Origin of the sequence: Porphyromonas canoris (genome assembly GCF_000769115.1) — a bacterium.
Classification (GTDB): Bacteria; Bacteroidota; Bacteroidia; order Bacteroidales; family Porphyromonadaceae; genus Porphyromonas_A; species Porphyromonas_A canoris.
Window position 1 is genome coordinate 1 of the sequence record NZ_JQZV01000003.1, and the last position, 57,671, is coordinate 57,671.

Here is a 57,671-nt window from a genome sequence, read left to right on the forward strand (position 1 = left end):
ACCCGGCAGGTGGCTGTCTTACCGCCATCCACGGATGTAGCAGTAATGGTGGCACTGCCTTCCTTATGCGTGGTTACCTCTCCGTTGCTGTCAACGGAAGCGATGTCCGATGCCGAGCTGCTCCATGTAACCGCCTTGTTCGGAACATCCGCAGGTGAGAACGTTACCTGAATCTTGAACTTCTCCCCTGCAACTACGCTCTTTTCCGTGGGAGATACAGCGATGCCTTCCACCACCTTCACCAGGGTTACTTTCACCTCCTGCCCGTAAGCCGTACCGGCGGAATTGGTTGCGTACGCACGTGCATGGTAGACCTTGCCCGGAGTAAGGTTGCCGATGCTTACCTTGAAGCTGCCGGTCCCGGAGCCTCCGGAGACTTTGTCATTGGAAATAGTGGGAGACGAACTCATGGCATAGCAGACGCCACGATCCGTAACCGCCGCTCCTCCATCTGCAGAGACATTCCCCTCGCACTCGAAACTTGTTGTGGTGATGTTGGAAACAGAGCCGGTTGCTACCGTGGGAGCTTTTGCAGGCTCTTTGGGATCTTTCTTGCATCCCATAACAGACAGGGATACAGCCAGTAATAAAAATAGTACTCTTTTCATAATCATAAATTTTGTTATTTTCTCTTTCAATGATCTGATTGAACAAAACGCATAACAGAGAGAAGACGGCAGACAGTGAGCCGTATTCCAAAGCATGATCGTTCCTTAATACTTACAAAGGTATTATAAAAATATCTCTGTTCAAAATCATATATCGAATACTGAAACAACTTGAGATAAACGCTTATAAAACTTCCTCTGAATAGTTTTGCCGTCTGAAATCATGCCTTGACCGCCACAATTCGTGGCTTGACTGATACAATTCACGCCTTGATCTTCACAACTCAAACCTCAATTCCCAACAATCGCACCTTGCTTCAGACCTCCGAAAGGGTTCAACGAAAGTTCTAAACCTGTTTGTTCTATTTTCTAAGCAGATTCAGGCACAAAAGTCTCCACACAAAAAAGAGCAGAAAGCAATGCTCCTGCATCTGCTTTCTGCTCTTCTATCGTTTCCTCCGGAAGGCTTATCTTCTCCGTCTGCCGTTGCCACTCTTTCCCTCACACCGCCTTGGGGTTACGCTTTACGGACCATGATGCCTCGCGATCCTACTTCAAAATCCCTGTAAGCCTGCGATAGATCGCCATACAGAGAGTGTCTCGTAACTGCCGGAGAAGGATGGGGTTCATTATCGGTAAATATCCCTATCTTTGCAGATGTCTAAAGCCGGGATAAGGCTTTGGGCAAAGAATGAAACACTCATACACAGACGGCTTACAACATAGATGTTAGGAACAAAAAGGCTTTACGTATATACGCTTCAAAAGTTTTTCCCGCTCTTGGCTATGAACTTTCTCATCGCATGGTTCGTAGTGGTGATGCGGGCTCTTTGGAGTATCGTGGAGGATGTTGTGGGCAAGGGAATAGACGGATTCTTGCTCTTTGAGCTGATCTTCTATGCTGCCGTATCGGTGGTTCCGCAAGCACTCTTTCTAGCGGTGCTGCTCGCTTCGCTGATGACCTTCGGCAGTCTGGGCGAGAAACTGGAACTTTTGGCAATAAAGACAGCCGGGATTCCGCTCTATAAGGTAATGCAGCCGGTCTTTGTGGTGGTGGTTCTGCTGGCAATAGGAAGCTATACGTTTCAGAACGACTGGCTGATCAAGAGTCAAGTTAAGTTTTATACCCTTTACTTTTCGGCGAGTAATAAAGCTCCGGAACTGGAGATTCCGGAGGGTTCATTCTATAGTCGCATTCCGCACATGAGCATCTACGTCAAGAAGAAAGATGTCCAGAAAAAGATGCTAAGGGATGTGATCATCTACGATTTTTCGCAAGGACATTCGGATGCACGCATTATTCTGGCGGACTCTGCACGTCTCTTCTCCTATGCGGAGAGCAACAAGCTGGTCATGCGACTTTATAGTGGTGAGTCTTTTGAGAATCTTCGAGGACATGCTTCCGACCCTTATGGAGAGCTTGTTCCGTATCGTCGGGAAATTTTTGAACAGAAAGATCTTGTCTCTGCATACGATGCCTCTTTCAGCCTGATGGATCAAGACGTGATTTCATCCCAGTTTGTCGGAAAGAATATTCAACAGCTCGGACACTATACGGACTCCATGAGGTTTGTGGTGGACTCTCTTCAGGCAGAGGTGGCAACGCTGATGCTCAACAAATCTTACCTCAAGACATTTGCTTCGGAACGCACCGTGCGTACGCCGAGCCGGGTCTTTGAAAATCCGGAAGAGGGGTCGGATATCATCCAAACGGAAGAAGAGTTTCTTGCCGCTTCTTATGCCGAGGGCTTCAACGAGGACAGCATCGCTGCAGGTTCGGATACAGCTACGGATACGGCTGCTTCGCAAATGGAGCAAGGGGTTGTCTATCCCGAAATGCCTGATCTCAGCGGTACGGACCAGCAGAAAAAAGAGGTCTCGAATGCCTCTGAAAATACCTCGGAGATCGTCTTGGCAAATCCCGAAAACAGATATGCCAAACTTTCGGATGAGGAGAAAGAAACGTTCAATGTATATAAGAAATTAGAGAAGGCAGATCTTGAGAAACGTCTTTTCATAATATCTCAAGCTCGTGAGTCGCTCAGCTCGAACAGAGAGTCCATTGCATTCGATCAGACGATAGTGGAGGATCAGAGCCGTGTGTACAGACGAAATCTAATAGAGTGGCATAAGAAACTGACCATACCTATTGCCTGTATCGTCTTCTTCTTTATCGGGGCCCCGCTTGGTGCGATCATTCGTAAGGGCGGACTCGGTACTCCATCCATCATAGCAGTGCTCTTTTTTATCTTTTACTTTATCATGGATTCCATCGGATACAGAATGGGACGTGACGGAAAGTGGATGGTGTGGTTCGGTATTTGGCTTCCGACAATGGTGTTGATACCGATAGGCATTTGGCTGAGCTACATTGCGACCAAAGACTCTTCCAAACTGAATGTGGATGCGTATATACTCTTTGTTAAGAAGCTATTCGGATCGGCTACGGCTCGTAAGGTAGAGTTCAAAGAAGTTACCATGGTCGATGTGGAGAAGAGCAGAGCTATGGCTGAAATAGATGATCTCGATCGCTTGGTAAAGCAAGAGCAGGAAGCTCCGCTTCTTAGCTATCGGGCTCTCTTCTTGGACAAAGATGCGCAGAAGTCCAGACGAAATCTTGTGATGCGTACAGAGCAGCTTGTGGAGTATTTGGCTAATAGCCGGGATCTGCTGTTGGTATCCAAACTGGCAGAAGTACCCTTGCTCTCGACAATAGCGTTCTTGCCTCAGTCAAGGTTTGGATGGCTCAATAAATTATTGATGATACTTCTTCCTTTGGGGCTAATGGTTTTCGGATATTACTATATACGTACTCGACAACTTCGTAAATCGCTCAAGCAGATGCAGGTAACACTGACATCGCTTCGGGAATATGCCGGTAGAGAAGCGTAAAAACGGACATATAACATATTAAACATATAAATAACTCGGAAAGGAAAGCTATGGAATTCCAACTTGCCAGCGTAGAACAGGCTATTGAAGATATAAAACAGGGTAAAATTGTTATCGTTGTGGATGATGAAGACCGCGAAAATGAAGGCGACTTTGTGATAGCGGCAGAGAAGGTTACTCCTGAAATCATCAACTTTATGATGCGATATGGTCGCGGTGTATTGTGTGCTCCAATATCCGAAACCAGGGCTGCGCAACTTCAGCTCCCTATGCAGGTGCAGGATAATACTTCTCTGCACGAAACCCCATTTACTGTGACGGTGGACTTGATAGGTAAGGGGTGTACCACGGGTGTATCCATGTATGATAGAGCAATGACGATACTGGCTCTTGCCGATCCTGCGACTACACCCAATATGCTTGCAAGACCCGGACATATAAGTCCTCTGAGGGCAAAGGAAAAAGGGGTACTTCGTCGTGCCGGACACACAGAGGCTTCGGTAGATCTCTGTAAACTTGCAGGTCTTGAACCAGTGGCGTGTCTTATAGAAGTGATCAATGATGATGGTACTATGGCTCGCTTGCCACAGTTGGTAGAGATCGCCAAGCAGTTTGACCTTAATATCATTACCATCAAAGATCTCATTCAATATCGTCTCCGCTACGACTCGATAGTGGAGAAAGGAGCCTCCGCCCATCTTCCGACGCTGTATGGAGACTTTACAATAGTCCCATTCAAACAGAAATCAAACGGATTGGAGCATATAGCCATCATCAAGGGAGATATTGCAGATGGAGAGCCGGTGCTGGTTCGTGTTCACTCTTCTTGTGCAACAGGGGATATCTTCGGATCTATGCGCTGTGAGTGTGGAGAACAGCTTCACTCCGCATTAAGAAAGATAGAAGAAGAAGGACGAGGTGTGGTAATCTACTTGAATCAGGAAGGACGTGGAATAGGTCTGATGGCTAAGATAGAAGCCTATAAATTGCAAGAAGAGGGCTTGGATACAGTAGATGCAAATTTACATCTGGGCTTCAATGCCGATGAGAGAGACTATGGAGTGGGAGCAAGTATGCTACATCTGTTGGGTGTACAGAAGATGAGACTCATGTCCAACAATCCTGTAAAGCGCATCGGACTTGAAGCCTACGGGCTCGAAGTAGTAGAGAATGTGCCCATAGAGGTAACACCCAACAAGTACAACTATCAGTATATGATCACAAAGAAAGAGCGTATGGGACATAACCTTTGCAAATTGTAAAGAGGGCAAAAGCCATTTGGACTTTCTTTCTGTAAATTCTTTGGTAACTTTGTACTTGGAAACGGATATAAATATACCTCACAACACCAGTAAAGATATGAGAACAACAGCTGCAAGACTTGAACAAAAGCAACCGATGGATTTCGGTACCAATGTATGGTATGGAGCCACGTTGGATAAGCTTAAAAGCCATCTGATAGAACAGATAGATATAATATCTTCTTATCCGGAAAGGGATGCCAAGTCGCTTCGTCGTCTGTTGGCTCGTCGCTATGAACTCAAGGATGGAAATCTGATCATTACGGCAGGAACTTTCACTGCTGTCAATGTGATAGCTCGCATATTCGATCGAAAGAAATCTCTTTTTGTTACGCCTTGCGGAGGCAAACTTATAGAGGGATGTGAGGCAAGTAATCACGAGATAGTTCTTTCCGGAGATGTCAATAGTCTGTCCGAGTTGGACTTTACGGGAATAGACCTCTGCTGGATGGCAAACCCGAATACGGTTTCCGGCAAACAGTACAGGAGAAAAGATATTTTGGATATGGTGGATAGCCACCCCAATGTAACTTTTATCTTTAATATTACCTATGGAAATTACGTCTTGGACGATCCATTAAAGCCATCGGATATGGGCAAGAGGAGCAATATGATCATGTTCTCTTCTGTATCCAAAAGTTACAATCTACCCGGACTTCGCTTAGCTTATATTGTTGCTCCGGAAGGCATTGGAAAGGTGTTGCAGAAGCAAGTGGCTTCTTATAGTATAAGCACTATTGCACAAGAGGCAGGGAAGTATATTTTTGTGCATCCGGCTCAGTTTGTCATTCCTTTAAGAAAGTGGCTGCGCAGTGCGGAAGAGTTTCGCTCTACTCTTGCAACAATACCGGAGATAGAGGTTTTACCATCAAATACTCCTTACTTCTTGATCAAGCTGAATGTCGGAGACGGAAGAGAACTGGCACGTTTCCTTGCAGAGCATCGCAATATCAATATTCGGACAACGGATGATGTTTGTGGCTTGAGCAATCAGTTTATAGGGGTAAGTACACGCTCCTCTGAAGAAAATAGCCTGCTTGTAGCAGCGATTAATGAATGGATAGCGAGCAAAGTGAAGTAACATAAAAGTAGCTCTTTATTCCCTATCTTGCTTATATGCAAAGTTCTTAGTATCTTTGCACACCAAAGTAGAGCTTGCTCTCCTTTCCATTAAATCAAGTTTGGATACAATAATAAAATAATAGCTATATACACAAATCATGATTGTAGTACAATTGAAAGAGGGCGAGAACATAGAAAAAGCCCTAAAGAAGTTCAAGAGAAAATTTGAACGTACTGGTGCCGTTCGCGAGCTTAGAGCACGTCAGGCTTTTACTAAACCTTCTGTAACTAAGAGAAAACAGATGGAAAAGGCCAGATATGTTCAGAAGCTTAGAAGCGTAGAAGAGTAAGAGAGGCTCTCTTCTTCGTGCGTTTTGCAGTACGAGTATGGGCAATCTTCGGATCCTACTACGTCAGATCAGCTTATAGTATATATTTTTAGAGCAATCCCAAAAGCTACTTTACAACGTGAATTTTTCCGTTGTAAAGTAGCTTTTTCGTATCTTAGAGGTTACAAAAACTTAAGTTATGAATCAGAAACAAATTACTATACCATACCATCTGCGTTCTAATGACAAGTTGTCGGATACAGAGCAGACTCTTGTGGCTAAAGCACGAGAGGCTGCGGAAAAAGCCTATGCCCCTTACTCCGGATTTCATGTCGGGGCTGCCGTTCTTCTTTCCAATGGGGAGATTGTTTCTGGATCCAATCAGGAGAATGCGGCTTATCCATCCGGGATATGTGCCGAGCGGACAACTCTCTTCTATGCAAATGCACAATATCCGGATGCTTCCGTAGAGGCCTTGGCTATCATAGCCATTCACGGTGGAGAGGTAGTACCATCCATATCTCCATGTGGAGCATGCAGGCAGGTCATGGTAGAGGTATCTTATCGCTACAATAAATCGTACAAGGTTATTCTTGCAGGAAAAGATAAAAGTGTTGTCTTGGAAGATAACAGAATGCTTCTCCCTTTTACGTTCTCCGGAGACGACCTTAAATAGTATCTGATATGATTATCAATAATACTTTATTGGTATCTTTGTTCGGTTAAAAAAGTCGTGTGTAGATAAAATTTCTTTCCGGAGTAGAAAAAGTATTTATGGAATCTATCAAACAGATATATAAGATAGGCAATGGCCCATCTTCAAGTCATACCATGGGACCTAAAAGGGCCGCAGAGATCTTCATACAGGATCTGCCTGATACAGTGGCATCTTTCCGTACAACGTTGTATGGAAGTCTTGCTGCCACGGGTGTTGGTCACATGACAGATGTTGCGGTTCTCGATGTACTGCGTCCTATAGCTCCTACGATCATTGTATGGGAACCTAAGACAGAGTTGGACTTCCATCCCAATGGGATTCGGTTTGAAGCTTTTGATGCAGAAAACATCCTTATCAAGGAGTGGTTGGTTTTTAGTGTAGGCGGTGGTTCTCTTGCCAATGAAGAGTTTGACGAACGGACATCCCAGGAAGTTTATCCGCACAATACTATTACGGAGATTATGGACTATTGTAAGGCCAACAGCCTTCATTATTGGGAGTATGTGGAGAAGTACGAAGGTCCTGAGATCTGGGAGCATTTGGACGAAGTGTGGAAGGTAATGAAGGAGGCAGTGGAAAGAGGGCTTGATGAAGTGGGTATTCTTCCCGGCGGATTGAATCTGCGTCGAAAAGCAGGGGATTATATGATTCGAGCCAAAGGATATGGCAGTAATGTGCAGAGTAGAGGATTGGTTTACTCTTATGCCCTTGCTGTTTCGGAAGAGAATGCAGCGGGAGGCCGTATAGTTACAGCCCCTACTTGTGGTTCTTGTGGTGTATTGCCGGCAGTGCTTTATCACCTATCTACTTCTCGTTCTTTCACTCCAAAGCGTATTCATAGAGCATTGGCTACTGCAGGGTTATTTGGTAACGTTGCACGTACAAATGCTTCTATCTCCGGAGCAGAGGTCGGATGTCAGGGAGAGGTCGGGGTTGCTTGCAGTATGGCGGCGGCAGCAGCGAATCAGCTTTTTGGAGGAACACTCAAACAGATAGAGTATGCCGCAGAGATGGGACTCGAACACCATCTGGGGTTGACATGTGATCCCGTTTGCGGACTTGTACAGATACCTTGTATTGAACGTAATGCCTTTGCAGCTGCTCGTGCTTTGGATGCTAATACTTATGCCAACTTTTCCGATGGTACTCACCGGGTTTCTTTTGATCAGGTCGTCTCCGTCATGAAGCAGACAGGTAAAGATCTTCCCAGTATTTATCGTGAAACATCCGAAGGAGGACTTGCACTTCATGAGCAGAGCATACAAAGTATCACTTGTTAGAACCTTTCTATTTTTAACTAATAATACATTATGAGCTTAGAACTACAGGATATCCGTCGAGACTTTAAGGCCGGAAGTCTTGATAGAAAGGATATGCCGAAAGATCCGCTTGTAAAAGTGGATGAGTGGATAAAGGAGGCCGTTGAAAAGCAAGCAATAGAACCTACGGCAGTAATCGTAACGACGGCAACTCCGGATGGTCATCCTTCTTCTCGGACAGTACTTTTGAAAGAAATCTTGAATGGGAAGTTTATTTTTTACACCAATTACGAGAGCCGAAAAGGGGAGCAAATAGCTGCAAATCCCTATGTGTCGCTTACATTTTTATGGCATCAGTTCGAACGTCAGATACACATAGAGGGCGTCTGCACCAAGGTTCCTTCGGAAGTTTCGGATGCTTACTTCCGTACTCGTCCATATAAGAGCAGAGTCGGAGCTCGTATCTCTCCTCAGAGCAGACCTATACCATCTCGTACATTTATCATGACGGAGTTTATGAAAGAGTCTCTCAAATATACCGGACGAGAAGTTCCGAGACCGGACTCATGGGGAGGCTACCAAGTTATTCCGCATAGGATAGAGTTTTGGCAAGGGCGTGAGAGTCGTCTGCATGATCGTTTTCTTTACGTACAAGATGAAAGAGGAGAGTGGACATTGGAGCGTATAGCCCCTTAATAGGATAGCGATCGGAGTATTTATATTTTGTCTATTAGGGCTACGATATAGAGTGAAAGCTACACAACAGATGTGTGGCTTTCATTTTTTTTTGTGCTCTGCCATAACTGCTTGTTTGGTATGGCAGAGGTTCTTTTGTAGGGCTGATATATTATTAGTACTTTAGCGGAGGAATAAAAAAGAGGTTTTGTTTCATTTCTTTACGAGATCTCTATTTTATGGCTCCTTTTAATTGAGGATTTAAGAATAAGTATAAATAAGCAACAGACATTCTACATGAAAAAAACATTCTTTATGGCATGCCTCTGTGCTGCTATCGGATTCGGGAGCGGATCCGCAACAGCAGCTACTCCCGGTGCTTCTACGGAGAAGAAAGCAATGACTCCGGAAGTTTTACTTTCACTTACTCGTATTTCGGCACCTACACTCTCTCCCAATGGTCAGATGTATCTTTATAGCCGATCCATGCCCAATATCAAGGACAATAAGATTCTTTCCGAAGTGGTATTGGCGCGTCTTGATGGCAAAGGTGCTCCGGAGGTAATTTTAGGTACGGACAAGAAAGCTTCTCAGGCTACATTCTTATCGGATACGGAGATTGCTTATGTTGCAAAAGCGGGAGACTTCTCTCAGATATGGCTTTATAATACAGTAAGTAAGACATCTGTACAGCTCTCAAGTTTCGATTTTGATGTTACCGGATTCCTCTTTTCTCCAAACCGTGAAAAGGTTGTGGTGGTAAGAGATGTGGAGTTGCCCAATATCGCAACGGATAGAAACAAAGACCTTGACAAGATTTCCGGAAAGATCTACACCGATCTTATGTATAAGCATTGGGACGAGTGGAAGGTCTCCATACCGAAACCATTCGTTGCGAAGGCAGAAACCGGCTCCAATAAGATCGCCGGCGATCTCCTGCCTGTACTTAGAGCGGATGAGTGGTTCGAGGCTCCTACCAAACCTCATGCCGGAATCGAGCAGTTCGCTTGGTCTAATGAAGGCAAATACTTGGCTTACTCTTGCCGCAAGAAAGTCGGATTGGAGTATGCTGTAAGCACAAATACAGACATCTATCTTTTCGATACAGAGACAGCCACTACGGTAAATCTTTCGGAAGGAATGATGGGCTACGATACCAATCCTATGTTTTCTCCGGATGGTCAGTCCATTGCTTGGGTCAGTATGGAGCGCGATGGTTATGAGGCGGATATTAAGCGTCTGTTTGTGATGGATTTTAAGACACAGATGAAGAAGCACCATGCTCCCTACTTTGAACACCATGTAGATCAGTTCGTTTGGCTACCCGATGGAAAGAAGATTCGCTTTGTCGCTACCATAGAAGCTCTTACCAATATCTACGAGATAGATCTTGCCACAGACAAGATAGAGGCCATAACCGAAGGCGTACACGATGTAACGGCATTCTCAGGCAATGGTCGTACCTTCGTTACCGGTATTCAGTCTTTCACTCACCCTACGGATCTCTTCCGCGTGGAGCTTCCTGCAAAGAAAACCAAGAAGAATAGAGGATTGGGCAAGCTCACAAAGCTCACCACAGAAAATGATGCCGTGCTTGCCGGTATAGAGATGGCTCAAGTGGAGAAAGTATGGATAGACACTACGGATGGTAAGAAGATGCTCACATGGTTCGTGAAGCCTCCGTTCTTCGATCCTAATAAGAAGTATCCTGCTATTCTTTACTGTCAGGGAGGTCCTCAGAGTACGGTGAGCCAGTTCTGGAGTTATCGTTGGAACCTCAATACATTCTCTTCTTTCGGATATGTCATTGTGGCACCGAACCGCAGAGGCTTACCATCTTTTGGCAAGGAGTGGCTCGAACAGATCAGCGGAGATTATGGTGGTCAGAACATGAAAGACTACCTTGCTGCCATTGACCATGCCGCCACCCTTCCTTATATAGATAAAGATCGTTTGGGATGTACGGGCGCAAGTTACGGCGGATTCTCCACTTATTGGCTTGCCGGACATCACAACAAACGCTTCAAAGCGTTCTTCGCGCATGCCGGTATCTTCAATCTTGAGGCGCAGTATCTCGAAACGGAAGAGAAGTTCTTTGCCAACTGGGATATGGGCGGTCCATACTGGGATAAGAGCAATGCCACCGCGCAGAAAACATTTGCCACCTCTCCTCACCGCTTTGTGGGCGAGTGGGACACTCCCATCTTCATCTGTCACGGGGAGTACGACTTCCGCATCCTTGCCTCCCAGGGCATGCAGGCTTTCGATGCCGCACGCATGAGAGGAATACCAACCGAGATGTTGTTGTATCCGGACGAAACACACTGGATATTGAAGCCTCAAAACGGAATGTTGTTCTACAGAAGCTTCCGGTCTTGGTTCGACAGATGGCTTAAGAAGTAATCTCATTGCGGATGAAAATAGAAAACATTGTCCTTGATCTCGGTGGCGTCCTGCTCCATCTTGATATTGAGGAGAGCATAAAAAGATTTCAAGAGATTGGCGTGTATGATGCACGCCAATTTCTTAACCCCTACAAGCAGAGCGGACTTTTCCTCGACCTTGAACGAGGGACGCTCTCCGCCTACGAGTTTGTCCGGGCGCTCTCGCAGAGATACGGACGCAGCTACACCTATAACGATATAGAGCACTGCCTGCTCGGCTTTGTCCGCGAAGCGCAAGCCTATAAGTTTGAGTTTATAGAGCAGCATCTTCTGCCTCACTACAACCTTTATCTCCTCAGCAATAATAATCCTTTCATCTACAATTGGTGTAATAGCAACTCCTTCCTGCCCGACAGAAGGAAGCTCGAAGGATTTTTCCACAAGACCTTTTGCTCCTATCACATGAATCTGTGCAAGCCGGAAGCCGAAATCTTTCAGGCAGCCATAGATATTTCCGGAATGGATCCGGAGAAAACCCTCTTTGTGGACGACGGAGAGGCAAACGTGGAGATGGGGAAAAAGTTTGGCTTCCGAACGATCATGCCCCACAACGGAGCCGACTGGCGAAACGAACTCTTATCCATACTTCACCGGCAATGACCGCATATAAGACCATCCTTCAACGCTCCCAAAGCGCCCTGACCGAGAAGCGAAGCAAATTCATCTCCTTCGCCATCCCCGTAGCCTCTCCGGAAGAAGCACTGGAGGAGGTAGCAAAGTTGCGAAAAGAGTATTTCGATGCTCGCCATGTCTGCTGGGCTTATGTCGTGGGGACGCGAACGCGACAAGAGAGAGCCAACGACGACGGAGAACCATCCTCCACAGCCGGAAAGCCCATCTTGGGACAGATACACTCCGCCGAACTGACCAATATCCTCGTTGCCGTTGTTCGCTACTTCGGGGGGATAAAGCTGGGGACGGGCGGACTCATCGTGGCCTACAAAGAAGCAGCCGCTCTGGCGATAGCGGCATCCGAAATCATCACCATAGACCTCGCCAGACGCTACAAAGTCTCTTTCGGATTCGATGACATCAACACCATCATGCGTGTGGCGAAGACCTATTCTGCCGAGACGGCAGATACCGAAAGCTCTCTCTCCGGATACCAATGGACTTTCTCCGTGAAAGAGGAGCTTGCCGGTTCTTTTTTTGATGAAATCTCATCACTCTACTTTGCCGGAATAGAAGAGTTGCAAGAAGAATAATCCCCCTATCCCGTCATCGCACACTCTCGTCCGCACGCCAATTTATTTCCGTCCGCACACCAATAAATTTTTGCATATACGAAAATAAATTTCTGCATATGCAAAAATATTTTTCTGCATATACGAAAAAATATTTCTGTCCGCATGAAAATTTTTTTCCATGCCCATGAAAAATTTTTTCTTGGCCACGGAAATTTATTTTCTTACTAATCCAAAGTTTTTTTCTGTAGACTATAAGTGAGTTTTGTCTGTCGTCAAAAAATAAGAAGCCGTAAAGATAGATTTACGGCTTCTTCTGCTTGTCTATCCGTAGCGATGCGGATAGTCTGTATTCCAGATAATGGAAGTTAGTTCAGTTTCGTACTGCCATCGGCTTGGTAGACATATTTGAAGCTGATGTATCCCGGTCTGCCTTCTGCATTGGAGTAGCTGACGAACTTTACTTTGGCATACTTGCCGTCCGCCGTGCGGATGATGAAGATGTTTTCGTTGGGTGTATAAGTGGGAGGAGGTCCTTGGAACCTGATTGCCTCACCGAGTCGGATGTCTACTCTTGGTTGGAGCTGGATCTTGGAGATGCCGCTCAGCACAACGTTTGCCGTGGTTTGGTGTTCGATCACTTTACCATTGTAGCCGAGAGCAACGTAGTCTTCGTCTATGCCGTATCCTGTGATCGGTGCTTCTTTGACATCGGCAAGATTCTGCTTGTCTGTCTTGAGTGCGCCACCTTTCCCTTCGCCGGACTTACCGCTGTTCGTACGGAAGAAGAAGGAGTTGAACGCTATATCCCAGTCTGAACGCTCTTGATAGTTGGACTCTGTAACGCCTCCCACTTCTTTGCCCGTAGCAAAAGAGAAGTAGATCCATTCTCCTTGAAACTCGGTAGGTTTGCTCTGTGTGTACTCTTTTGCAGAAGCATCGGGAGATGGAGCTTCTCCGGGCTTTTTTCCGCACGATGTCAGTGATAGCGCTGCCAGTATGACAAGCGAGATAAAGATTGTTCTGTTCATAAGTGATAAGTATATAAGTTGTGTTTGAAGTAAAACGGGGGCAGACTATATCTTGAGATGCAGAGATACAAAAGCGTTTCGCCCGATCCCCGTGTATGAATTGAAGCTGACGATACCTGCGTGGTAGTCGAATATGTTGTCCACTCCGAGCGTTATCTGACCTACTTTGTCGTGGCGATAGGAGAGGGAAACGTGCCAGAGGGAGTACGCCGGAATGATTGTCGTGTAGTATTCCGTTGTCGTGGTACCGTTTTGTTCGAGATCTTCTTGGACGTCAAACTCCTTTTTGCCGATATACGAACCGGAAAGGTTGATGTTGATGCCGCTCTTTTCCCATGAGCGATCGTACTCGGCACGAAGCGTTCCGGACAGAGTGCTTTGTGTGTTGAGCTGGAGACTTTTGTTCTTTGTGGGGTGGAGGTAGCTGGCAGAAGCGTGGAGATGAAGCCCGTTCACAAACGGATTGAATCGTATCTGTGCCTGCAGTCCGGCAAGGAGAGAAGACTCGATGTTGTTGTAATGAAGTTCTTTTTGATTGTTCCGCCAAATGCCCTCGATCTTGTTGGAGAAGCTGTTGTAGTAGCCGGAGATCAGCGCATAGAAGCGTCCGGAGACATACTCGGAAGAGAGAGAGAAGTAGTGGTTGCGCTCCGGTCGAAGTGCGGAGTTGCCATAGATCATGAACATACCGAGATGATCCCAGTTCATGTGCAGCTCTTTGATACTCGGCGATCGGTATCCTGCGCCGTAATTGAAGCGGAGCGTTACCGGCATCAGCTTATATATGGCTGCCGCTTTGGGTGCAAGATTGAAGCCGTAAGCGTTGTGATAATCTCCTCTCAGCCCGGCTATAATGCCAAAGCGGGGAGTGATCTGCCAGTCCTCTTGAACGTAAAGAGATGCGCTGTGCTGGCTTCGGGCGGAGTAGCCAACATTGGTAAACTTATCCGTGTAAAGCATCTCGTCGAAGTATTCTGCGCCAAGGCTCAGCTCGTGATGCTCTCCGATCTTCCGGACGTACGAGAGGCGCGGCTGCACCAAACGGTGTTTGTAGATGAGGTCTTTGCGTCCTTTTATCAGTTCGAACTTCTTGTACTTGTTGTACTGATCACCCGAAAGCGTGAGCTTGAGCATTCCCTTATTATCAAATGTATATGTTCCGGAGATGCTTCCGGCGATATCCGTGTTGTATTCGTAAAGGTTGTCCGGATTGAGATCATACTTGCTCATCTCGTACAGAGTGCCCGTAGCGGAGAGGGAGAGCCTTTTGTTCGGAGTGAATGTCAACACTTCACGTACGCTGTTGGTACGGAAGCCTGAGACATTGGTCGGGGAAGTGCTTACCGGCAGCGTGATGGTAAGATCCTGTTTCTTGAAATGTTTTTTGAGCCCTTCGCTGTCATAGAGAGCGTAAGCGTCCGCACTCCGATGCGTCAGTGTGGTCTGTGTACTCCACTTGCTATGGCGGTAGGATGCGGTCAACGAGCCGTTCAGGTTGGGTGCATCGGCATTTCGTTTGAAGAGAGCGTATTTATCGCCTGCTTCTATCGAGGGATAGTTCGTCTGATAAGCCGGGCTCCACTTCGTGTCCAGTGAGAGTCGAAAACGATCTTTGGGCTTTTTCGTGATGATATTGATGACGCCTCCCATTGCCTGCGTACCATAGATGGCAGACCCGGCACCTTGGACAATCTCTATCCTTTCTATATTGTTCAGATTGATCCGCTGGTAGTCTATATTATTGCCACTCTCTCCTGCCATACGCTCTCCATCTATAAGGAAAAGGATGTGTTTGCCACTAAGCCCTTGCATATTGATGCTTGTTCCGAAACCGACCTCATTGAACGTAAGCCCCGGTACCTCTTGCGACAGAAGAGATTTAATGTCCGTAAGTCCTCTGGACTCTATCTGTTTGGCGGTGATCACCTGCGTCATCACAGAGGAGTTAGATATCTTTTTCGGAGTACGGGTTGCCGTTACCACTACTTCCTCGATCTCCCGGTAGTCATCGGCGTTGCGCTTCTTCCCTTGCTGTGCAAAGGAGGCAGAGTATATGAATATACCCAAGAGGGTAAAGATGATGCGAGTCATTGCTTTATACAGAACAGAGCATAGAATATTCTACTTCTGAATTTTTGTGCAAAACTATACATACCTTTCTTTCTACACAATAGCTATAAATCGGTATTTTGTTCCTCTCTTTTTGTCTGTGCATTAAGGGTAAAATCGGAGCCGTTATATTGCAGAAAGTTTCTTAAATTTGCGAGAGCAAAAACCCAAAGAATTAGATATGAATAAGAAAACAATTTTGGTAACCGGCGGTACCGGTTATATCGGTTCTCATACCACCGTGGAGCTTCAAGCAGCCGGATATGATGTCATTATCGTGGATAACCTTTCCAATTCCAATAAAGAAGTGATAGACGGGATAGAGTCCATATCGGGTGTGCGTCCGTTGTTTTATGAGTTGGACTGCAACGATAAAGAGGGGCTAAGCCGCATCTTCTCTTCTCATCCGGGTATAGAGGGTATTATTCATTTCGCTGCAAGCAAGGCGGTAGGGGAGTCTGTGCAGAAACCACTGCTCTATTACCGTAACAATATAGTAACACTACTGAACCTGCTGGAGCTGATGTCCGAGCATTATGTCAAGGGTATCGTCTTCTCCTCATCCTGCACCGTTTACGGGCAGCCGGATATACTTCCCGTCACGGAAGCGGCTCCCACAAAACCTGCACTCTCTCCGTATGGCAACACGAAGCAGATCAACGAAGAGATCATACGCGACACCATCTACTCCGGTGCGCCTTACAAAGCTATTCTGCTGCGCTACTTCAACCCGATAGGCGCGCATCCCTCTGCCAAGATAGGCGAGCTTCCCATCGGCGTACCCCAAAATCTTGTCCCTTACATCACGCAAACCGCAGCCGGCATCCGTGCCGAACTGAGTGTCTTCGGGGATGATTACGACACACCGGACGGCTCTTGCATCAGAGACTATATCAATGTGGTAGACCTTGCCAAAGCGCACGTCATCGCCATGGATCGTATGCTCAAGAGCGATAAAGGCGAACAGATGGAGGTCTTTAACATCGGAACGGGACGAGGCGTCAGCGTTCTGGAGCTGGTGCATACCTTTCAAGAAGCTACCGGCGTGGCTCTTCCGTACAAGATTGTAGGACGAAGAGAGGGAGACATAGAAAAGGTCTGGGCAGATCCCAAACATGCCAACGAAGTGTTGGGATGGCGGGCAGAAAAAGAGTTGGCTGAGACTCTTCTGAGCGCTTGGGACTGGCAGAAAAAACTGTCTCAAAAGTAAACCTGTCCGTTTGCCCGGCTTTCTTTCCGCTCTCTATCCGCTACAAAATTAAGATGGTAGTATCAGGGTATTCAACTTTATTTTGTACTTTTGTGGGCGGAATGAATTATTCTCTAATTTTTTGAGCATAAACTTAAAAGTCACATTTAGATTACGAGACTAAAAATGAAGGATCAGAAACAACACTCTTCGTTAGGAGAGACTACAGCGGAAGCTATAACCCGTTCGGAGAAATTTTTAGACGAAAACAAGAAAGCTATTGTCTTTGTCATCATAGCAGCAGTAGCTTTGGTGGGTCTCATTTTGGGATACAAGTATCTGTACAAACAACCCCATGAGAAGAATGCAGAAAAGAGCATCTTCGTTGCGGAAAACTATTTCGCCAAAGACTCTTTCCAGCTTGCTCTCAACGGTAACGGTGCAGACATCATGGGTTTCTTGGACGTAATCAAAAAGTATGACGATACACCTACAGGCAATGTGGCTCATGCTTATGCAGGTATCTGCTACTACAAGCTCGGAGACTATGCAAAGGCTGAAGAGCATTTGAAGAAGTTCGACTCTTCGGATACCATGGTCGCACCTGCTTTGATCGGTCTTATCGGAGACTGCTATGTAGAGCAAGACAAGTATCAGGAAGCCATCGGCTACTTTGAAAAAGCAGCAAAGAGTGCCGATAACGAGCTGATCTCTCCGATATATTTGAAGAAAGCGGCAACCGTTTACAAGCATCTTGGTCAGAATGACAAGGCTTTGGAATGCTACAAAACCATCAAGGAAAAGTACTACGCTTCTCAAGATGCTCAAGATATAGACAAGTACATAGAGCAGCTATCGTTCTAAACATCCGTTTAGACCCGAAGAATAAGAGAGGGTGCGTCTTTCATCAAGGCGCATCCTCTTTCTTTTTCAGGTGTCTGTCCGGATGTCTTCTCCCGAAAGATTTTTTTCTCCGAAGCTGTTCAGAACATTCTCCAAACCTTGAAAGAGGTTGCTCTAAACGGTATAAAAGGTCAAAACTGAGCCTTGTTTTCCCTGATTCACGGCTCGATTTGCAAAACTCATGACCTGCTTTGCAGAACTCACGGCTTGCTCCGCAAAAACTCACGGCTTGCTTTGCGACAGTCAAAGTTTGCTTCAAAGAATATAACAGGTTCATTCTTTTATTTATACACTAAAAGAAGTATCTTTGCACAATATTTAGATCAAAAAATAGATTCAATAGGAACTTATGTCTCAAATAACGATAACTTTCCCCGATGGCTCTCAGAGAGAGTTCGAGTCCGGTATCACTCCTCTTCAAATAGCGGAGTCTATCAGCTCCAGATTGGCCGGAGATGTCCTTTCGGCGTCTATAAATGGTAAAAATTCCGACCTTGCCACGCCCATTACGGAGGATGCTTCCATCATTCTTCACAAGTGGGACGACAAAGAAGGCAAGCATGCGTTTTGGCACACCAGTGCTCACCTCATGGCGGAAGCATTGCAAGAGCTTTATCCAGGAGTGAAGTTCGGTATCGGTCCGGCTATCGAGAACGGTTTCTATTACGATGTGGATCTTGGCGACAGAGTGATAAAAGACTCCGATCTGGCTGCAATAGAGAACAAGATGAAAGAGTTGGCATCTCAAGGATGCCCGCTGCAAAGACGTGCCATAAGCAAGTCGGACGCTTTGGAGTACTGGAACCAAAAAGGAGACGAATATAAGATAGAGCTTATAACAGACCTTGAAGACGGTACCATCACAACATATACACAGGGAGGATTTACCGATCTCTGTCGCGGTCCTCACCTGAGAGACACATCGCCCATAAAGGCTATAAAGCTGCTCTCCATTGCGGGTGCATACTGGCGTGGAGACGAAAAGCGCAAGCAGCTCACACGTATATATGGTATCACTTTCCCTAAGAAGAAGATGCTCGATGAGTATCTCGTTCTTCTGGAAGAAGCCAAAAAGAGAGACCACAGGCGCATCGGTAAAGAGTTGGAGCTCTTTGCTTTCTCACAAAATGTGGGCGCAGGGCTTCCCTTGTGGCTGCCGAGAGGTACACAGCTTCGCCTTTCGCTCGAAGACTTCTTGAAGAAGATCCAAAAGCGTTATGGTTATGATCAGGTGATGACTCCGCATATCGGTAACAAGGCTCTATACGTTACTTCCGGACACTATGAGAAGTACAAGGAAGATGCTTTCCGCCCTATTCTTACACCTCAAGAGGGAGAAGAGTTCATGCTTAAGCCGATGAACTGCCCTCACCACTGCGAGATGTACAAGGTGAAGCCTCGTTCGTATAGAGATCTTCCGGTGCGTCTGGCAGAGTTCGGTACGGTTTATCGTTATGAACAGAGCGGAGAGCTTCACGGTCTTACCCGTGTAAGAGGGTTTACCCAAGATGATGCGCACATCTTCTGCCGTCCCGATCAGCTGAAAGAAGAGTTCTTGAAGGTTGTGGATATCATCTTCATCATCTTCAAAGCTCTCAACTTTGAAAACTTTGAAGCGCAAATATCGCTCAGAAGCAAAGAGGACAGAAGTAAATATATCGGAAGCGAGGAAAACTGGGAAAAAGCAGAAACAGCGATCATAGAAGCTTGTCAGGAGAAAGGTTTGAGTGCCGTAATAGAATATGGAGAAGCGGCATTCTATGGACCTAAGCTTGACTTCATGGTGAAGGATGCCCTTGGTCGCCGTTGGCAGCTCGGTACCATTCAGGTGGATTATAACCTCCCGGAACGCTTCGACCTCGAATATACCGGAGAGGATAACAAGAAACACCGCCCTGTGATGATTCACAGAGCACCATTCGGATCTATGGAGCGTTTTGTGGCAGTGCTTATCGAACACACTGCCGGAAAGTTCCCTCTATGGCTTACACCGGATCAGGTGGTTATCCTGCCTATCAGCGAAAAGTATAACGACTATGCTTATAATGTTTCTCGCTACTTTGCTTCTCAAGATATTCGCTCTTCGGTGGATGACAGAAATGAGAAAATCGGCAAAAAGATCCGGGATAACGAGCTTAAACGCATCCCTTACCTGCTTATCGTAGGAGAAAAAGAGATGGAAACCAACACGGTATCTGTAAGAAAGCAAGGTGAAGGTGATAAAGGTTCGGAAGAATTTACTACCTTTGCGAAGAATTTGAACGAAGAGGTTGAGTCTATGCTTAATGCATGGCAGGCTTAATCCCTATTTTGATTATACATATACATTATAACATACACACCCATATTCACCGGCAACAGAAAAAAGTACTGAATGGCGATAAACAACAAGAAAGACGATAAGGATCAGCATAGATTAAATGAGAAGATCCGTGTAAAAGAGGTTCGTCTCGTAGGAGATAATGTAGAGCAAGGTATCTATCCTACTCAGAAAGCTCTTGCAATGGCAGAGGAACAGGGCTTGGATCTCGTGGAGATTTCTCCTAATGGTGAGCCTCCGGTGTGTAGAATAATGGATTACCAGAAGTTTCTTTATCAGCAAAGAAAGAAACTGAAGGAGCAGAAAGCAAAATCTGTAAAGGTCGTGGTGAAGGAGATTCGCTTCGGACCTCAGACAGACGAGCATGATTATAACTTCAAGCTCAAGCATGCGATAGGATTCCTCGAAGATGGTGCAAAGGTTAAGGCTTACGTCTTTTTCCGTGGACGATCCATCCTTTTCCAGGATCAGGGAGAGATGCTTCTGCTTAAGTTTGCAAACGACTTGGAGGAATACGCTAAAGTAGACCAGCTACCCAAGTTGGAAGGTAAGAGAATGATCATGATGTTCTCTCCTAAGAAGACTAAAAAGTAAAGCAGCTGCAAAGCTCTTGACTCGATAATTCATATATTTTAAGTGTTGATTGCGCTTATGGCTGCGCAACAACATTATGTTTAACAAACAATACAAACGTACGAAAATGCCTAAATTGAAGACTAACTCCGGTGCGAAGAAAAGGTTTACCCTTACCGGAACAGGTAAAATCAAGCGCAAACACGCTTTTAAGAGTCATATCCTGACTAAGAAGACAACTAAGCAAAAACGTCATCTTACCGCTACCGGTCTTGTTCATAAAGTGGACGAAGCCAGTGTGAAGAGAATGCTTAACCTCAGATAACAGAGGCTCCTGAAAGTAGTATTTGTACAGATTTTTTTAACAGAGCACTTAGCCCCGCAAAGGAGTAAGAGATTCCATAATCCGCTAAGTCTCACAAAACAATTTTAAACTATGGCTAGATCAGTCAATCATGTTGCTTCAAGAGCGAAGAGAAAAAGAATTTTGAAGCTCACTCGTGGCTATTACGGAGCCCGTAAGAATGTTTGGACCGTTGCTAAGAACACTTGGGAAAAGGGTCTTACATACGCTTACAGAGACCGTAAGAACAAAAAACGTAACTTCCGTGCTCTTTGGATCCAACGTATCAATGCAGCTGTTCGTCAAGAAGGTATGAGCTACTCTAAGTTTATGGGTGCTCTTCATGCAAACGGTATAGAAATCAACCGTAAGGTTCTTGCAGATCTTGCAATGAATCATCCGGAAGCATTCAAGGCTATCGTAGATAAGGTGAAGTAAGAAACACTTTCATCTACCAAAATACTCAAGGACTCCTGCCTCTTTTAGAGGTGGGAGTCTTTTTTTTAGTCATATTTGGCACGTTATCTGCTATGCTATCCAAGAGGTGTCATAGATGTCTGTCATACATTCTGCCAGAGTTAAGCTCTTGTCAGTGTACTCTGCCAGCTTTAATCTGTTGGCACACCGTTTGAATTTTATTGTGTGGAATGCTCGAAAGAGAGCTTTCCGAAATGAACGAACAAACTAAAAACAATTATATATAATGGGAAAAATAATCGGAATTGACTTAGGTACTACCAACAGCTGCGTATCTGTAATGGAAGGTAACGAGCCGGTAGTAATTGCAAATAGCGAAGGTAAAAGAACAACACCTTCAGTAGTGGCATTCGTGGAAAACGGAGAACGTAAGGTGGGAGATCCTGCTAAGCGTCAAGCTATCACGAATCCTCAAAATACCATATTCTCTATTAAGAGACTTATGGGAGAGACATTCGGACACATGGCAAACGAAGCAAGCAAGCTTCCTTATAAGGTTGTTAAGGGAGATAACGACTCTTGCCGCGTAGATATTAACGGTCGTCTTTACTCTCCTCAAGAGATTTCTGCGATGATTCTTCAGAAGATGAAGAAGACGGCGGAAGATTATCTTGGAGAAGAGGTAACATCTGCGGTGGTAACTGTTCCGGCATACTTCTCGGATGCTCAACGTCAAGCAACAAAAGAAGCAGGCGAGATTGCAGGTCTTAAAGTAGAGCGTATCGTGAACGAACCTACTGCCGCAGCTCTTGCTTATGGCTTGGATAAGAGTACAACAGATAAGAAGATCGCTGTATTCGACCTTGGTGGTGGTACATTCGATATCTCTATCCTCGAATTGGGCGATGGCGTCTTTGAAGTACTCTCCACAAATGGAGATACACACTTGGGTGGTGATGACTTCGACCACGTTATCATCGAGTGGCTTGTGGATGAGTTCCGCAAAGATGAAGGATTGACACTCAGCGAAGATCCTATGGCGCTCCAACGTCTAAAGGAAGCAGCAGAAAAGGCAAAGATAGAGCTATCTTCTTCTGCATCTACAGAGATCAACCTTCCATACATCATGCCCGTAAACGGTATCCCCAAACACTTGGTGCGTACATTGACCAGAGCAAAGTTTGAACAGCTGGCAGACAAGTACATCCAAGCCTGTGTGGCTCCTTGTCAGAAAGCATTGTCCGATGCAGGACTCAAGGCTTCGGACATCGACGAAGTAATCTTGGTGGGAGGTTCCACCCGTGTACCGGCTATTCAGGAGATTGTACAAAAGATCTTCGGCAAAGCTCCATCCAAGGGCGTAAATCCGGACGAAGTGGTGGCTCTCGGTGCTGCGATACAAGGTGGAGTACTCAGCGGAGATGTGAAAGATGTGCTTCTATTGGACGTTACACCTCTATCTCTCGGTATCGAAACACTTGGCGGAGTGATGACAAAGCTTATAGATGCCAACACCACTATCCCTGCAAAGAAGAGCCAAGTATTCTCTACTGCTGCGGACAATCAGCCGTCCGTAGACATCCACGTGCTTCAAGGCGAGCGTTCTATGGCGAGAGACAATAAAACACTCGGTCGTTTCTCTCTCGATGGTATTCCTCCTGCACCACGTGGTGTGCCTCAAATCGAAGTAACATTCGACATCGACGCCAATGGTATCGTGAACGTAAGTGCAAAAGATAAGGCTACCGGCAAAGAGCAAGCTATCCGCATCGAAGCATCTACCGGTCTTTCGGAAGAAGAGATCCAACGCATGAAGGACGAAGCTGCGGCAAATGCAGAAGCAGACCAAAAAGAGCGTGAGCGCATAGACAAGCTGAACCAAGCAGACAGCATGATCTTCCAAATAGAGAAGAGCCTCAAGGATCTTGGCGATAAGCTTCCTGCCGACAAGAAGAGCGAAATAGAGACAGCTCTTGCCGACCTTAAGGAGAAGCACAAAGCTCAAGACATTGCCGGACTTGATGCTGCAATGGATAAGCTCAACGCTATCTTCCAAGAAGCAAGCCAACAGATGTATGCTCAGCAAGGTGCACAAGCCGGAGGTCCTCAACCTAATCCTAACGCTTCATCTGCTAATGCCGGTGGTGGTGATGCAAATCAGGAAGGAGATGTTACGGATGCGGATTTTGAAGAAGTGAAATAATTACGCTCACAAACGAGCATCAAATAAACAGTAAATAGCAGTAAGATAATAACTTACTGCTATTTTTATTTTCTAGAGTTTCTCGTATTTCTTCGTTTTCTATCGATTTTAGTCGTATATTTGTACCATATTTGTGCCGCGACTTATTAGTGTATAAAGTGCGACTTAAATAAAAATATAAATTGATTATCAGATAGATAAGAAAAGCGTATGCCAGCTGCAAAATTTCAGATTGAGCGAAAGTGCGAATTGTGTGGGAAGACCTTTCTAGCCAAGACAATCACATCAAGGTATTGTTCTATACAATGCTCAAGGTCTGCGTATTCACAAAAGAAGCGAGAGGAAAAGTTAGAAGAGCTACGGAGAGAGAAGGCTGCAAAGGTTCCCAAGGATCAACCTTACCTCTCTATCCCTGATGCTATTGCTTTATATGACGTTTGCAGAGATACACTATATCGACTCGTCAGAAGTAAGGCTCTCCGAAGTTATAACTTGGGAAAAAGGATGACTCGTATCTGTAAAGAAGATTTAGAACGCAACTTTAATCTGAGGCCTATTGATGAGCAAAAGGCGAGAAGAAGAAATGAGGCTAAGCTTTACAACCTTGAACCCGAGTATTGTTACACAATTGGTGAAATAACAGCCAAGTTTGGTGTCACGGAAGGGACGGTATATAAGCATATCAGAAAGTTTTCCATCCCCATAAGGCAGATTGGCAATTATGTCTATGCCCCAAAGTCAGAGATAGACCAACTCTACAAATAACCTTAGATACACATGAGAAAAGAATTACACAACACGAAAGTAACTGTGAGACTTCGCAAGAGTGCATATAGAAATGAGTGGTATCTCTACATTGAGAGTTATCCAGTCTATACTGCGGGCAAATCCGAACCACAACGTGTCCGTGAGTATCTCAACCGCATAGTAACTACGGTAGTCTGGGATAAAACTCGGACTGCACGCACAACATCTTCGAGCAAATCGTACAAACCCAAGCGAGATTTGAATGGAGTGATACAGTGCAAAAGTGAGGTCGATCAAGAAGCTTGTATCTATGCCGATGAGGTGCGAAAGCTCCGTCAAAGAGAATACGATAATGCCGATTTGTACAGTGATACAGATACGGCACAGGCGGAGCAAAAGGAACGTTTGCAACAAAACTTCATTGGCTATTTTCGAGAGGCGATGTACAAGCGACACAAAAATAGCTCCACTTCTATTCTTGTCAATTGGAAGAGAGCTCTGGATTTTCTTAAAATGTATGCTGGGGACAATTTGCCGTTTTTCAAAATCGACAATGCTTTTGCAGAGGAATACAAACGATTCCTTTTAACAGCACCTCGTGGAGGAAATAAATGTGGTACTATTTCTCACAATACGGCATCCACTTATTTTTCTATTTTCAAGGCAGCTCTCAAACAGGCATTTATAGATGGTTATCTGACCGTTGATATATCCGCCAAAATAAAAGGTATTCAGGAACAGGAGTCTCGCCGTGAATACCTTACCGTAGAGGAGTTAAATACGCTTGCTTCAACTCCTTGTGATCGTGAGGTGATGAAACGGGCAGCTCTTTTCTCTGCTCTGACAGGATTACGCCACTGTGATATTCAGAAACTAAAGTGGAAAGAGATCAACATGGATGGAGAACAGCCGAGGTTACATTTCACTCAAAAGAAAACCAAGGGGGTGGAGTATATGCCTATTTCGGAACAAGCCTTACAACTATGTGGAGAACCAAGATTGCCAGAACAACTGGTTTTTGAAGACTTACCTAATCCGTCATGGATTTCTAAACCTCTAAAGCGTTGGATAGAGGCTGCAGGCATCAAAAAGTCCATAAGCTTTCATTGCTTCCGCCACTCCTACGCGACTCTACAACTTGCCAGCGGTACAGACATTTATACCGTAAGCAAGATGCTGGGACACACGAATGTGAAGACAACGCAAATCTATGCAAAGGTGGTCGATGAAAAGAAAAACAAGGCGGCTCAAGCCATAAAATTGGATACGATAGAGACAAAGAGTCAGGAATAACCTCACAAAAATGAATAAAGATGCAGTCTAAGTACTTTGAATATATAATTGTTTATTTATCCGTCTTGCTGGCGTGTGCCTTAATTGGTATAATTGTGAGATTTGTTTTTGTCTCGGCTGGAGTTGACGAATTTACTGCAACCGTAATTTTCTGGATTGTTACAGGTGTAGGTATCATTCTCTATTCAGCCCTGATGCTTCTGATTGACGGCTTGCTCACCGCTATTGTGAAGAAGTTTTTCCCTCGCAAGTATTCTCCATCATCACTTCGAAAAAAGAGAGAAGTTGAGCAGAATTGGGACAAAAAGAGTATAGAGACTGAATTTATTCAGGAGATACGAGTTAGCCAACAGCGTAAACAAAGCGATAAATCAAAAGAGAAGTTGGAGATAGCCATCTCCTATACACAGCATGAATTTGCCCCTTATGTCTCTGATGACGATTTGATACAACTTTGTCAACACATTACAGCTTATTCAGAAGGAAATGTCTTACAAAACCCTCAACCCGTCAGGGTCACAAAACTTACTTCTTTAGACCTGTATCATTTCGGCTGGAATATTTGGAAGCATTTCAGTATCGGCAAACAAGACGAGGTTGCTCTTTTCCTCAAACTTGTTTTTGCCGAAGCACTAAGAGACGTTGAACCAGAGACCATCAAAAGCCACCTCAAAGACGATGAACAAAAAGGGCTAATCAAGATTCAGAAGTGTCTTACGCTTCTTTGAATAAATGAGGAGAACGATAATAAAAACTTCCAAATAGCAGATTCTTTCTGCATTATTCTAAATGCATATCCGTTCTAGATTTTATCTCTTCAGCGATGTCTGATCTATTAGTTTTGATCCACCTATCAAATGCGACTTGAATAAATGGAGCTACCCGATACTGCGACTCTTCGTCGGGCTCCAATCCTAAATCCAGACTATCTGTATAGTCAGATGCCATCATATAGTGGTTGTTAAAATAGAAAAGATAGGCAAAGTGTTGAACAAAAACTGCTGTTAAATCATTCAAGAAAATATCTAATGCTTTAACACGATGGGGTAGATATAACTTTTTGTCATTCAGAAGAATATTGTTGTAGTAATTGTAATGAGTATGATCATTACAGCGTTCCCTAATTTCTTTGTAAAATCTGTCTTTTGAGAGCAATTCCGTTATGGGCTTTAGCTTGTCTGAGTTTTTGATATATTGAGACATTATTCGAAAGGAGGGCAATTTCTCTGTGCCTTTTCTCCAATTATCAATACGTTCAACAATGAAGTTGTTGATGCTAAAATGATCCCTTAAATAAACATTTGTGTAAACATTAATTATGGTTGCATCATAGTATTTCCTGAGCAAAGAGTATCCATCATTAATACTCCCATTGGCCAACACCATCTTTATAGAGTCAAGAGTGCTACCTATTGAGCTAAATACGTAAGTATCCAGATTCAGAAAAGCTCTAGTTCCCTGACTCACAAACATCATTATACTATAGGATAAAGATCGATAAAACTCCGAAAAATCAGAGAGTTCTTCAAAAACTTTATGATTCTTATACTCAATCTCAAGTTGATCAAATTCGTTCATATAAACTCCGTTTATTTGCTACTTATTATTTTCTGAATAGGGTTTACATCTCAACAGACTTCAACCTTTTCATCCCTCAATTGTAATTATAAACAAAATTACAATATCTATGATACAAACTTTGGGTTGGAAAAAACTTTTATAACTTCTCTTTGTCTTAGTAAATAGGAAAACGCACGAATCATAGTGTTTTTGTAGTGTTTTCTCCGTGTTTTGAATCACAGGGAAAACACTTTATTCATTTGTGCCATGTTAAACTCAAAATAGTATAAACATGGACAACAACGAAATTTCTTTTGAGAATCTACCTAAGGCGGTAGCTCACTTAGTGAACGAAGTAGCTGAGATCAAAGCCTTGGTCGAGAAAGGGCAAGATGCGGTTATTTCTCCAAAACGTATTCCTATCGGGATAAATGAGGCGTGTAAAATCATCGGGAAGGCCAAGCCTACAATTTATACGCTTGTGCGTAAGCGTTTGCTTCCTTGCTACAAGAACGGAAAGCAACTCTACTTCTTCGAGGACGAGTTGCTCGAATGGATAGCTAATGGTCGTAGAAAAACTGTGCGAGAACTTGCCGAAGACTCAAAGCTCTTTATCTCTGAAAAGAAGGCCAAGCTCTCTCATTTCTAATATCTATTCAACGATGAAAGAAGAAATGGATGAACGACCAGAAGGGAAGCAATCCAAGAATGAACGGATAGAGTCCTTTCTAAGGGAGCACTATGACTTTCGATTCAACACCGTAAAAAGTCGCACGGAGTTTCGATACTCGAATAAAGAAGCACTTTTCTACCCGCTCGGTAAATTCGATATCAACTCCATGCGACGGCTATTGGATTCTTCACAAGGTATCAGTACTTCGGCAGAGAATATACGAGCGATATTGGAAAGTGATTTCTGTCCGCGTATCAATCCTGTACAGGAGTATTTCCAAAAACTATCGAAGTGGAACGAGGGAGAGGATTCGGAGATTATTCACTTGGCTTCGTGCGTAACGGTTCGGAATCCTGAGAAGTGGCAAACCTACTTGACCAAATGGCTTATTGCAGTGGTGGCGAATGCGATGGATGATTTATTCTGTCGCAATCACACCTGTCTGGTTTTGACTGGAGAGCAGGGTAAGTTTAAGACCACTTTCTTAGACTTGCTTTGTCCCGTGGAGCTAAAAGCATATTTGTTTACGGGTACTATTGACCCTCAAAACAAGGATACGCAGACCCTTATAGCCGAATACCTGTTTATCAATATCGACGACCAACTCAAAGCCCTCAACAAAAGAGACGAAAATGAGTTGAAGAATCTCATAACAACTCCACGGGTTAAGTATCGCAGACCATACGATACGTACATCGAAGAGTATCCTCACTTAGCCAGTTTTATGGCTTCGGTAAATGGTAATGACTTCCTTACGGATCCGACGGGTAGTCGTCGGTTTCTTCCTTTTGAAGTAGAAGCTATTGACATAGAAGCTGCTAAACAGGTCAATATCAATAAGGTTTATTCGGAGGCTTGGTGGTATTGGGAAAGTGGATATCGGTACTGGTTTGATGATGCTGAGATTGCAGAGTTGCACCGAGAGAGCGAAGGCTTTCATGTGCAGACAGTCGAATACGAAATGTTGCTCAAAGGCTTTGAGAAACCAAGTCCTACGGAAGAATCTTATATGACTACTTCGGAAGTCCTGAATTATTTGCGTGGATACACTACGCTGAACCTCTCTGAAAAACGAATGGGAGAAGCTCTGCGCAAAGCAGGATTTGAACGAAAGTCTCGACGGATAGGAGGTAACCCTATGTATGTTTATCATATCAGGAAAGTCTTCCCGAATCCGTTCGTGAGTTCCTTTTGACCTATTGATAAATTACAGTTACTACTTACTACAAGAGATACTAATCCAGTGAAAGAAAAAAGATTGAGCGTGTAGTATGGTTTTATAATCTGTCTTACAACAGAGTTACTACTCGCACCGATGATACTACTACAAGAAAACAGGTTACGACTCTTTTTCTTTTCACTGTGAAAGAGTTATCCATCCATATTCATGTAGTAAGGAAAATCTCCAAAACTTAGAAAAACATGATGAATATTGAACATATAAAATCCTTATCTCTGAAGGATTATTTGGCTAATAAAGGCCATTACCCAGTGAAGGAGTATACGACTTATGGAATGTATAGAAGTCCTTTTCGGGAAGAGAGTAGCCCCAGTTTCAAGGTCGATTACAGAGCAAGTCTCTGGTATGACTTTGGAAGCGGTGAAGGTGGCAGCATAATTGATTTGGTAATGAAACTACATGGCTGCACACTGTCTCAAGCAATTGGACTTTTAGAAGACCGTGTAGAGATTAGCCCTCTTATGCAGAATGACTTTGACCGACAGGCTGAGAGTGGCGAAGAGATGAAAATAATCGAAGCCGCCTCTTTGCATCATCCTAATTTGCTGAGATATCTACAAGACCGTAAGATTGATTGTTCTGTGGCGAAACGATACTGTCGTGAGATTCACTATCAAGTAAAAGGGCGTACTTATTACGCTATCGGAATGCCTAACGACTTGGGAGGTTATGCCATTCGTAATCTCTATTTCAAAGGCTGTTTACCTCCTTCCAGTATCTCCTCCTTTGATCGAAATACGGATACTATCAATCTCTTTGAAGGATTTATAGATTACTTGAGTTTTTGTACCCTTTATCCTGACAGAAATACTGAATCTGCGATTGTACTGAACTCTGTAAACAATCTCCAAAAGGCTCATTCCTTACTCTCGAAATATGCCATTGTTAACGCTTATCTCGATAACGATGCAGCAGGAAAGAAAACGCTTGAAGTGCTTTGGAGAATGAATCTTCGCGTTAATGATTGCTCCATCCTTTATGAGGGACATAAGGACTTGAATGATTTTCTCTGTCGAAAAAATCAAGAACTCATTTCTCCTCCGAGAATGAAAAGTCGGGGACTCAAACGATGAATGGGTATGGAGTCAAGCCCTTTGCTTATTAGAGGAGCAAGTTTGTGTTTTGGTCAGACCAAAACCTTGCTCTTCGAGGATTGACTCATCCCGTTGGTCTATTCATAAATCAAAAAACAAATGCAGTAATGAAGACAATAGAAAATCGTAATACGAACGATCGCCCACCCAAACGACCGGTAGAAAAGAAGAAATATAAGGTTACACTGAAAATGGCAACCGAGGAGTTCTACTCTCTGAAAGCTAAAGCACGTCTTGCTGGGATTACCCGAAGTGAATACATCCGTCGTTGTATCGCTGCGAGTATCGTCAGGCAGAGGCTGTCTCCCGAATTGATGAATCACCTTCGTCAGCTAAGTGGAATGGCCAATAATGTCAATCAGATTGCCCACAAAGCCAATGCTATGGGATACGCACGAGTCTATCAAGACAACCTTGTGATGACTGAGAGATTGGACAATATCATAAAACGAATCGAAGATGATTGCTAAGATTGTTCAGGGGAGAGGATTTCGAGGGGTGATAAACTATGTTTTGGAGAAAGAGCGTGCTCAGCTCTTGCAGGCGGAAGGCATTCGTCTGAAAGATAGAGAAGCTATAATCCGAAGCTTTATTACTCAAAGTAAACTTAATCCCAAGATTACGAAACCTGTAGCCCACATCTCTTTGGATTTTTCAGCCCAAGATAAGGCGCATTTAACGGATGCTTTTATGGTCAAGGTGGCACAGGAATATTTACAGAAAATGGGCTACTCCAACACGCAGTATCTTATTGCTCGTCATCACGATACAGACCATCCACACATACACATGGTAATCAATCGTATTGATAACGATGGTCGAAGAATTTCAGATCAAAATGAAAAACTACGTAGCACAAAGGTCTGCATGGAACTGACTAAGAAATACGGATTATATATTGCTTCTGGAAAAGAGAATGTCAAGCGTGAACGGCTGAAAGGGAACGACAAAACCAAATATGAGATTTACGATGCTCTCAAAAAAGCTATTCCTCAAAGTTTGACGTGGGGACAGTTGCAAGCAACCCTAAAGCAATCAGGTATAGGCTTGGAATTCAAGATAAATGGCAATACGTATAAGATTCAGGGCATCATTTTTGAGAAAGATGGTAATCGGATTTCAGGCTCCCATGTAGATAGAGAATGTAGCTTCTCAAAGATTGACAGGCAGATTAAAGATAATGCCTATCAAGCACTGCAAGTGGCAGAAAAACAAGAGTTCAAAACATCAGAAACTGGAGGTGTGATGGATGCTCTTGATTCTCTTATTGGGCAACTCAGCATTTTCTCACTTTTTGATAGCCCTCATTATGATGCGACACTTGCCGAATACATTCAGGCTCTGAAAGCCCGAAAGTTGGCGGCTAAAAGCAAAATCAGAATACGCAGAGTACTGCACTAATGTTTAATCACAAAAGAAAAAGTATATGTACACAGATAGAATAGATACTTCGGCCGTATATGGTCTGTTTGAGGAATTGAAGCAAAGTCTTACGGAAATGGCTTCCTCCTTAAAGGGAAGATCTGAACAACAAACGATCGACTTGAGTAAAATCGAAGAGCTTCTCGGGAAGATGAATACACTTTCAAAGCAAGAGGTGTTTTCTCCCGAACAAATCAGTGTCTTGGAAGAAATACTTACCAAGAGCGTAGTGGCAGGAATGGAAATCGTCTTTGAGAAGTTGGAGGGATGGGATTCAGAGAAAAAAGAGACTCTACAAGCCATTGAGGCGAAAATTGATGAGATGGGCAAAGAGAGTCGCACTGTCATCCGCAAAGAACATGTTTTTAGTCTTGACTTTAAGAACAGTAAAACGGTTATCACTCTTTGCTGTATGGGACTTGTTCTTTTGTTTTCTCTGGTTGGAAACTTCTGGCAAATGCGACAAAACGGTAAACTATCGGATAATGATTTGAAGTATCGCTACATCAAAATGTATGGAGAAGCCAATCAGGAAAAACTAATGGATTTGGAAACGGTTTTTACTTATCAGAGAGACGAAGAGCAGATTGCTCTCATCCGAGAACAAGTGGAAACTTACGAACGATTGGTCAAAGAACAGGCAGAAAAGACAGAGCGAGCCCGCCTGAACACATCCCAAGCAAATGAACTTCAGAAGCAGGCAGAGTTCATAAAACAACGGAAATAAATGCTTCTCTTCTACACCCATTAAAAGATTTAAGGGAATGAGAAAATAAATCCTCATTCCCTTTTTCTATGCTATTTCATTTCATATCTTTGCACTATCAAAAGAACATTGAACGCGATGGATAAACCCATGAATCGAATCAAAGAAGTGCTTGAGGAAAAAGGAATTAAGCAAACATGGCTTGCCGAAAAACTTGGCAAGAGCTTCAGCATTGTCAATGCCTATGTCTGCAACCGACGACAAGAAAATTTCAAAAATTATTTTATCGATTCTAGTTACTGACAAATCATAAACTATAGATATAAATAGTTTTAGTATAGATTGATGAATTAATTCTTTATTCGTTCTTTGATTGATTTATTGAATCTGTGATGAGAGTAGAGGTGAGTAAACAGAGGTAGCTTATCTAGAGATGTTTTTATATCCCGACAAGACATTTAGGGTACTATTCGCTTAAAATATAGTTTCAAAAAGACAGAATTTGTTTCGATGAAAAATTCAAGAAAATACATATCTATTCAACGGATAAGAATCAGACAAGATAAATTAGAGCGTTTGAGAAGAAAATCTGTTAAAAAGAAACGACAAAGAAATATTGATAGCAATGGTAGGAAAAAGGATAAAGAATGGGAAATTAACGAAAGACATTCTTTGTATGGGCATGCTAAGCGAATAGCTGTTTCTGCAAGACAGAATCTTAGTTTGCTCAAGGACTCAGAAAATGTATTGGATTTTATGAGAAAAATTGAAAACGCAACAGCTAAAAATCAAAAAGTAATTCTTACTCTTGACCTCAGGCAAGTTACAAGTATTGATATTGGGGCTATTAGTGTTTTGTTATCTAAAATAAATAAACTAACTCAGAGGAATATACAAGCTATTTGCAAGTTGCCACAAGACGGTAATTGTAAGAAAATGTTTTTTGAGTCAGGTTTTTCTGATCATATGAGAGATTTGCAAGGAGGGAGAATACTCTACAATAAAAAAAATAAAAACTTAATGGTAAACCGAGGTTTTGATAAAACGAGCAATCGAGAAATCGGGTTGGCCATTAAAGATTCTGTTAAGTATTTAACAGGGGTTGAAGATACCTTTAGACCATTATATAGTATAGCTCAAGAAATGTGTGCCAATTCAGTGGAACATGCCAATCGGTACAATAAGAATTGGCTATTTTCCGTTTGGTACAAGGATGAAGATAATGTTTGCTTCACGATGACTGATATTGGTGAGGGCATTTTGGGAACATTAAAAAGAAAATTTTCTCAAAAAATCAAAGAGCAGCTTTTGATTGATAATAAAGAAATTTTAAAACGAGCATTTGAGAAAAAGTATACTTCTGTGACCAAGGATGTTAACAGAAATAAGGGGTTGCCGAAAATAAAGAATATTTCGGATGCGAACTACATTAACAACCTGATTGTTATAACAAACAACGTGTTGATGGATTTCTCTGATAGCACAAATTCAAAAGTCTTAAACCGAAAGTTCAATGGAACTTTCTATTATTGGGAGCTAAATAAAACATGTATAGAAATATGGAAGAACAGAAAATTTGCATAGCCCTAGCTGATTATTCAAAGAGTCCAGGGCCAAGATATTGTTATCAGGGAGATGATTCTGGTGAAGATTTTTACCACAAGATTCTGAATAAAAAATTCAAAGAGGCCTTTGATAAGAAGCTAGAACTCGAAGTGAATTTAGATGGTCCTGATGGATATGCCTCATCATTTCTTGACGAAGCATTTGGTAATCTTATTTTTGATTTTGGACAGAAGAATGTGCAGAGTCACGTAAAAATCATTTCGAATGAGGAGCCTGAATGGATTGAGATGATTGAGAAAGAAACTTTTCCAGAATGGGAGAAACGGCGTAAAGGTAATCAATCTCCTAAAAAAACTGTTGAGCACGAAGAATGGTGGCGTTTTAACTTTGCAAATAATTCAACAGAGAGACAAAAATGGATAGGCAAGAGCTGATGTTATGCGGGTTGCAAATCTCTGATTGGATTGGGGTCGTAGAAATCATTGTAAGTTCCGCGATTGGCATTTGGGTTGCTATTACCGTACAAAATAATCTCACAAAAAGCAGGTATTTAAAAGAATACTTTATCAATGAGGTAAAAGACATTAGAGATTTATATAAATCATTTATAAACCGACTTTATAAGAGTGAGATTTCGGCTATAGATATTAAAGATTGGTTTAAAGTTATGTCTGAGAGGACTCAAAATTTAGATAAGTTCCTTTATGAAGAGTATTGTAAGTTTGATAGTTTTTTGATAGTTTCTAAACATGCAGAAATTCAGCGCAAAATCACCTCAATGGACGAATTTAACGAGAATTATAAAGAGCCTACAATATCATTTGCAAATTCCTCTAAGAACGAAATTCTTAAACTTCATTCTGAATTAAGTTGTGTTTTGACTCAAAGGATTATTGACATAAACTCAGCGAAAAAGCGAAAGAGAAAGAAAAAAAAGCATATAAGCGGATCGAAAATCTGCAATGTATTTACTATCCATATTATCAATTTGCATAAAGGGATCTGAATTATCGTCCTTTGTAACCACCCAAATGTAAGGGTAAAAACAATATTACATGGACAAAAAGAATGACAAAAGTTATAAAATTAGATAATTAATATGATTGTCTCTAAAGACCTTCTGCAAATGCTTTCAGACACTGAGAGCTACAATATCGAGAGGACAGAGTCGACTGGCAATATGGATAAGTTTTGTCAGGCGATATGTGCTTTCTCAAATGATATTTCGGGTAGTGGCAGGAATGGCTATCTCATTATTGGAGCAAAGGACAATGGAGAGTTGTCAGGTTTGCAGGTTGATGATAAGCTCTTATTGCAGATTGCCAATATTCGGACAGATGGCAACATTCTCCCTCAGCCCACCATGACAGTAGAGAAGTTCCATTTTGATGAAGGGGATGTATTGGTGGCAGAAGTCCAGCCCTCAGAATTTCCGCCTGTACGTTATCGTGGTCGTGTTTGGGTACGTGTCGGTCCTCGGAAGAGCACTGCAACAGAGGCAGAAGAAAAGATACTCACCGAAAGGCGACTCTCCAACGTTCATACTTTTGATGCTATGCCTTGTTTGGGAACGAGCATTGACGACTTAGATGTATCTCTCATTCGTAAGGAGTTTTTGCCCAAGGCTGTGGCAGAGGATGTTCTCGGTGAAGACAAACGAGATATCACGGATCAACTTGCCTCTCTTGGCTTATATGATTTGCGCTATAACTGTCCGACTAATGGGGCTATTGTCCTATTTGGAAAGAATCCTGAGCGACACGTACATGGGGCGTATATTCAATATGTTCGCTTCAAGGGTAAGGATCGTGCGGGCGATATTCTCAACGAGCATAAGTTTAGCGGTAATCTTTGCAAGGTATTGCTTAAGATTGATGCTTTTGTCGAGACAAGTATCTCTCAAAAGCGTCCTATTCCCGTGAGTGTACTTCGGGAAGAAACAGTTTCTAAGTACCCATACTGGGCTACTCGAGAGTTGTTGATGAATGCCATTATGCACAGAGATTACGAGGGTAACGCTCCTATTCAGTTTTATGAGTACGACGACCGCATCGAGATTCAAAACCCTGGAGGGTTGTACGGCAAGGTCTGTCCTGATAATTTCCCAAATGTTAGCGATTATCGGAATCCCTTTATTGCCGAAGCAATGAAAGTCTTGGGCTATGTAAACCGATTCAGCCGTGGAGTCTATCGAGTTCAGAAGGAATTGGAAGAAAACGGTAACGGGCAAGCCTCTTTTGATTTTTCATTGATTACAGCTTTTCGAGTAGTTGAGAACGTTTCTCAAAAGTATTTTGAAGAGGGCTTTGGAGGAGAAACTACCCAAGAAAAGCCCAAGAAAGGCCCAAGAAAAGCCCAAGAAACATCCAAGAAACATCCAAGAAACATCCAAGAAGAACTATTAGGCATAATCCAAGAAAATCCAGAGATTACACGGAGAGAAATGGAAATGATACTCGGATGTTCAACGGGTAAAATAAAGTATTACATTGAGAAAATGACCAAGCAAGGTGTCATCAAGCACGAAGGCTCTACAAAGGCTGGAAAGTGGATAATAATCAAATAAAACGTGTACATAATATTGAGCAGTCTTTTGTTGCTTGTATTGGTTGTCGTGCTCATAGGAGCAGTCCTTCCGAGAATCAGAACAGCTACAAAATGGTGTTTTATATACCTTTGTTGTGGTTAAACACTTATCATAGGTTTAAACATATATACTATAGCAAATGTCAAATAATGCAGTTTTTCGAAGAATGTTCCCTCATGAGTATTGCATGTTGGAGGACTTTTTGTATGAAGCCATTTTCATACCTGAGGGAGTAGAGCCTCCTCCGTATGACATTATTTATCTACCAGAGCTATATATGTACATTGAAGACTTTGGGAGTAAAGCTTCAGATCTAGCAGTAGTAGCAGAAGTGGATGGAATCATAATCGGAGCAGCATGGGCACGTATCATGATGGACTATGGACATATTGATGATCAAACGCCCTCTCTTTCCATCTCACTACATCCAAACTTTAGAGGACAAGGCATCGGTACAAAACTTTGGAAGACATTACTTGATCATCTCTTTCTGGCTGGTTATCACCAATGTTCTCTATCTGTACAAAAAACAAATTTTGCTACTAAACTGTATGTACGCAGTGGATTTTATGTCGTCAAAGAGAATCAAGACGACTATGTAATGGTAAAGAAGCTCAGAGAGTAGATAAATCAGAAACACTACTACATTGTCTACAATATAACCATAACCGATTGTTTGTAATCGATTTCAGAAATCATATTTGTACCATGTGATTGCAATCTGCTGTAAATCAGTATAGATTTGTTTTGAAGAAGTCAAATAAGCATTACATTCTAACATAAGTAGAAAAATCGCAGCAAGTGTTTAGCTTGCTGCGATTTTTCTTTCTACCCATCCTTTATGCCTAACCAGAGGAGGATATAATATTTTTATCGTTTAGTCGGTTATGCTTTTATAGTTCTGATAAGGCTATATCATTGACGAGAACCCAAAGAAAGGAAAGAGGCGAGAATAGAATAGGTGATGAAGATAAAATCTCTGATTTTTATCTTGCTTTTTTCTATCTAACACATTATTCCATTTCATATCTTTGTGTTAGTGCATTATCCTACATTAGTGATAGGCGAGAGATGATATGACAAGATGATAATAAAGTGAAATCTTGATTTAGTAAGAATATGGAATTACAAACAGAACATTTAATTTTAAGGCCATGGCAAGAGAGCGATGCCGAAGATCTTTACAAGTATGCGCAAAACCCTAATGTTGGTCCAATAGCTGGTTGGCCCCCACATACGAGCATAGAGAATAGTCGTGAGATTATTAAGAGCGTTCTTTTGACTCCTGAAACTTATGCTGTTGTATTGAAAGCGACAGGAGAAGCAGTCGGTAGCGTTGGGTTAATGACGGCAAGAAGTGAAATTCACTCTGCAAAAATGGCAGATACCGAGTGCGAAATAGGCTTCTGGCTTGGAGAGCCATTTTGGGGACAGGGTTTGATACCCGAAGCTATAAATGAGTTACTTCGATATGCTTTTGATGACTTAAAGCAGACTGCCGTTTGGTGCGGTTATTTTGACGGAAATGAAAAATCAAGGCGTGTACAAGAGAAATGTGGATTTACTTACAGCCACACAGAGCACGACAAAGCAGTTCCATTATTGAATGAATTTCGCACAGAACATTTCACGAAACTCACATTAGACAATTGGAGAAAAACCAGAAACAGATAAATATGTTCGGTGATGCTTTTGTGGACTTAAACCTGTTTATGACAGTATTATATCGAGAAGAATTCAGGATAGGGTTAAGTGTTAACTTTTAATTTTCAACCAAAATCGATATGAAAAATAACATAACCATAGCTATAGCTACGATCTTTCAAAACGGAGGGGATGCAACAAGAGCCCTTGAGATAGCGAAGATTATAGATGAATATAAACCAGAGAATTGTAATCTCAGGATTGTATTCCTCACAAGAGGAAGCCTATACGAAGATAAAGTTATTGAAGCAGGATTTGAGCTCTATCGGGCTACTCCTCGATTGGAAGGTATTCGCTATCAAGATGATTTCGAAACTAAATTCGGAGAGCTGATCGGAAACGAATCATTAGCTTATGATATATTGCAGGGGGAGATTAAAGCATATAAAGAAATCAACCCCGATTTACTCATTTATGGATTTTGGCCGATAGGGAGCATCGCAAAGCGTTTGGCTATTCCAAGCGTAAAAAGCATTGCTTTCCTGCCACTGCCGTTAACGGAAACTTTTCTAAATGAGAGCCTCACCTTTCCTGATGAATTATTCTTTTCTCGATTACCAGCTAAGTTTCAGAAGTGGATAATGAGCTGTATTCCCCATTCATTAAAAAAGAGGAATCCGGCATTAAAGCATTCCTTAATCAGAAAGGCTGCTGAAAAATCCGGATGGGATGGATCTCCTTTAATCAACATATTTGAGATGCTTAAGTCTGATCTTTTATTGGTCAATGATTTGGCAGTCTTTTACCATACAGAGCAATACGACAGTACGGTAATCTTTACAGGACCGGTGTATGCTCAGGAAAAGCAAGAAGAAATAAAAGACAAAGAAATTCTCAAAATTCTTGATGATACAAATACACGCAAAAAGTTCTTTTGCACTCTTGGAACATCAGGAAGCAAGGAGGAGTTATTAGAAATAGTAAAGATGTTCAACTCTCCTTGTGGCATGAAGTGTGGTGGTATTATTCTTTCTCCTCCTTCTGTTTGTCCATTGGAAGAGTCTCAACGACTGCTTAACAATAAAAATGTTTATGTAACCGATAAATTTGTTCCGGCAAAAGCTATTAGTAAAAGAGTTGATTTAGTAATATGCCATGGAGGACAAGGAACGCTGCAAACAGCAATAACGAGTGCAATTCCTTTGATAGGAGTCGCTACGCAACCTGAACAGAAAATCAATTTGGAGCATTTAGAGGCGTTTGGTTCTGCTATTCGGATACCTATGAGAAAGTGGAACTGCAAAACTCTTGAGAAAAAAATTCAAGAGGTTTTGGAGCATTACCCCGAATATAAACAAAGTGCAGAAATGCTGTGCAGACAATACAATGAAACCAATGCAAAAAAAATCATTGGAGAATCAATTTGGGAATCAATAGAAGTTGTCAGAAAGTAATACCCAAACAACCGGTAATAATATTCTGATTGTTTATAATTGATTTCAGTAGTCATATTTACTCCATGCTATTGCAATCTGTTGTAAATCAGAATGTTTTTTTTGTTTTTACTTCAAGGAGGAATTATTAAATAAGTAGTATTCCTACTCGTTGCTACTAATCTCAGTAGCCAATTATCGGAAGTTATACGAATCCGATAATTGGCTGTTTTTATTTCTATATTTGATTCCCTATAATTTTAAGATAAATGAATAGTCGGATTGTAGCTGTTTAGAAAATCATTTGAACGTGTTAGAAAGATAGGTGAAAGGTGTTTAGAAATATGAAGTGAGTCTTGGTTGCTGAAAATCAAAGTTTGGATTCTGGAAATTATGACTTGATTTTTACCAACCGAGCTTTGATTTCTCTTGTTAAACGTATTCACCGAAGGAAGTGAACAGGTTCTTTGGAAATTTGAAATATGGTCAGACTATAAATTCTTTACACTGTTTCAGATGAAGAGAGGGGTGTTTTGTGGATCTGTCAGTGATTATTCTCTTGTGAACAAGAGAGCATGAGAAACGATTTATGTATGACGTTTTTTGCGGAGCCTTATTGATGTGTACTTTGCTTAGCCTTTCCTGCCATGTTGATCTTCGTGGGGTGTCTGCAAAAGGTATCTGTTGAAGGCTTTTCTAATCTTGGCTCCGGTTTTTCGGCTATTATCTGTTCATCTTTCTTCGCACGAAGAGCACATGGCATCTTTGTTCTTGGTGCGAGAGGCATGCTTGATGATCCATGCGCACGCCTTTGTCATGTCCGGGCTTTCCCAGTCGGTAATGATCTGCTCAAACTTTAGAGGATCGGCTTTGTAAAGATCGTTCAGATTGTTGGCAACGCTCTTTTGGATGGTTTTGTCCGGATCGTTTCTCAGGTTAGAGAGAATTTCCCGGTAGAGATCGAAGTGCCGTAGCGCGACATCTGTTTTCTTTGACCATGGGAGGTATATGCGGAGGCATTCGCTTGCCAATCGACGTACTCTTTGATGCTCGTCTTTGCTCCACTCCAACATCAGCCGCATGGTCTTTTCGGGAAATCGAATGAGGATCGGACGCATACAGTATTCGCCTGTGAATCTTTTGGTCAGCTCTTTGCTGAATGCCGTGCTCGGCTCGAAGTGAGTGTCTCCGTATAGCTCTACGAACTTGCCCACGGGCCAAAGCCACCACCCCTCGCTGAACATGCCTAAGCTCCCTTCGACTTCCGGTCCGAGAATCCGGATGAAGATACTTAGTGTCTGTTCGTAGCTCTCAGGCAGGCATGCTTTGAGCGCAGTGGCAATGAGGATTTGTCTGTCGTTGAACTCTAAGAACTCCAGCCGTTGCGATACCAAGTTGATAAACTTGCCGGTATCAAACGGAGGATATACCGATGCTATTTTATGTCCAAGAAAGAGGCAATACTCCTGATTATAATACTCCTTTAGTTTCTTTGCCATGCTGTTGTCTGTTCGTTTATCGGATTTGAGTGGGCTGAGACTTTGGGTGGTGAAGTAATTGATAAGAAGAGGTCCGATTTCGGATGTTGTTGCGGCATGGAAGCTGCAAAAGAGGAATGACGGAAGGAAAGCATGGGAATATTCGAAGAGAGAGCAAGAGCGCAAACGCGTGCCGAGAAAAAGAGAGTAGAATCGGAGCTTGGAGATAACTTGGAGATAAATAGAAGAGCGAAACAGTAATGTTTCGCTCTTGTGTTATGGTAGTATCAGTCCCACTTATTTTTTGTAGAGACGGCATATTTCCCTCCGCCTGTAAAGAATAGAGCAAGAGCCCCGAATAAGAAGAGTCCGGGTAGTTCTGCCCCCCATCCTCCGTACTGATTGAGAGAAAAAACGGGGTGCCCTCCTAACCAGATAATGGCAATACAATTAAATACGAACAGGAGTGCCGCTAAGCGTGTCCTTGCTCCAAGTATCAGCAGAAGAGGTGCCAGAATCTCTCCTATATATACACCATAGGCGATAAATGCAGGTAGGCTTTTTGCTTCAAGCATCCCTTGTACGGGGCCTATGCCTCCTTGTAGTTTGGCGATGCCATGCAACAGCATCATCACCCCGATCGAGAGTCGGAGGATCAAAATGCCTAAATCTTTGTTTCTATCCATAATGATATTGTGTGTTTGATGTTGTCTTATTTTGTGTCTGTTTTCTGTATTGCTCTGATCAGGCAGTCATAGGTACTTCCATAAGAAGTATTTCGGTGCCCGAAGCATCGGACGTCACGGAGAGAGTGTCTATATCCCAAATACCGAGACCGTCTCTTGTTGAGAGCGAGTGGCCCGAAATAGTGGCTTTACCTTTTATGATAAAGGCATAGACGCCGTTGCCTTTGTGCTTTATCTTGTATTCGGATGTTGTGCCGTGGTCAAACTTTCCCATATGGAACCATGCATTTTGGTGTATCCATACCCCTTCATCATTCGGATCGGGGGAGAGGATTTGGTGGAATCGGTTGATCATGCTGTTTACATCCAAGCTTTTTTGATCGTAGCGAGGAGCAACATTTTTTTTGTTTGGGAAGATCCAAATCTGTAAAAATTTGGTCAGACGATCTTTGTTCCTATTATATTCACTGTGCTGAATACCTGTCCCGGCACTCATGACTTGAATATCTCCCTGCTTGATCACAGCAATATTGCCAAGAGTATCTTTGTGTTCAAGATCTCCCTCCAAAGGAATGCTGATAATCTCCATATTGTCGTGCGGATGTTTACCAAAGCCCATTCCTGCTGCAACGGTATCATCATTGATTACTCTAAGTGCACCGAAGTGTATGCGTTCGGGATTGTAGTAGTTGCCAAAGCTAAAAGTGTGATAGGATTCTAACCATCCGAAGTTAGCTTTACCACGTGTTTCTGATTTGTGAATTACAAAATTTTTCATGTTAATTAAATCTTATGTGGATTGTGTATAGCTTTTTATAAATTGGTTATCGACAATCTATCCGTAGAGATGTTCTGAAGAGTGTGAGGATTGTTTTATATCTCTTCTTCTGGGAACAACATACTATGAAGCCATGTAACTTAAGTAATTTCCCAAGTGAAACGAAAGCACTATATGTAAAGTGAGCATTATCTCGCTTTTTACATATAGTGCCATCTGAATCGGGTGATTTTATCTTACCCGAGTGTAGAATTGTAGATAAAACGAATCTTCTATCTTCTGTTTTACTTCACTATAAGTGTCTCTGCAAGAGAGAGTTTTTCTTTTGCACTCACCTCTTCAACCGGCGCTCCGAAAGGCATCTGTGCTGTGAGTACCCATGAAGGGTCTACACCTGCAAGGGTCTTGATTTCATCGTCTATCATACCGATGTAGTGCTGAAGATTTACTCCAAAGCCAAGTACATCCAGACCCATCCATACGGCGTATTGGTGAGAGCCCTGAGTCTGTTGAGCCCAAAGAGGAAAGTTTGCAGCGTATGCGGGGAAAGATGCTTGAAGGCCTTCTGTGACAGAAGGTACATCAAAGAAAAGAATAGTGCCGACACCGCTTGCAAAAGCTTGACGTACTTTAGGTGCTGTATTAGCTTCGTACTTCTCTTGCCCCATAAACCCTATCAATGCCTTTTCTATAAGTTCCCAGTGAGCGGTATGCGCTTCTCCCGTAAGAAGTACCATACGAACAGGTTGAGAGTTGAAAGCTGAAGGTATGTTTTGTAGAACATGACCGAGAAGGTCTTCGACGGCTTCGCGTGGAGCTACCCATTCCGGACGGATAGCATAATGAGAATGGCGATGCGAAAGGGCATCTTTAAGAGTTTCTATTTTTGTAGTCATATATTCAAAAAAACCAACTAAGGTGCTATGTCTTTTTATAAATCAAAAATTTGATTTAGTTTGTCCGCAACAATAACTAAAAACAAAACAGATATTTTGTGTAGAACCTTTGTTGGAATATTTATTGTTATTTAGAAGAACTATTTTATATGTTTTGTAATGGAAATACGGACTTCACGTTGCAAAGATACAAAAAAATAGATTTAATGGCGCAGATATGAACGGATAAATTTATCCTCGTAGGGAGTTGCTTATCCAAATCTTTTTTGTATTTCTTCTGCCGTTATTTTAGAAAAGATTGTATGTCCATCAAAAGTAACTCTGGTTTCTGACAGTTTACGTAGGGAGTAGAGAAGTTTTTGTGCTTCCTGTTTTCGCAGAATAGGTGTAACTCTTTTGTGTAAAGCTTTTACCATCGAAGCAACAATCTGTTCGAGGACAATCTCTTTTGATTTCTTTTCCAAGTGCTTACTTTCATACAGTATCTGGACAAGAAGATCGGGATCTGTCGGCATTCCTTCCGGAATGGCTACCAAGCTGAATGTGTTCCCTCCCATATCGGTAAGGTCGTAGCCTACTTCACTCAATTCATCCATGTATCTGTGTAAAAGATGTGCCTCTTGAGTGTTGAGCGTGAGAAGTTCAGGGAACATCAGCGGTTGAGATACCGGCTTAGAGGCAAGAAGACGTGCCATATATTTGTGGTGCGAAATAGCTCTTGCCGCCTGATGAGCATCTATAATAGAAAGACTATCCTCATCCATAGTGATGATATATCGCTGGCGAAGGATGATGAGAGACTCTCTCTCCGGCTCATCCGACAGGCTTTCTCTCTCTTGGGGAGCAGGGGTCAGGAGCGAGTCTGTATGTGTTGTGTCGTCCGGCTTTAGGGATGAAGAGCGAGACGTGAATACGGAAGCAGCTGTCTCCGGCTCTTGTGATACGGAAGAGGAGAGGGAGGAGGTGCGCCTCTTTACTCTGATGCCGCCGGGGGGTGATGTCGTTATGCCGGAATCTTTTTCAAAGTCTTTGTAGAAGGCTTCCCATTCCACATCCTTTTCCAACTCGAAACCTCCGAAATCTTTATAGTCGTCCGGGTCGAATGAAGGGATATAGTCCGTGTTTTCTCCTCCGATGTTGGGTTCTACCAACTCGTTATCGGAAAGAGATTTATAGTTCGGAATGTCTATCTTGTCTTGAGTGAAGTCTATGGCATGCGCCACTGCTCCTTTCATGAGCGTCTCTCGAAGGACGGTATTGAGTATCTGCCCGATATAGGTTTCGTTCTCGAACTTTATTTCGGTCTTAGTCGGGTGGATATTTACGTCTATTGAGGAGGGATCGACATAGAGGTAGATAAAGTAGTCTGGCATATCTCCCGATGGAATCATTCCCTCATAAGCATTCATGAGCATCCGATGAAAGTAGGAGTGCTTCATGAATCGGTCATTTACAAAGAAGTATTGCTGCGCTCCTCTTTTACGGCATTCGGATGGTGCGCTTGTGAATCCGCAAATGCGGACAAGAGGAGTCTCGGCTTCTATCTTGAGTATTTTGCTCTCCAGTCTGTGCCCGAAGAGGTCGAGGAGACGCTTTTTGAGTTCGCCCGGATGGTAGTCGAAGATAACCTTTTCCTGATGCAAGAGGCGAAATCTGATCTGTGGGCAGACTGCGGCAATACGGTATATTTCGGTCTGTATGCGCCTGAACTCAGTGTCGTTGGTCTTTAGAAACTTGCGGCGAGCCGGTATCTCGTGAAAGATGTTCTTTACCGAGAAGATGGATCCGGGGGGACAAGTGGCTATCTCGTTGGAGATAACCCGACCTCCTTTGAGCTCTATGCGCACACCGGTATCTTCATCGTGTTGGCGGGTGATAAGCTCCACCTCTGCCACGGCTGCTATCGAGGGCAATGCCTCTCCCCGAAAGCCCATAGTACAAAGGCGGAAGAGGTCATCGGCTGTCTTTATCTTGCTGGTGGCGTGTCTCTCGAAAGCCATTCGGGCATCTATGGGAGACATCCCTTTCCCGTTGTCTATAACGCGGAGAAGGGTGCGCCCGGCATCCAAGACTTCTATCTCTATCTCTGTGGCTCCTGCATCTATACTGTTTTCGACCAACTCCTTTATGACAGATGCGGGTCGTTGTATGACCTCTCCCGCAGCTATCTGGTTGGCAATATTATCGGGCAGAAGATTGATGACATTCTTCATACAGCAGATCTATCTGTAATATAGGACGTAAAAGAGCACAGCAAGCACCACAAGAAGAAGAAGCATCCACCAGTTGGACTTTGCACGGCTCTCCTTGCTCTGTCCCTTGTTTTTACTGCGTTGGAGATGCTTGGACTGTTTGGAGATAGAGCCTTCGATGAGATCTTTATAGTCTTCCGCAGAAAGAGAAGCCTCGTCTCCGTTCAGCTCTCTCTGGATGCGTCTTACGCGCTTTTCCAGCTCCTGCTTCCTGACATCTGTATAGATGTAGGAGTATCTGAAGGTCTTCGGCTTTTGAGGATTGAAAAAAGATTTCATGGTTAAGATTCTTCTTCTCTGTTAGTAATATTGAGAGACTCTGTTCCGGAGCTTTCTTCTTTCTTCTCTTTATCTTCTTTCTTGCCTCTGTTTGGGGTTGTCCGGAAAATATCTTTCGGAAAGAGCGGACGTCCGGTAGCAAACCAGAAGAAGTTTGGGAAGTTGTAATTTTTACTTTCTACAAGGAAAATAGGATTGACGATGCCTTTTGTCTTTTCAAGGAAAGAGATAGACTCCAACTCCTCTTTCTGGAACAGCATCAGTATGGATGCGCTCTGAACGCGAACCTGAGAGGAGACAACAGAGTCTCCTTCTACGGTATAGTAGATGGTTTCAGCGTTTCCACTGGTTCGGACAGAGTCCATCTTGTTGTCATTAAAATAGGCAAGGATTTCGTTTCCAACCATTTGGTTATAGAAGAGATCCTCGGTCAGCTCCATGGAGACCAACGCATTGTTCGAGATCTGTGCCTTGTACGGGTTGCCGTCTTTCATGAACAGACGAATGGTGTCTCCCGATATTTGTGAACTGTCGCTCCATATAATGGGCTTGCCCAGAAGGTTCAAAACGGAGTCTTTGGAGCGGTAAAGGAGAGTGTCGGACACGGCTTGAACATCCTTTCGATATATCCGAACATTCTCCAAGCCCTTTACAATGTCTCCGTTGATGGTGTCTCGTATCAGCTGCATCTCCAATGCGTGCGCCCAAAGCGTGTCTTTGGAGGAGAAGTCCATCACGTAAGCGTTGTCTCTTGCCAAGCCTTTGCCTTCCTTCTCGTGGTACTCCGCATATTCTCCATGTAGCGATACGTTTTCGGCTGTATCTTTCAGCTCTACATTCCCGAAGAGCTTTGCCAGAGATTCGCTACGGCTATACACCATGGAGTCTCCCGTAGCGGTGCGAGAGCCTGAATAGAGTTTGCTCTTGTCCAAAAGGTAAGCGATGTCTCTTTGAGTATCATATACTCCTTTGGAGGTAAGGATATATCCGCTGTCTCCTACGATGCGAGAGGGGCTTTTAATGTCTGCAACCTTAGTCTCCGTATTGTAAAAGAGCTTGTCGGAATAGAGTGTGAAGTTGGGGTTTTCCAGCTTCACATCAAATTTGAATATGGCTGTCTTGTTGTCCGTATAGTACTCTCCGTACTGGGAAGTGAGTGTGTTCAGCGAGTCCACTATGGTCCCTCCCTCGAAGTAGTAGCCCAAACCGATGTTTCTGTCGTAGTCCAAACTGTCGGTAAAGAGGGTATTCTCTCCGTGTCGCATGATCACATTGCCACGCAAACGAGCTATCAGGTTGATGCCATCGTAGTCGAGATAGTTGCAGGTAATGTGCAGAGAGTCTCCTTGAATGATATGAACATTCCCGAAAGACTCTATGGCGTTGCGCTGTTCGTACAACAATGCACTGTCGCACTTCATTACTGCTCCTTTATGATAGAAGTTGACATCCCCCGTGAATATCTTTGCATCCGGATTGATATCCCTATCGTACCACAATCGTCTGGCTTCCGCCTCTATCTTCTCTACCTCCTGATTCTTTTTTTGTTGGGGCGGAGGGTTTTGATAATAGGGCAACAGAGCGGAGGATGAACGCAATGTCGCACCACCCACACCTATGATAAAGAAAGCGGCTATACAGCAAAAAACGATCTGTCTTACTCTTTTATCCATCCCGGGTAGATGAATTTACAATGACGCCACTTAGGATTTATCTTAATGTATGTCTCTGCTTGCTTCTCTTGGATCCATTTGTTCAGAGCCTGTTGTTGTTTCTCTCGCAAGACAAAGTCTTTGATGATCTGGAAGTCCTGAGACACGTTTGCTCTGTGTCCCGGATTGCGTTTGCGCAGCTTCACAATAGCCACAACCGTATTGCCATCCTTATCTTCCAAAGTAAACGGCTGTGACACTTCTCCTTCTTTCATTTTGCTGACGATAGGACCGATCTCCTGTGGAAGATCTTCCATTTGGAATTGGGCTGTACCTTGAAGGTGTCCGGAGCCGGATGCTTTGTTGTTTACCATGACGCCGCTATTGTTTCGCGTATCTTCGTCATAAGAGAGATACCTTGCGGCATCTGCGAAAGAGAGGGAGTCTACGGCTATTTTGTGAGCGATGGAGTCGAGTCTGGCTGTTGCAGCGGTAACTGCTTCTTCGGAGGGTGAAGGGCGAAGCATGATGTGGCGTACGTTCACAAGATCGCCTTTCTTCTCGATAAACTGCATGATGTGATAGCCATATCTCGTCTGTACTATGCGGGAAACCTTTTTGGGATCCATGGAGAAAGCAACATTTGCAAACTCCGGTTCCAACTCCGCTTTACCATAGAACCCAAGCTCTCCGCCCTTTAGAGCCGAGCCTTTATCCTGGGAATAGAGTCGGGCCAATAGTGAAAAGTCTCTCTTGCCGGCATTGACTTCCGCTGCGTACAACCGAAGTTTTGCTTTGATTTTATCTATCTCCTCTACGGACACTTTGGGTTTGATGGTTACGATCTGTACCTCTACCGTTTCCGGCATAAAGGGAAGAGAGTCTTTGTTTACCTTTTCATAGAAACGATTAACCTCGGACGGAGATACCTTTATATTGCCCATGATGGTCTGTTGTACCTGTTGCACCACAGACTCTTCCCGTAGTGCCTTGCGACGCTCTTCACGTATCTGGGAGATGGTTCTGCCTAAAAGCTCTTCGAGTCTTTCTTTTCCTCCCACTTCGTTGATCTTTTGGCTGATCCAGCGTTCGGCTGCCTGAATCACCATAGACTCGTTCGGGGAGATACTGTCTATCTTTGCCTGTCTCAAGAACAGCTTCTGTATCGCCATCTGTTCGGGAATAAAGCACATCGGATCGCCATCCACTTTTGATCCGCTCTGCTTTAGGTATATGAGCTGATTCTCTATATCGGATAGCAGGATTGTCTCATCTCCCACCACCCAAGCTATTTCATCTATTATTGTTCTCTTTTGAGCATGGAGTTGCAGTGAAAAAAGCATAGAGACACCGAGGCTCCACATTATCCATTTCAGTGTTTTCATTATCTCTTAGTATGGGATTTTCTATTAGTTTATCTTTTTGCTCCAAGTATCTTTTAGCGATACGGTGCGGTTAAAGACCTTTTTATCCGGTGTGCTATCCGGGTCTACATTGAAGTATCCAATGCGTTGGAACTGGAAGTGTTGCAGGGGTTGGGCATCTGCCAAATACTTTTCCGCTTTGGCATTGGTAATGATCTTCAACGAGTCCGGATTGAGATAATCTCTGAAATCTTCAATCTTAGGATCCGACGGATTCTCTACCGTAAAGAGTCTGTCATACAGACGCACTTCGACGTCAATACAATCATCAACGGCAACCCAGTGCAATGTCCCTTTCACTTTTCGGTTTGAAGTATCCGATCCACTCCTGCTGCTTGGATCATACTCCGCATATACCTCTACCACCTTGCCTGTTTCGTCCTTCTTGCAGCCGGTACAGGTAACGATGTATCCGTTTTTAAGACGCACATCTTGCCCCGGAGTCATACGGAAATACTTCTTTGGCGCATTTTCCATAAAGTCTTCCTGCTCTATGTACAACTCGCGTGCAAAAGTTACCGTATGGGTTGTGGAGTTTGGATCTTCCGGATTGTCTATGGCGACCATCTCCTCTTTCTTATCCTCCGGATAGTTGGTGATGATCAGCTTAACGGGGTTCAGCACCACGCTTACACGAGTAGCATGCTTGTTCAGATCCTCTCTTACCGCATACTCCAACAGTCCTACATCTACCACCCCTTCGTATTTGGTGTATCCGATTCTGTCTATAAAGTTTCGGATGGATTCGGGTGTATATCCTCTTCTTCTAAGCCCCGTGATGGTCGGCATACGAGGATCGTCCCATCCCTTAACGGCTTTCTCCTGTACGAGTTGAAGCAGTTTGCGCTTACTCATCATCGTATATGTGAGGTTGAGACGGTTGAACTCATACTGACGAGGGCGATAATCGCTCTTCATGAGCAGGTCTATGAAGTAGTCGTAAAGCGGTCTGTGCACAACAAACTCCAGCGTACATATCGAGTGAGTAACACCTTCAAAATAGTCGCACTGTCCATGAGCAAAGTCGTACATAGGATAAACCTTCCAAGCCGTACCCGTACGATGATGAGGAACATTGATGATGCGATAGATGATCGGATCCCTGAAGTGCATGTTGGAATGCGCCATATCTATCTTTGCTCTCAGTGTCAGAGAACCTTCCGGAAACTCTCCTTTGTTCATTCTTCTAAATAGATCCAAACTCTCTTCCACGGGTCTGTCGCGGAACGGGCTGTTTATACCCGGAGTGGTTGGAGTGCCTTTTTGAGCGGCTATCTGCTCTGCAGACTGCTCCTCGACGTAGGCGTGCCCCTTTTTGATAAGATCTTCGGCGAAGTCGTACAACTGTTGGAAGTAGTCCGATGCGTAGAAGATTTCTCCCCATTTGAATCCAAGCCACTCTATATCCTCTTTTATGGCATCCACATACTCCACATCTTCCTTTATCGGATTGGTGTCATCGAATCTGAGATTGCAGATACCATTATACTTTTCAGCGATACCGAAGTCTATACAGATCGCTTTGGCATGACCGATATGAAGGTAACCATTGGGCTCCGGAGGGAATCGGGTCTGTATGCGACCGTCGTGTAGTCCTTCCCTTATATCTTTTTCTACTATGGCTTCGATGAAGTTCAGCGATTTTCCTTCTCCGCTTTCCATCTTGGTGTTTCCTGCTACGCTGTCATGTGTGTTCATACTATATCTCCTTATGGTATTTCTCTATTGTTTTATGTCATTATTCTTTGTTCACGAAAACAAACTGCTTGAGTCTTTCGTTGTTCGAGTTCATGATATCCTTTCCTCTCCCTTCCCACTCGATGCGTCCGCGATGAACGAATATCACTTTCTCGCCCAACTTCTCCAGCGAATTCATATCATGAGTGTTGATGATAGTAGTCATGCCGGACTCGTGAGTGATTTCGAGCAGAAGATCATCTATAACCGAAGAGGTCTGCGGATCCAGTCCGGAGTTTGGCTCATCGCAGAAAAGGTATTTCGGTTTAAGGGCTATGGCTCTGGCTATGGCTGCGCGCTTCATCATCCCACCACTTACTTCGGCAGGGTATTTCTTGCCTGCATCCACCATCTTAACCCTGGCAAGACACTCTTTTGCCACATTTATCCGTTGGGCTTTGGGCAGTGGGGAGAACATATCGAGCGGAAACATCACATTCTCCAGTATCGTCATGCTGTCGAACAGAGCCGACCCCTGAAAGAGCATACCCACCTCTTGTCTCAGCTTCTTCATTTCGTTCTCCGAAAGGTTATAGATAGAGTTGCCATCGTATAGCACCTCGCCTTTGTCCGGGAACACAAGCCCTACGATGCTTTTCAGCAGTACAGTCTTTCCGGCACCGCTTTTGCCTATTATCAGAGACGTTTTGCCGGACTCGAAAGTAGCGGATATGCCTCTCAACACATCCTTTCCGCCAAAAGATTTTTGTACGTTTTTTATCTCTATCATCTCTATTCGGATTCTAACGTTTTAGCTCTTCTATACCAGCATGAGTTGGGTCAGGAGCAAGTCTGCCACAAGGATCATGATGCTGCTCGATACCACCGCTTTGGTACTTGCCTTGCCCACTTCCAATGCTCCTCCCTTTACAAAGTATCCGTAAAACGCGGCTATGGAAGCGATGAGAAATACATACACTTCGCTCTTGACCATGGAGTAGAAGAGGTAATAAGGCTCGAAAAGATACTGGATCCCCTGAATGTATGCACTGATAGGCATTTCCGGATTGATGCTGCAAGCGATATAGCCACCGATGATACCGGTAAACATACTTATCAAGACCAATACCGGAACGAAGAGCATGATACCTACAATCTTCGGAAGAATCAAGAAGTTGGCAGAGTTTATCCCCATTATTTCTATCGCGTCTATCTGCTCCGATACACGCATTGTTCCTATCTCACTGGCAACGCTACTGCCTATCTTGCCTGCGAGGATAAGGCACATCACGGTGGAAGAAAATTCCAACAGCACTATCTCTCTCGTTGTGAACCCGATGGTAAACTTGGGTATCAGAGGCGATGTGAGGTTCAGTCCCAACTGAATGGTTATTACAGCTCCGATGAAGAAAGATATAATGATGACGATCCAAAGAGAATCATATCCCAGCTTGTACATCTCCTTCAGCATCTCCCGAAGGAACATACGAAACTTGTCAGGCCTCTCAAAAACCCGCTTCATCAGCAAGAAGTATTGTCCTACTTCTTCTATCTTTTTTTTTAGTAAGCCAAGCATCTGTTCTCTCTTACAACTTTCCTTGTTTGCAATTCGGTATTCAACAAGCAAATATACAGAAAAAACAGCTTTCCGGTGCTTTACATACATCATTCCGGAAATAGGATCGTGCAAAGCCACATTGTATTGCCCTCTTTAGGGAGCTCTTTCTGTCCGGCAACTCTTATGGTATGGCTGCCGGCAGGATGCTTGCAGGAGATCCGGCCTTTTTTGTCCTATTTTATTCAGACCTCGTCGGGAGTTTTATTTTAACGCTTTCGGATCTTCTTTTTAACGCTTTCGGATCTTCTCCTAAACCTTATAAAATCTTGAAATCGTGCTCCGGTTTATAGCAATCAAATCTTGATTTTGGGAGGTCAAGGCTCGATTTGCACGCATCGGCTCTTGATTTCCAACTCTATAAGGCATCAGAGCGATTTTTGTCCCTGTTTAATGAATTTTGTTGACGGCTTCAAGAGATTTTGCAGACCCTTTGGGAGTTTGAGACAGCTGTGATGGGGGAGTGGAGGAGGGTTTATGACGGAACAGATGAGGAGCGCGAAAACTCTGTCGGAGAGTGCCTTCTCAATATCTATATCGGCATGAGCGGTGATGCCGTGCGGGTTACTTATTTTTTTTAGTTACATTTGTATCGTTCTGTGATGTCGTATTTTGAATAAAGCAAAGCAATTATAAGATGAAGAGAAACAGATATATCGAAAGAGTGCAACAGCTCTCCATGGCTTGTCTTATGGGAGTGCTTCTGCTGGGATGCTCTACCGTTCCGCTCACGGGAAGGAAGCAGCTCAACCTGGTTTCGGATCAGCAGATCCTCTCTCTCAGCTCCAGTCAGTACAGAGAGTTTATCGCTCAAGCTCCTATCTCCAAAAATGCCGTACAGACAAGACGAGTGTTGGAGGTGGGGAACAGGATTGCCAGGGCGGCAGAGGCTTACCTCAGAAATGCCGGACTGGGTTCGGAGGTATCGCAGTACAGATGGGAGTTCAACCTTGTAGCCTCCAATCAGGCCAACGCATTCTGTATGCCGGGAGGGAAGATTGTCGTTTACGAGGGCATTCTTCGCTTTGCTCCCACCGACGATGAACTGGCTACGGTGATGGCTCATGAGGTTGCGCATGCACTGGCAAAGCATTCCAATGAACGGATGTCGCAGGCTCTTGTTCAGCAACTCGGTGCCGAAGCTCTTAGCTTAGCCGTTGGCAGGCAGAGCGCAGCGGTAAGAGCCGTAGCAGGAGCTGTGTATGGTATCGGCAGTAATGTGGCTATCATGCTTCCTTACAGCCGTACACACGAGTACGAAAGCGACAGAATCGGTCTTACACTCATGGCAATGGCAGGGTATAACCCTCGTATGGCTGTAACATTTTGGGAGAAGATGTCGCAGAGTAAAGGTGCCAAAGAAACCTCCGATATGCTTAGCACTCACCCTTCGGACAAGAAGAGGATAGATGCCATCAATAAGTATCTGCCCGAAGCACTCAAGCATTACGGCGGAAGTGCCACGACAACAACAGATACCAAGAAGGGTGGCATCATCACCCACTACTGATTTTAGACCGATATAGAAGTAGAGAATTTGAAGAAAGAGAATCCTACCGATCCCTCTTTATGGCTTCCGACAACCAAGAAGGAGGTGGAAAGACTGGGATGGGACACCCTTGATGTCATCCTTTTTGCCGGTGATGCGTACATCGACCACCCTTCGTTCGGAATGGCGGTCATTGGTCGCATCCTCCAAAAGCACGGCTACAAGGTGGCGATAGTACCGCAACCCAACTGGCGAGACGACCTCAGAGACTTCAAGAAGCTCGGACGGCCTCGCCTGTTTTTCGGTATATCGCCCGGTGCAATGGACTCTATGATCAACCATTATACCGCTGCCAAAAGACTTCGTAGCAATGATGCCTATACGCCGGACGGCAGATCGGATATGCGTCCGGACTATCCGACCATCGTCTATTCCAAGATTTTGAGAGAGCTGTACCCCGATGTTCCGATCGTGGCAGGCGGTATAGAGGCATCGTTGAGGCGTGTGGCGCATTACGACTACTGGCAAGACAAACTTCTTCCCGGTATGCCGGTGATGGCTCCGATAGATTTCCTCATTTACGGTATGGGGGAGAAGCCTATCGTGGAGCTGGCTGATGCTTATGCCGAAGGGAGAAGCATCGAGGAGATGAAGAAGATTCCGCAGCTTGCTTACTTGGAAAATGGTGCGTATGCCCCCGCTCCCGATAGTGATGATATAGTGCTTCACAGCTACGAGGAGGCGTTGGCATCGAAAAAGAAACATGCAGCCAACTTCAAACATATAGAGGAGCAGAGCAATGCCGTCAAGGCTAAAAGGTTGATAGAGCCGGTAGGGGAGGGATACATAGTGGTCAATCCGCCTTATCCCGTTATGACTTCGGAGGAGTTGGATGAGTCTTTCGATCTTCCTTATACACGGCTTCCTCATCCGAAGTATAAGGGTAAACACATTCCGGCATACGAGATGATCAAGTTTTCCGTGAATATGCACCGTGGCTGTTTTGGCGGATGCTCTTTCTGTACCATCTCGGCTCATCAGGGGAAGTTTATCGTTTCCAGAAGTGAACGTTCCATTTTGGAAGAGGCAAAGCGTCTCACTCACATGCCGGACTTTAAGGGATATATCTCCGATCTTGGAGGACCCAGTGCAAACATGTATGCCATGAAAGGACGCAACCTGAAAGCTTGCGAGAAGTGTCTCAGACCCTCTTGCATCTTCCCCGGTATCTGTCCGAATCTAAATGCAGACCATACTCCGCTGAATAATATCCTGAAAAAAGTGGATGCCTTGCCCGGTATCAAGAAGAGTTTTATCGGGAGTGGTATAAGATATGACCTCCTCCTCCATCCGTATAAAGATGAAAAGCTGAAGATGGCAGCACGTACCTATATGGAGGAGGTAATAGCTCATCACACATCCGGACGGCTCAAGGTGGCGCCGGAACACACTTCGGATAGAGTATTGGAGCAGATGCGCAAGCCCTCTTTCTCTCTTTTCTATACGTTCAAAAAGGAGTTTGACCGGATCAATAAAGCGTATGGTCTCAAGCAGCAACTGATTCCTTATTTTATATCATCGCATCCAGGAAGCAGGGAAGAAGATATGGCAGAACTGGCGGTAGCCACTAAAAATCTTCAGTTTAAGCTGGAACAGGTGCAAGATTTTACGCCTACACCCATGACGGTATCCACTGTGATATACTACACAGGGTATCATCCTTACACGATGGAAAGGGTCTTTACTGCTACCACACCCGAACAGAAGGAGCGGCAAAGGCAGTATTTCTTCTGGTACAAGCCGGAGATGAAAGGCGCTATCCGGAAATCTCTGACCCATATCAAGCGTTTGGATCTGCTGAGACTGCTTTTCCCAAACGAGCGTAGAGAAAAATAGAAGGAGATTTGGATAATTCAAGGATAGAAACGAAATTTGCAACGGATTGTTATTTGGATAAACAAACTATAAATACATACTTATGAAGAAAATTCTTTTGGGCGTAGCCCTTCTATTGGGAACCCTTACAGCCGTTGGGCAGAACATCCAGACACACTATCAAGCAGGGCGTCATCTCTACAAGGATATGGAAAAAACTCCCTCTTTTGTTACTACCGTAGAACATTTTAAGGCAGACAGATGGGGACAGACATTCCTTTTTGTCGATTTCGTTCATACGGAAAAAGGTATCTCAAACTCTTATTTTGAGATCGCAAGAGAGTTGAAATTCTGGAAAGCACCCGTTGCTCTTCACTTGGAGTACAATGGCGGCGTGGATAGAAACTTCTCCATCAACAACGCTTACCTCGTTGGTGCTTCTTACCTTTGGACAAGTAAGGACTTCAGTAAGAACTTTAGCATAAGCACCAGCTACCGTTACGATCAAGCGATAGAGGGTGTTCAAGACGCCAATCATGGTATGCAGCTTACTGCCGTATGGGGTTGGAACAGCTGGAATCGTGTATTTACCCTGAACGGATTTGTGGATGTCTGGACAAAGAAAGCTTCCGATAAAAGCCACGGAGTGGTGGTATATTCGGAACCACAGGCATGGATCAATCTGAATCAACTTGTCGGATTTCATGACAATTTCAATTTGAGTCTCGGTACAGAGGTTAGACTTTCTTACAATTTCCTTAACCCGAACAAATTCTATGCACTTCCGACTCTTGCAGCGAAGTGGACCTTCTGATTTTTTTTTGCATAATTGATTATATAAAAGGGCGAACCAATCGGATTTTCTTCGGTTGGTTCGCCTTGTTTTTAGAGCCGTAAGTCATTCGCAATTGTGGGAAAAATTGCTATCTTTGTATCTTGAGATTTCAAGAAGAAATCGGACTAAGTACTACTTCATTTAGAATAATAATATATGACTGAAGATATGCGGCAAGAAGCTGCCAACTATGGCGCAAGTAACATTCAGGTTCTCGAAGGGCTCGAAGCCGTTCGTATGCGTCCTGCAATGTATATTGGAGACATCGGAGAGAAAGGTTTGCATCACTTGGTGTACGAGGTGGTGGACAACTCCATAGACGAAGCACTGGCAGGCTATTGCGATAAAGTAGATGTTGAGATCAACGAAGACAACTCCATCTCAGTCCATGACAATGGCAGAGGTATCCCTGTGGATCTGCACGAGAAAGAGGGAAAGAGTGCCTTGGAAGTTGTACTGACGGTGCTCCATGCGGGAGGAAAGTTTGACAAAGGCTCCTATAAAGTTTCCGGAGGTCTTCACGGCGTGGGGGTTTCTTGCGTAAATGCGCTGTCGACAACCCTTAGAGCGGAAGTGAAGAGAGAGGGAAAGGTTTACATGCAAGAGTATCACCGAGGTGTCCCTGCCGATGATGTGAAGGTGATAGGAGAGAGTACAGAGACCGGTACGACTATCTACTTCAAACCGGACGACACTATCTTCATCACCACCGAATACAGCTATAAGACACTTTCCGATCGTCTTCGCGAGTTGGCTTTCCTTAATGCCGGTATTACGCTGACTCTTACGGACTATCGTCACAGAGACGAGGACGGAAATCCCAAGAAAGAGATCTTTCACAGCGAGAACGGACTCAAGGAGTTTGTTTCCTATCTCGACTCCAACAAAGAGACTCTCATAGACGATGTCATACATATCGTTACCGAGAAGCAGGATATACCTGTGGAGGTGGCGATGACTTACAATACTTCCTATAACGAGAATGTCTACTCTTATGTGAACAACATCAACACGATAGAGGGTGGAACGCATCTTGCCGGCTTCAGACGCGCTTTGACAAGAACGCTGAAGAAGTATGCGGAGGAGTCCAAGATCCTTGAGAAAGAGAAGATAGACGTTTCGGGGGACGACTTTCGCGAGGGTATCACGGCAGTCATATCCATCAAGGTTGCGGAGCCTCAGTTTGAAGGACAGACAAAGACCAAGCTTG

The 57,671-nt window shown here is 43.8% G+C and carries 55 protein-coding genes (1 of these 55 running past the window's edge); 40 read left to right on the forward strand and 15 right to left on the reverse strand.

Annotated features, from left to right (window positions below):
• A partial coding sequence (locus HQ43_RS00720; protein ID WP_161785854.1) for an Ig-like domain-containing protein occupies positions 1–608 on the reverse strand: 608 nt, incomplete at its 3' end.
• Between the two features lie 419 nt (positions 609–1,027).
• Here HQ43_RS00720 and HQ43_RS09850 point away from each other — a divergent pair.
• The 11 genes from HQ43_RS09850 to HQ43_RS00770 all read left to right on the forward strand — a co-directional run bounded on the left by HQ43_RS09850 (position 1,028) and on the right by HQ43_RS00770 (position 12,493).
• Positions 1,028–1,177, forward strand: coding sequence for a hypothetical protein (locus HQ43_RS09850; RefSeq protein ID WP_161785855.1), 150 nt, complete (start codon positions 1,028–1,030; stop codon positions 1,175–1,177).
• A 157-nt stretch (positions 1,178–1,334) separates the two neighbouring features.
• Positions 1,335–3,500, forward strand: coding sequence for an LptF/LptG family permease (locus HQ43_RS09360; RefSeq protein ID WP_052102979.1), 2,166 nt, complete (start codon positions 1,335–1,337; stop codon positions 3,498–3,500).
• A gap of 50 nt (positions 3,501–3,550) precedes the next feature.
• On the forward strand, positions 3,551–4,762 hold the full coding sequence (locus HQ43_RS00730) for a bifunctional 3,4-dihydroxy-2-butanone-4-phosphate synthase/GTP cyclohydrolase II (RefSeq protein ID WP_036788477.1): 1,212 nt from the start codon (positions 3,551–3,553) through the stop codon (positions 4,760–4,762).
• Between the two features lie 97 nt (positions 4,763–4,859).
• Positions 4,860–5,882 (forward strand): aminotransferase class I/II-fold pyridoxal phosphate-dependent enzyme, encoded by a 1,023-nt coding sequence (locus tag HQ43_RS00735; protein WP_036789007.1) that lies wholly within the window; start codon positions 4,860–4,862, stop codon positions 5,880–5,882.
• Positions 5,883–6,021: 139 nt separating this feature from the next.
• Complete coding sequence (gene rpsU, locus HQ43_RS00740) at positions 6,022–6,213, forward strand: 30S ribosomal protein S21 (RefSeq protein WP_036788479.1); 192 nt, start codon at positions 6,022–6,024, stop codon at positions 6,211–6,213.
• 178 nt (positions 6,214–6,391) lie between these two features.
• Positions 6,392–6,868 (forward strand): cytidine deaminase, encoded by a 477-nt coding sequence (cdd, locus tag HQ43_RS00745; protein WP_036788482.1) that lies wholly within the window; start codon positions 6,392–6,394, stop codon positions 6,866–6,868.
• Between the two features lie 98 nt (positions 6,869–6,966).
• The gene (locus tag HQ43_RS00750; RefSeq protein WP_036788485.1) at positions 6,967–8,190 is read left to right on the forward strand and encodes an L-serine ammonia-lyase; all 1,224 of its coding nucleotides are present in this window, start codon (positions 6,967–6,969) and stop codon (positions 8,188–8,190) included.
• A 30-nt stretch (positions 8,191–8,220) separates the two neighbouring features.
• The gene (pdxH, locus tag HQ43_RS00755) at positions 8,221–8,865 is read left to right on the forward strand and encodes a pyridoxamine 5'-phosphate oxidase (RefSeq protein ID WP_036788488.1); all 645 of its coding nucleotides are present in this window, start codon (positions 8,221–8,223) and stop codon (positions 8,863–8,865) included.
• A gap of 276 nt (positions 8,866–9,141) precedes the next feature.
• Complete coding sequence (locus HQ43_RS00760) at positions 9,142–11,247, forward strand: S9 family peptidase (RefSeq protein WP_081964501.1); 2,106 nt, start codon at positions 9,142–9,144, stop codon at positions 11,245–11,247.
• 11 nt (positions 11,248–11,258) lie between these two features.
• Positions 11,259–11,888, forward strand: coding sequence for an HAD family hydrolase (locus tag HQ43_RS09605; protein WP_081964502.1), 630 nt, complete (start codon positions 11,259–11,261; stop codon positions 11,886–11,888).
• Positions 11,885–12,493, forward strand: coding sequence for an IMPACT family protein (locus HQ43_RS00770; protein WP_036788491.1), 609 nt, complete (start codon positions 11,885–11,887; stop codon positions 12,491–12,493). The genes HQ43_RS09605 and HQ43_RS00770 overlap by 4 nt, the downstream gene beginning before the upstream one ends.
• A 347-nt stretch (positions 12,494–12,840) precedes the next feature.
• Here the strand turns inward: HQ43_RS00770 and HQ43_RS00775 are convergent, their stop codons facing one another.
• Positions 12,841–13,503, reverse strand: coding sequence for an HmuY family protein (locus tag HQ43_RS00775; RefSeq protein ID WP_036788494.1), 663 nt, complete (start codon positions 13,501–13,503; stop codon positions 12,841–12,843).
• 45 nt (positions 13,504–13,548) lie between these two features.
• Complete coding sequence (locus HQ43_RS00780; RefSeq protein WP_036788496.1) at positions 13,549–15,594, reverse strand: TonB-dependent receptor plug domain-containing protein; 2,046 nt, start codon at positions 15,592–15,594, stop codon at positions 13,549–13,551.
• Positions 15,595–15,793: 199 nt separating this feature from the next.
• On the opposite strand from HQ43_RS00780, the gene galE reads away from it, so the two are divergent.
• From galE to HQ43_RS00830, 10 genes are all read left to right on the forward strand, one after another.
• Positions 15,794–16,822 (forward strand): UDP-glucose 4-epimerase GalE, encoded by a 1,029-nt coding sequence (gene galE / locus HQ43_RS00785; RefSeq protein WP_036788499.1) that lies wholly within the window; start codon positions 15,794–15,796, stop codon positions 16,820–16,822.
• A 165-nt stretch (positions 16,823–16,987) separates the two neighbouring features.
• Positions 16,988–17,665 carry a tetratricopeptide repeat protein gene (locus HQ43_RS00790; RefSeq protein WP_036788501.1) on the forward strand — a complete coding sequence of 226 codons (678 nt, stop codon included), beginning with the start codon at positions 16,988–16,990 and terminating at the stop codon, positions 17,663–17,665.
• Positions 17,666–18,053: 388 nt separating this feature from the next.
• Positions 18,054–20,006, forward strand: coding sequence for a threonine--tRNA ligase (thrS, locus tag HQ43_RS00795; protein WP_036788504.1), 1,953 nt, complete (start codon positions 18,054–18,056; stop codon positions 20,004–20,006).
• A 72-nt stretch (positions 20,007–20,078) separates the two neighbouring features.
• Positions 20,079–20,618: a translation initiation factor IF-3 gene (infC, locus tag HQ43_RS00800; RefSeq protein WP_036788507.1), complete on the forward strand. Its 540-nt coding sequence runs from the start codon at positions 20,079–20,081 to the stop codon at positions 20,616–20,618.
• 106 nt (positions 20,619–20,724) lie between these two features.
• Positions 20,725–20,922: a 50S ribosomal protein L35 gene (gene rpmI / locus HQ43_RS00805; protein ID WP_036789010.1), complete on the forward strand. Its 198-nt coding sequence runs from the start codon at positions 20,725–20,727 to the stop codon at positions 20,920–20,922.
• Between the two features lie 111 nt (positions 20,923–21,033).
• The gene (gene rplT / locus HQ43_RS00810; protein WP_036788510.1) at positions 21,034–21,378 is read left to right on the forward strand and encodes a 50S ribosomal protein L20; all 345 of its coding nucleotides are present in this window, start codon (positions 21,034–21,036) and stop codon (positions 21,376–21,378) included.
• A gap of 265 nt (positions 21,379–21,643) precedes the next feature.
• Positions 21,644–23,560 (forward strand): molecular chaperone DnaK, encoded by a 1,917-nt coding sequence (gene dnaK / locus HQ43_RS00815; RefSeq protein ID WP_036788513.1) that lies wholly within the window; start codon positions 21,644–21,646, stop codon positions 23,558–23,560.
• 210 nt (positions 23,561–23,770) lie between these two features.
• A complete protein-coding gene (locus HQ43_RS00820) occupies positions 23,771–24,325 on the forward strand; it encodes a helix-turn-helix domain-containing protein (protein ID WP_036788519.1) in 555 nt (184 codons plus the stop codon).
• A gap of 12 nt (positions 24,326–24,337) precedes the next feature.
• On the forward strand, positions 24,338–25,600 hold the full coding sequence (locus tag HQ43_RS00825; RefSeq protein ID WP_036788521.1) for a site-specific integrase: 1,263 nt from the start codon (positions 24,338–24,340) through the stop codon (positions 25,598–25,600).
• 20 nt (positions 25,601–25,620) lie between these two features.
• Entirely contained in the window at positions 25,621–26,328 is a 708-nt protein-coding gene (locus HQ43_RS00830) for a hypothetical protein (RefSeq protein ID WP_036788524.1), read from the forward strand.
• 52 nt (positions 26,329–26,380) lie between these two features.
• Here HQ43_RS00830 and HQ43_RS00835 read toward each other — a convergent pair whose 3' ends face one another.
• Positions 26,381–27,178, reverse strand: coding sequence for a hypothetical protein (locus HQ43_RS00835; protein WP_036788526.1), 798 nt, complete (start codon positions 27,176–27,178; stop codon positions 26,381–26,383).
• A gap of 274 nt (positions 27,179–27,452) precedes the next feature.
• Between HQ43_RS00835 and HQ43_RS00840 the strand changes: the two genes are divergently transcribed.
• The 14 genes from HQ43_RS00840 (at position 27,453) to HQ43_RS00905 (ending at position 39,546) form a co-directional block, all read left to right on the forward strand.
• A complete protein-coding gene (locus HQ43_RS00840; protein WP_036788529.1) occupies positions 27,453–27,809 on the forward strand; it encodes a helix-turn-helix domain-containing protein in 357 nt (118 codons plus the stop codon).
• Between the two features lie 13 nt (positions 27,810–27,822).
• Positions 27,823–29,028 (forward strand): VapE domain-containing protein, encoded by a 1,206-nt coding sequence (locus HQ43_RS00845; protein WP_394358406.1) that lies wholly within the window; start codon positions 27,823–27,825, stop codon positions 29,026–29,028.
• Positions 29,029–29,255: 227 nt separating this feature from the next.
• Positions 29,256–30,146 (forward strand): toprim domain-containing protein, encoded by an 891-nt coding sequence (locus tag HQ43_RS00850; RefSeq protein ID WP_235305934.1) that lies wholly within the window; start codon positions 29,256–29,258, stop codon positions 30,144–30,146.
• A gap of 128 nt (positions 30,147–30,274) precedes the next feature.
• Positions 30,275–30,637 (forward strand): MobC family plasmid mobilization relaxosome protein, encoded by a 363-nt coding sequence (locus HQ43_RS00855; protein ID WP_036789013.1) that lies wholly within the window; start codon positions 30,275–30,277, stop codon positions 30,635–30,637.
• On the forward strand, positions 30,627–31,568 hold the full coding sequence (locus tag HQ43_RS00860) for a relaxase/mobilization nuclease domain-containing protein (RefSeq protein ID WP_036788532.1): 942 nt from the start codon (positions 30,627–30,629) through the stop codon (positions 31,566–31,568). Before HQ43_RS00855 ends, HQ43_RS00860 begins: the two co-directional genes overlap by 11 nt.
• A gap of 25 nt (positions 31,569–31,593) precedes the next feature.
• Positions 31,594–32,316: a hypothetical protein gene (locus HQ43_RS00865; RefSeq protein WP_036788535.1), complete on the forward strand. Its 723-nt coding sequence runs from the start codon at positions 31,594–31,596 to the stop codon at positions 32,314–32,316.
• A gap of 117 nt (positions 32,317–32,433) precedes the next feature.
• Complete coding sequence (locus HQ43_RS00870; protein WP_036788538.1) at positions 32,434–32,598, forward strand: helix-turn-helix domain-containing protein; 165 nt, start codon at positions 32,434–32,436, stop codon at positions 32,596–32,598.
• Between the two features lie 207 nt (positions 32,599–32,805).
• Positions 32,806–33,879, forward strand: coding sequence for an STAS domain-containing protein (locus tag HQ43_RS00875; RefSeq protein ID WP_036788541.1), 1,074 nt, complete (start codon positions 32,806–32,808; stop codon positions 33,877–33,879).
• Positions 33,855–34,295, forward strand: coding sequence for an STAS-like domain-containing protein (locus tag HQ43_RS00880; RefSeq protein WP_036788544.1), 441 nt, complete (start codon positions 33,855–33,857; stop codon positions 34,293–34,295). Before HQ43_RS00875 ends, HQ43_RS00880 begins: the two co-directional genes overlap by 25 nt.
• Positions 34,277–34,867, forward strand: a complete 591-nt coding sequence (locus HQ43_RS00885; protein WP_152567439.1) for a hypothetical protein — start codon at positions 34,277–34,279, stop codon at positions 34,865–34,867. The genes HQ43_RS00880 and HQ43_RS00885 overlap by 19 nt, the downstream gene beginning before the upstream one ends.
• Before the next feature lie 93 nt (positions 34,868–34,960).
• Positions 34,961–36,427 carry an RNA-binding domain-containing protein gene (locus HQ43_RS00890; RefSeq protein WP_036788550.1) on the forward strand — a complete coding sequence of 489 codons (1,467 nt, stop codon included), beginning with the start codon at positions 34,961–34,963 and terminating at the stop codon, positions 36,425–36,427.
• Between the two features lie 160 nt (positions 36,428–36,587).
• Positions 36,588–37,073 carry a GNAT family N-acetyltransferase gene (locus tag HQ43_RS00895; protein ID WP_036788553.1) on the forward strand — a complete coding sequence of 162 codons (486 nt, stop codon included), beginning with the start codon at positions 36,588–36,590 and terminating at the stop codon, positions 37,071–37,073.
• Between the two features lie 494 nt (positions 37,074–37,567).
• On the forward strand, positions 37,568–38,122 hold the full coding sequence (locus HQ43_RS00900; RefSeq protein WP_036788557.1) for a GNAT family N-acetyltransferase: 555 nt from the start codon (positions 37,568–37,570) through the stop codon (positions 38,120–38,122).
• 110 nt (positions 38,123–38,232) lie between these two features.
• Positions 38,233–39,546: a nucleotide disphospho-sugar-binding domain-containing protein gene (locus HQ43_RS00905; protein WP_036788559.1), complete on the forward strand. Its 1,314-nt coding sequence runs from the start codon at positions 38,233–38,235 to the stop codon at positions 39,544–39,546.
• Positions 39,547–40,256: 710 nt separating this feature from the next.
• On the opposite strand, the gene HQ43_RS00910 is transcribed toward HQ43_RS00905, so the two are convergent.
• The 11 genes from HQ43_RS00910 to HQ43_RS00960 all read right to left on the reverse strand — a co-directional run bounded on the left by HQ43_RS00910 (position 40,257) and on the right by HQ43_RS00960 (position 52,223).
• Positions 40,257–41,024: a DNA alkylation repair protein gene (locus HQ43_RS00910; RefSeq protein WP_036789014.1), complete on the reverse strand. Its 768-nt coding sequence runs from the start codon at positions 41,022–41,024 to the stop codon at positions 40,257–40,259.
• Between the two features lie 266 nt (positions 41,025–41,290).
• Positions 41,291–41,689 (reverse strand): DoxX family protein, encoded by a 399-nt coding sequence (locus HQ43_RS00915; RefSeq protein ID WP_200879546.1) that lies wholly within the window; start codon positions 41,687–41,689, stop codon positions 41,291–41,293.
• Positions 41,690–41,747: 58 nt separating this feature from the next.
• Positions 41,748–42,467 carry a pirin family protein gene (locus HQ43_RS00920; protein WP_036788563.1) on the reverse strand — a complete coding sequence of 240 codons (720 nt, stop codon included), beginning with the start codon at positions 42,465–42,467 and terminating at the stop codon, positions 41,748–41,750.
• A 284-nt stretch (positions 42,468–42,751) separates the two neighbouring features.
• A complete protein-coding gene (locus HQ43_RS00925; RefSeq protein WP_036788566.1) occupies positions 42,752–43,363 on the reverse strand; it encodes a nitroreductase family protein in 612 nt (203 codons plus the stop codon).
• Positions 43,364–43,614: 251 nt separating this feature from the next.
• Complete coding sequence (gene mutL, locus HQ43_RS00930; protein ID WP_036788569.1) at positions 43,615–45,576, reverse strand: DNA mismatch repair endonuclease MutL; 1,962 nt, start codon at positions 45,574–45,576, stop codon at positions 43,615–43,617.
• 9 nt (positions 45,577–45,585) lie between these two features.
• Entirely contained in the window at positions 45,586–45,894 is a 309-nt protein-coding gene (locus HQ43_RS00935) for a hypothetical protein (protein WP_052102981.1), read from the reverse strand.
• A gap of 2 nt (positions 45,895–45,896) precedes the next feature.
• Positions 45,897–47,567 carry an OstA-like protein gene (locus HQ43_RS00940; RefSeq protein WP_052102982.1) on the reverse strand — a complete coding sequence of 557 codons (1,671 nt, stop codon included), beginning with the start codon at positions 47,565–47,567 and terminating at the stop codon, positions 45,897–45,899.
• Positions 47,552–48,931 carry a peptidylprolyl isomerase gene (locus tag HQ43_RS00945; protein WP_152567441.1) on the reverse strand — a complete coding sequence of 460 codons (1,380 nt, stop codon included), beginning with the start codon at positions 48,929–48,931 and terminating at the stop codon, positions 47,552–47,554. The genes HQ43_RS00940 and HQ43_RS00945 overlap by 16 nt, the downstream gene beginning before the upstream one ends.
• A 24-nt stretch (positions 48,932–48,955) precedes the next feature.
• The gene (locus HQ43_RS00950) at positions 48,956–50,668 is read right to left on the reverse strand and encodes a glutamine--tRNA ligase/YqeY domain fusion protein (RefSeq protein WP_081964503.1); all 1,713 of its coding nucleotides are present in this window, start codon (positions 50,666–50,668) and stop codon (positions 48,956–48,958) included.
• Between the two features lie 40 nt (positions 50,669–50,708).
• A complete protein-coding gene (locus HQ43_RS00955) occupies positions 50,709–51,437 on the reverse strand; it encodes an ABC transporter ATP-binding protein (RefSeq protein WP_036788571.1) in 729 nt (242 codons plus the stop codon).
• Positions 51,438–51,467: 30 nt separating this feature from the next.
• Positions 51,468–52,223 carry an MlaE family ABC transporter permease gene (locus tag HQ43_RS00960; protein ID WP_036789020.1) on the reverse strand — a complete coding sequence of 252 codons (756 nt, stop codon included), beginning with the start codon at positions 52,221–52,223 and terminating at the stop codon, positions 51,468–51,470.
• 461 nt (positions 52,224–52,684) lie between these two features.
• Here HQ43_RS00960 and HQ43_RS09855 point away from each other — a divergent pair, with 461 nt between their 5' ends.
• The 5 genes from HQ43_RS09855 to gyrB all read left to right on the forward strand — a co-directional run.
• On the forward strand, positions 52,685–52,843 hold the full coding sequence (locus HQ43_RS09855; RefSeq protein ID WP_161785857.1) for a hypothetical protein: 159 nt from the start codon (positions 52,685–52,687) through the stop codon (positions 52,841–52,843).
• A 56-nt stretch (positions 52,844–52,899) separates the two neighbouring features.
• Positions 52,900–53,772: a M48 family metallopeptidase gene (locus HQ43_RS00965; RefSeq protein WP_052102983.1), complete on the forward strand. Its 873-nt coding sequence runs from the start codon at positions 52,900–52,902 to the stop codon at positions 53,770–53,772.
• A 27-nt stretch (positions 53,773–53,799) separates the two neighbouring features.
• The gene (locus HQ43_RS00970) at positions 53,800–55,647 is read left to right on the forward strand and encodes a YgiQ family radical SAM protein (protein ID WP_036788574.1); all 1,848 of its coding nucleotides are present in this window, start codon (positions 53,800–53,802) and stop codon (positions 55,645–55,647) included.
• Positions 55,648–55,729: 82 nt separating this feature from the next.
• A complete protein-coding gene (locus HQ43_RS00975) occupies positions 55,730–56,440 on the forward strand; it encodes a DUF5020 family protein (protein WP_036788577.1) in 711 nt (236 codons plus the stop codon).
• Positions 56,441–56,629: 189 nt separating this feature from the next.
• A protein-coding gene (gene gyrB / locus HQ43_RS00980; protein WP_394358407.1) for a DNA topoisomerase (ATP-hydrolyzing) subunit B crosses the window boundary here: on the forward strand, positions 56,630–57,671 show its 5' portion. 902 nt of this gene lie beyond the right edge of the window; only the first 1,042 of its 1,944 coding nucleotides appear in the window; its start codon is at positions 56,630–56,632; its stop codon lies off the right edge, out of view.

Bases quoted from the DNA above. Each gene is read 5' to 3' on its own strand.
- HQ43_RS00855 (WP_036789013.1), top strand. From the start codon at position 30,275: ATGAAGACAATAGAAAATCGTAATACGAACGATCGCCCACCCAAACGA.
- HQ43_RS00895 (WP_036788553.1), top strand. From the start codon at position 36,588: ATGTCAAATAATGCAGTTTTTCGAAGAATGTTCCCTCATGAGTATTGC.
- HQ43_RS00935 (WP_052102981.1), bottom strand. From the start codon at position 45,894: ATGAAATCTTTTTTCAATCCTCAAAAGCCGAAGACCTTCAGATACTCC.
- cdd (WP_036788482.1), top strand. From the start codon at position 6,392: ATGAATCAGAAACAAATTACTATACCATACCATCTGCGTTCTAATGAC.
- HQ43_RS00760 (WP_081964501.1), top strand. From the start codon at position 9,142: ATGAAAAAAACATTCTTTATGGCATGCCTCTGTGCTGCTATCGGATTC.
- dnaK (WP_036788513.1), top strand. From the start codon at position 21,644: ATGGGAAAAATAATCGGAATTGACTTAGGTACTACCAACAGCTGCGTA.
- HQ43_RS00835 (WP_036788526.1), bottom strand. From the start codon at position 27,178: ATGAACGAATTTGATCAACTTGAGATTGAGTATAAGAATCATAAAGTT.
- rpsU (WP_036788479.1), top strand. From the start codon at position 6,022: ATGATTGTAGTACAATTGAAAGAGGGCGAGAACATAGAAAAAGCCCTA.
- HQ43_RS00870 (WP_036788538.1), top strand. From the start codon at position 32,434: ATGGATAAACCCATGAATCGAATCAAAGAAGTGCTTGAGGAAAAAGGA.
- HQ43_RS00825 (WP_036788521.1), top strand. From the start codon at position 24,338: ATGAGAAAAGAATTACACAACACGAAAGTAACTGTGAGACTTCGCAAG.
- HQ43_RS09850 (WP_161785855.1), top strand. From the start codon at position 1,028: ATGCTCCTGCATCTGCTTTCTGCTCTTCTATCGTTTCCTCCGGAAGGC.
- HQ43_RS00975 (WP_036788577.1), top strand. From the start codon at position 55,730: ATGAAGAAAATTCTTTTGGGCGTAGCCCTTCTATTGGGAACCCTTACA.
- HQ43_RS00775 (WP_036788494.1), bottom strand. From the start codon at position 13,503: ATGAACAGAACAATCTTTATCTCGCTTGTCATACTGGCAGCGCTATCA.
- HQ43_RS00880 (WP_036788544.1), top strand. From the start codon at position 33,855: ATGGAAGAACAGAAAATTTGCATAGCCCTAGCTGATTATTCAAAGAGT.
- HQ43_RS00950 (WP_081964503.1), bottom strand. From the start codon at position 50,668: ATGAACACACATGACAGCGTAGCAGGAAACACCAAGATGGAAAGCGGA.
- HQ43_RS00955 (WP_036788571.1), bottom strand. From the start codon at position 51,437: ATGATAGAGATAAAAAACGTACAAAAATCTTTTGGCGGAAAGGATGTG.
- HQ43_RS00830 (WP_036788524.1), top strand. From the start codon at position 25,621: ATGCAGTCTAAGTACTTTGAATATATAATTGTTTATTTATCCGTCTTG.
- HQ43_RS09360 (WP_052102979.1), top strand. From the start codon at position 1,335: ATGTTAGGAACAAAAAGGCTTTACGTATATACGCTTCAAAAGTTTTTC.
- HQ43_RS00925 (WP_036788566.1), bottom strand. From the start codon at position 43,363: ATGACTACAAAAATAGAAACTCTTAAAGATGCCCTTTCGCATCGCCAT.
- HQ43_RS00770 (WP_036788491.1), top strand. From the start codon at position 11,885: ATGACCGCATATAAGACCATCCTTCAACGCTCCCAAAGCGCCCTGACC.
- HQ43_RS00845 (WP_394358406.1), top strand. From the start codon at position 27,823: ATGAAAGAAGAAATGGATGAACGACCAGAAGGGAAGCAATCCAAGAAT.
- galE (WP_036788499.1), top strand. From the start codon at position 15,794: ATGAATAAGAAAACAATTTTGGTAACCGGCGGTACCGGTTATATCGGT.
- HQ43_RS00900 (WP_036788557.1), top strand. From the start codon at position 37,568: ATGGAATTACAAACAGAACATTTAATTTTAAGGCCATGGCAAGAGAGC.
- HQ43_RS00730 (WP_036788477.1), top strand. From the start codon at position 3,551: ATGGAATTCCAACTTGCCAGCGTAGAACAGGCTATTGAAGATATAAAA.
- pdxH (WP_036788488.1), top strand. From the start codon at position 8,221: ATGAGCTTAGAACTACAGGATATCCGTCGAGACTTTAAGGCCGGAAGT.
- HQ43_RS00965 (WP_052102983.1), top strand. From the start codon at position 52,900: ATGAAGAGAAACAGATATATCGAAAGAGTGCAACAGCTCTCCATGGCT.
- HQ43_RS00940 (WP_052102982.1), bottom strand. From the start codon at position 47,567: ATGGATAAAAGAGTAAGACAGATCGTTTTTTGCTGTATAGCCGCTTTC.
- rplT (WP_036788510.1), top strand. From the start codon at position 21,034: ATGGCTAGATCAGTCAATCATGTTGCTTCAAGAGCGAAGAGAAAAAGA.
- HQ43_RS00915 (WP_200879546.1), bottom strand. From the start codon at position 41,689: ATGGATAGAAACAAAGATTTAGGCATTTTGATCCTCCGACTCTCGATC.
- HQ43_RS00840 (WP_036788529.1), top strand. From the start codon at position 27,453: ATGGACAACAACGAAATTTCTTTTGAGAATCTACCTAAGGCGGTAGCT.
- HQ43_RS00780 (WP_036788496.1), bottom strand. From the start codon at position 15,594: ATGACTCGCATCATCTTTACCCTCTTGGGTATATTCATATACTCTGCC.
- HQ43_RS00960 (WP_036789020.1), bottom strand. From the start codon at position 52,223: ATGCTTGGCTTACTAAAAAAAAAGATAGAAGAAGTAGGACAATACTTC.
- HQ43_RS00910 (WP_036789014.1), bottom strand. From the start codon at position 41,024: ATGGCAAAGAAACTAAAGGAGTATTATAATCAGGAGTATTGCCTCTTT.
- rpmI (WP_036789010.1), top strand. From the start codon at position 20,725: ATGCCTAAATTGAAGACTAACTCCGGTGCGAAGAAAAGGTTTACCCTT.
- thrS (WP_036788504.1), top strand. From the start codon at position 18,054: ATGTCTCAAATAACGATAACTTTCCCCGATGGCTCTCAGAGAGAGTTC.
- HQ43_RS00865 (WP_036788535.1), top strand. From the start codon at position 31,594: ATGTACACAGATAGAATAGATACTTCGGCCGTATATGGTCTGTTTGAG.
- infC (WP_036788507.1), top strand. From the start codon at position 20,079: ATGGCGATAAACAACAAGAAAGACGATAAGGATCAGCATAGATTAAAT.
- HQ43_RS00820 (WP_036788519.1), top strand. From the start codon at position 23,771: ATGCCAGCTGCAAAATTTCAGATTGAGCGAAAGTGCGAATTGTGTGGG.
- HQ43_RS00920 (WP_036788563.1), bottom strand. From the start codon at position 42,467: ATGAAAAATTTTGTAATTCACAAATCAGAAACACGTGGTAAAGCTAAC.
- HQ43_RS00850 (WP_235305934.1), top strand. From the start codon at position 29,256: ATGATGAATATTGAACATATAAAATCCTTATCTCTGAAGGATTATTTG.
- HQ43_RS00890 (WP_036788550.1), top strand. From the start codon at position 34,961: ATGATTGTCTCTAAAGACCTTCTGCAAATGCTTTCAGACACTGAGAGC.
- HQ43_RS00875 (WP_036788541.1), top strand. From the start codon at position 32,806: ATGAAAAATTCAAGAAAATACATATCTATTCAACGGATAAGAATCAGA.
- HQ43_RS09605 (WP_081964502.1), top strand. From the start codon at position 11,259: ATGAAAATAGAAAACATTGTCCTTGATCTCGGTGGCGTCCTGCTCCAT.
- HQ43_RS00735 (WP_036789007.1), top strand. From the start codon at position 4,860: ATGAGAACAACAGCTGCAAGACTTGAACAAAAGCAACCGATGGATTTC.
- HQ43_RS00790 (WP_036788501.1), top strand. From the start codon at position 16,988: ATGAAGGATCAGAAACAACACTCTTCGTTAGGAGAGACTACAGCGGAA.
- HQ43_RS00905 (WP_036788559.1), top strand. From the start codon at position 38,233: ATGAAAAATAACATAACCATAGCTATAGCTACGATCTTTCAAAACGGA.
- mutL (WP_036788569.1), bottom strand. From the start codon at position 45,576: ATGAAGAATGTCATCAATCTTCTGCCCGATAATATTGCCAACCAGATA.
- HQ43_RS00750 (WP_036788485.1), top strand. From the start codon at position 6,967: ATGGAATCTATCAAACAGATATATAAGATAGGCAATGGCCCATCTTCA.
- HQ43_RS00860 (WP_036788532.1), top strand. From the start codon at position 30,627: ATGATTGCTAAGATTGTTCAGGGGAGAGGATTTCGAGGGGTGATAAAC.
- HQ43_RS00885 (WP_152567439.1), top strand. From the start codon at position 34,277: ATGGATAGGCAAGAGCTGATGTTATGCGGGTTGCAAATCTCTGATTGG.
- HQ43_RS00945 (WP_152567441.1), bottom strand. From the start codon at position 48,931: ATGAAAACACTGAAATGGATAATGTGGAGCCTCGGTGTCTCTATGCTT.